Source organism: Mariniflexile ostreae (assembly GCF_042427585.1).
In the GTDB taxonomy this organism is placed as follows: domain Bacteria; phylum Bacteroidota; class Bacteroidia; order Flavobacteriales; family Flavobacteriaceae; genus Pseudalgibacter; species Pseudalgibacter ostreae.
The window spans coordinates 1-57,671 of sequence record NZ_JBHMFC010000001.1 but is presented as its reverse complement, the minus strand read 5'-3'; the positions used below and the strand labels follow the sequence as shown (position 1 = coordinate 57,671).

The 57,671-nt window shown below is 35.7% G+C and carries 52 protein-coding genes and 1 tRNA gene (1 of these 53 running past the window's edge); 32 read left to right on the top strand and 21 right to left on the bottom strand.

Annotated elements, in window-relative coordinates; translation table 11 throughout:
• From acnA to ACFFU9_RS00230, 8 genes are all read left to right on the top strand, one after another.
• Positions 1-741: the 3' end of an aconitate hydratase AcnA gene (gene acnA, locus ACFFU9_RS00265; protein WP_379859350.1), read on the top strand. It extends 2,046 nt beyond the left edge of the window; 741 of the gene's 2,787 nt are visible here — the last part of the coding sequence; the start codon falls outside the window, past its left edge; it ends in the stop codon at positions 739-741.
• A gap of 77 nt (positions 742-818) precedes the next feature.
• Entirely contained in the window at positions 819-1,235 is a 417-nt protein-coding gene (locus tag ACFFU9_RS00260; protein ID WP_379859349.1) for an OsmC family protein, read from the top strand.
• 31 nt (positions 1,236-1,266) lie between these two features.
• Positions 1,267-1,605 (top strand): carboxymuconolactone decarboxylase family protein, encoded by a 339-nt coding sequence (locus ACFFU9_RS00255; protein ID WP_379859348.1) that lies wholly within the window; start codon positions 1,267-1,269, stop codon positions 1,603-1,605.
• Between the two features lie 82 nt (positions 1,606-1,687).
• On the top strand, positions 1,688-2,344 hold the full coding sequence (locus ACFFU9_RS00250) for a glycosyltransferase family 2 protein (protein ID WP_379859347.1): 657 nt from the start codon (positions 1,688-1,690) through the stop codon (positions 2,342-2,344).
• 29 nt (positions 2,345-2,373) lie between these two features.
• Positions 2,374-3,087, top strand: a complete 714-nt coding sequence (locus tag ACFFU9_RS00245; protein ID WP_379859346.1) for an SDR family oxidoreductase — start codon at positions 2,374-2,376, stop codon at positions 3,085-3,087.
• A 50-nt stretch (positions 3,088-3,137) separates the two neighbouring features.
• Positions 3,138-3,494, top strand: a complete 357-nt coding sequence (locus ACFFU9_RS00240) for a DUF488 domain-containing protein (protein WP_379859345.1) — start codon at positions 3,138-3,140, stop codon at positions 3,492-3,494.
• Between the two features lie 17 nt (positions 3,495-3,511).
• Positions 3,512-3,814, top strand: a complete 303-nt coding sequence (locus ACFFU9_RS00235; protein ID WP_379859344.1) for a hypothetical protein — start codon at positions 3,512-3,514, stop codon at positions 3,812-3,814.
• Between the two features lie 29 nt (positions 3,815-3,843).
• The gene (locus ACFFU9_RS00230; RefSeq protein ID WP_379859343.1) at positions 3,844-4,839 is read left to right on the top strand and encodes a type I glyceraldehyde-3-phosphate dehydrogenase; all 996 of its coding nucleotides are present in this window, start codon (positions 3,844-3,846) and stop codon (positions 4,837-4,839) included.
• Positions 4,840-4,971: 132 nt separating this feature from the next.
• On the opposite strand, the gene ACFFU9_RS00225 is transcribed toward ACFFU9_RS00230, so the two are convergent.
• The 6 genes from ACFFU9_RS00225 to ACFFU9_RS00200 form a co-directional block, all read right to left on the bottom strand.
• Entirely contained in the window at positions 4,972-6,132 is a 1,161-nt protein-coding gene (locus ACFFU9_RS00225; RefSeq protein WP_379859342.1) for a metal ABC transporter permease, read from the bottom strand.
• Positions 6,125-7,252, bottom strand: coding sequence for a metal ABC transporter permease (locus ACFFU9_RS00220; protein ID WP_379859451.1), 1,128 nt, complete (start codon positions 7,250-7,252; stop codon positions 6,125-6,127). Before ACFFU9_RS00220 ends, ACFFU9_RS00225 begins: the two co-directional genes overlap by 8 nt.
• A gap of 29 nt (positions 7,253-7,281) precedes the next feature.
• Positions 7,282-8,892: a DUF3843 family protein gene (locus ACFFU9_RS00215; protein WP_379859341.1), complete on the bottom strand. Its 1,611-nt coding sequence runs from the start codon at positions 8,890-8,892 to the stop codon at positions 7,282-7,284.
• A 78-nt stretch (positions 8,893-8,970) separates the two neighbouring features.
• Positions 8,971-9,744, bottom strand: coding sequence for a metal ABC transporter ATP-binding protein (locus tag ACFFU9_RS00210; protein ID WP_379859340.1), 774 nt, complete (start codon positions 9,742-9,744; stop codon positions 8,971-8,973).
• Positions 9,745-9,954: 210 nt separating this feature from the next.
• The gene (locus ACFFU9_RS00205; RefSeq protein WP_379859339.1) at positions 9,955-10,866 is read right to left on the bottom strand and encodes a metal ABC transporter solute-binding protein, Zn/Mn family; all 912 of its coding nucleotides are present in this window, start codon (positions 10,864-10,866) and stop codon (positions 9,955-9,957) included.
• A gap of 9 nt (positions 10,867-10,875) precedes the next feature.
• A complete protein-coding gene (locus ACFFU9_RS00200; RefSeq protein WP_379859338.1) occupies positions 10,876-13,119 on the bottom strand; it encodes a TonB-dependent receptor in 2,244 nt (747 codons plus the stop codon).
• A gap of 120 nt (positions 13,120-13,239) precedes the next feature.
• Here ACFFU9_RS00200 and ACFFU9_RS00195 point away from each other — a divergent pair, with 120 nt between their 5' ends.
• The gene (locus ACFFU9_RS00195; protein ID WP_379859337.1) at positions 13,240-13,896 is read left to right on the top strand and encodes a metal-dependent transcriptional regulator; all 657 of its coding nucleotides are present in this window, start codon (positions 13,240-13,242) and stop codon (positions 13,894-13,896) included.
• A 103-nt stretch (positions 13,897-13,999) separates the two neighbouring features.
• Here ACFFU9_RS00195 and ACFFU9_RS00190 read toward each other — a convergent pair whose 3' ends face one another.
• The 4 genes from ACFFU9_RS00190 to ACFFU9_RS00175 all read right to left on the bottom strand — a co-directional run bounded on the left by ACFFU9_RS00190 (position 14,000) and on the right by ACFFU9_RS00175 (position 17,296).
• Complete coding sequence (locus ACFFU9_RS00190; RefSeq protein WP_379859336.1) at positions 14,000-14,140, bottom strand: FeoB-associated Cys-rich membrane protein; 141 nt, start codon at positions 14,138-14,140, stop codon at positions 14,000-14,002.
• A gap of 43 nt (positions 14,141-14,183) precedes the next feature.
• The gene (feoB, locus tag ACFFU9_RS00185) at positions 14,184-16,283 is read right to left on the bottom strand and encodes a ferrous iron transport protein B (RefSeq protein WP_379859335.1); all 2,100 of its coding nucleotides are present in this window, start codon (positions 16,281-16,283) and stop codon (positions 14,184-14,186) included.
• A complete protein-coding gene (locus tag ACFFU9_RS00180; RefSeq protein WP_379859334.1) occupies positions 16,280-16,507 on the bottom strand; it encodes a FeoA family protein in 228 nt (75 codons plus the stop codon). Before ACFFU9_RS00180 ends, feoB begins: the two co-directional genes overlap by 4 nt.
• 117 nt (positions 16,508-16,624) lie before the next feature.
• Positions 16,625-17,296: an SCO family protein gene (locus tag ACFFU9_RS00175; protein WP_379859333.1), complete on the bottom strand. Its 672-nt coding sequence runs from the start codon at positions 17,294-17,296 to the stop codon at positions 16,625-16,627.
• Positions 17,297-17,554: 258 nt separating this feature from the next.
• On the opposite strand from ACFFU9_RS00175, the gene rseP reads away from it, so the two are divergent.
• Positions 17,555-18,895, top strand: a complete 1,341-nt coding sequence (gene rseP, locus ACFFU9_RS00170; RefSeq protein ID WP_379859332.1) for an RIP metalloprotease RseP — start codon at positions 17,555-17,557, stop codon at positions 18,893-18,895.
• 327 nt (positions 18,896-19,222) lie between these two features.
• A tRNA-Asn gene (locus ACFFU9_RS00165) sits at positions 19,223-19,296 on the top strand.
• A gap of 300 nt (positions 19,297-19,596) precedes the next feature.
• Here ACFFU9_RS00165 and ACFFU9_RS00160 read toward each other — a convergent pair.
• Positions 19,597-20,793, bottom strand: a complete 1,197-nt coding sequence (locus ACFFU9_RS00160; protein WP_379859331.1) for a helix-turn-helix domain-containing protein — start codon at positions 20,791-20,793, stop codon at positions 19,597-19,599.
• A gap of 382 nt (positions 20,794-21,175) precedes the next feature.
• Positions 21,176-22,177 (bottom strand): NAD(P)H-dependent glycerol-3-phosphate dehydrogenase, encoded by a 1,002-nt coding sequence (locus ACFFU9_RS00155; protein ID WP_379859330.1) that lies wholly within the window; start codon positions 22,175-22,177, stop codon positions 21,176-21,178.
• A gap of 218 nt (positions 22,178-22,395) precedes the next feature.
• Here ACFFU9_RS00155 and ACFFU9_RS00150 point away from each other — a divergent pair, with 218 nt between their 5' ends.
• Positions 22,396-23,343 (top strand): nicotinic acid mononucleotide adenyltransferase, encoded by a 948-nt coding sequence (locus ACFFU9_RS00150; RefSeq protein WP_379859329.1) that lies wholly within the window; start codon positions 22,396-22,398, stop codon positions 23,341-23,343.
• Positions 23,344-23,575: 232 nt separating this feature from the next.
• A complete protein-coding gene (gene lysM, locus ACFFU9_RS00145) occupies positions 23,576-24,073 on the top strand; it encodes a peptidoglycan-binding protein LysM (RefSeq protein WP_379859328.1) in 498 nt (165 codons plus the stop codon).
• A 113-nt stretch (positions 24,074-24,186) separates the two neighbouring features.
• Here lysM and ACFFU9_RS00140 read toward each other — a convergent pair whose 3' ends face one another.
• Positions 24,187-29,751 carry an alpha-2-macroglobulin family protein gene (locus tag ACFFU9_RS00140; protein WP_379859327.1) on the bottom strand — a complete coding sequence of 1,855 codons (5,565 nt, stop codon included), beginning with the start codon at positions 29,749-29,751 and terminating at the stop codon, positions 24,187-24,189.
• A 599-nt stretch (positions 29,752-30,350) separates the two neighbouring features.
• On the opposite strand from ACFFU9_RS00140, the gene ACFFU9_RS00135 reads away from it, so the two are divergent.
• The gene (locus ACFFU9_RS00135) at positions 30,351-31,442 is read left to right on the top strand and encodes a transporter substrate-binding domain-containing protein (RefSeq protein ID WP_379859326.1); all 1,092 of its coding nucleotides are present in this window, start codon (positions 30,351-30,353) and stop codon (positions 31,440-31,442) included.
• Positions 31,443-31,685: 243 nt separating this feature from the next.
• Here ACFFU9_RS00135 and ACFFU9_RS00130 read toward each other — a convergent pair whose 3' ends face one another.
• Both ACFFU9_RS00130 and ACFFU9_RS00125 read right to left on the bottom strand, forming a co-directional pair.
• The gene (locus tag ACFFU9_RS00130; protein WP_379859325.1) at positions 31,686-32,819 is read right to left on the bottom strand and encodes an ATP-binding protein; all 1,134 of its coding nucleotides are present in this window, start codon (positions 32,817-32,819) and stop codon (positions 31,686-31,688) included.
• A 42-nt stretch (positions 32,820-32,861) separates the two neighbouring features.
• On the bottom strand, positions 32,862-33,614 hold the full coding sequence (locus ACFFU9_RS00125) for an SDR family NAD(P)-dependent oxidoreductase (protein ID WP_379859324.1): 753 nt from the start codon (positions 33,612-33,614) through the stop codon (positions 32,862-32,864).
• 241 nt (positions 33,615-33,855) lie between these two features.
• Between ACFFU9_RS00125 and ACFFU9_RS00120 the strand changes: the two genes are divergently transcribed.
• The 9 genes from ACFFU9_RS00120 to ACFFU9_RS00080 all read left to right on the top strand — a co-directional run bounded on the left by ACFFU9_RS00120 (position 33,856) and on the right by ACFFU9_RS00080 (position 43,934).
• Entirely contained in the window at positions 33,856-34,857 is a 1,002-nt protein-coding gene (locus ACFFU9_RS00120) for an AAA family ATPase (RefSeq protein ID WP_379859323.1), read from the top strand.
• An 85-nt stretch (positions 34,858-34,942) separates the two neighbouring features.
• On the top strand, positions 34,943-35,809 hold the full coding sequence (locus tag ACFFU9_RS00115) for a DUF58 domain-containing protein (RefSeq protein WP_379859322.1): 867 nt from the start codon (positions 34,943-34,945) through the stop codon (positions 35,807-35,809).
• Positions 35,810-35,821: 12 nt separating this feature from the next.
• Entirely contained in the window at positions 35,822-37,504 is a 1,683-nt protein-coding gene (locus tag ACFFU9_RS00110) for a hypothetical protein (RefSeq protein WP_379859321.1), read from the top strand.
• On the top strand, positions 37,504-38,505 hold the full coding sequence (locus ACFFU9_RS00105; protein ID WP_379859320.1) for a vWA domain-containing protein: 1,002 nt from the start codon (positions 37,504-37,506) through the stop codon (positions 38,503-38,505). The genes ACFFU9_RS00110 and ACFFU9_RS00105 overlap by 1 nt, the downstream gene beginning before the upstream one ends.
• 137 nt (positions 38,506-38,642) lie before the next feature.
• The gene (locus ACFFU9_RS00100) at positions 38,643-39,683 is read left to right on the top strand and encodes a vWA domain-containing protein (protein ID WP_379859319.1); all 1,041 of its coding nucleotides are present in this window, start codon (positions 38,643-38,645) and stop codon (positions 39,681-39,683) included.
• A 116-nt stretch (positions 39,684-39,799) separates the two neighbouring features.
• Positions 39,800-40,657: a tetratricopeptide repeat protein gene (locus tag ACFFU9_RS00095; protein ID WP_379859318.1), complete on the top strand. Its 858-nt coding sequence runs from the start codon at positions 39,800-39,802 to the stop codon at positions 40,655-40,657.
• 83 nt (positions 40,658-40,740) lie between these two features.
• A complete protein-coding gene (locus ACFFU9_RS00090) occupies positions 40,741-42,516 on the top strand; it encodes a BatD family protein (RefSeq protein ID WP_379859317.1) in 1,776 nt (591 codons plus the stop codon).
• 1 nt (position 42,517) lies between these two features.
• The gene (locus ACFFU9_RS00085; RefSeq protein WP_379859316.1) at positions 42,518-43,267 is read left to right on the top strand and encodes a tetratricopeptide repeat protein; all 750 of its coding nucleotides are present in this window, start codon (positions 42,518-42,520) and stop codon (positions 43,265-43,267) included.
• 40 nt (positions 43,268-43,307) lie between these two features.
• Positions 43,308-43,934 (top strand): carbonic anhydrase, encoded by a 627-nt coding sequence (locus tag ACFFU9_RS00080; protein ID WP_379859315.1) that lies wholly within the window; start codon positions 43,308-43,310, stop codon positions 43,932-43,934.
• 17 nt (positions 43,935-43,951) lie between these two features.
• Here ACFFU9_RS00080 and ACFFU9_RS00075 read toward each other — a convergent pair whose 3' ends face one another.
• A complete protein-coding gene (locus tag ACFFU9_RS00075) occupies positions 43,952-44,482 on the bottom strand; it encodes a CvpA family protein (RefSeq protein WP_379859314.1) in 531 nt (176 codons plus the stop codon).
• Positions 44,483-44,651: 169 nt separating this feature from the next.
• On the opposite strand from ACFFU9_RS00075, the gene ACFFU9_RS00070 reads away from it, so the two are divergent.
• Positions 44,652-45,008, top strand: a complete 357-nt coding sequence (locus tag ACFFU9_RS00070) for a hypothetical protein (RefSeq protein WP_379859313.1) — start codon at positions 44,652-44,654, stop codon at positions 45,006-45,008.
• A 228-nt stretch (positions 45,009-45,236) separates the two neighbouring features.
• Positions 45,237-46,256: a phenylalanine--tRNA ligase subunit alpha gene (pheS, locus tag ACFFU9_RS00065; protein WP_379859312.1), complete on the top strand. Its 1,020-nt coding sequence runs from the start codon at positions 45,237-45,239 to the stop codon at positions 46,254-46,256.
• Positions 46,257-46,273: 17 nt separating this feature from the next.
• Here pheS and ACFFU9_RS00060 read toward each other — a convergent pair whose 3' ends face one another.
• From ACFFU9_RS00060 to ACFFU9_RS00045, 4 genes are all read right to left on the bottom strand, one after another.
• A complete protein-coding gene (locus ACFFU9_RS00060) occupies positions 46,274-46,843 on the bottom strand; it encodes a uracil-DNA glycosylase family protein (protein WP_379859311.1) in 570 nt (189 codons plus the stop codon).
• Between the two features lie 85 nt (positions 46,844-46,928).
• Positions 46,929-47,273, bottom strand: a complete 345-nt coding sequence (locus ACFFU9_RS00055; RefSeq protein ID WP_379859310.1) for a HopJ type III effector protein — start codon at positions 47,271-47,273, stop codon at positions 46,929-46,931.
• Between the two features lie 63 nt (positions 47,274-47,336).
• Entirely contained in the window at positions 47,337-48,008 is a 672-nt protein-coding gene (gene rsmI, locus ACFFU9_RS00050; RefSeq protein ID WP_379859309.1) for a 16S rRNA (cytidine(1402)-2'-O)-methyltransferase, read from the bottom strand.
• Positions 48,009-48,011: 3 nt separating this feature from the next.
• Complete coding sequence (locus ACFFU9_RS00045; protein WP_379859308.1) at positions 48,012-48,740, bottom strand: DUF8457 domain-containing protein; 729 nt, start codon at positions 48,738-48,740, stop codon at positions 48,012-48,014.
• A gap of 102 nt (positions 48,741-48,842) precedes the next feature.
• Between ACFFU9_RS00045 and ACFFU9_RS00040 the strand changes: the two genes are divergently transcribed.
• From ACFFU9_RS00040 to ACFFU9_RS00010, 7 genes are all read left to right on the top strand, one after another.
• Entirely contained in the window at positions 48,843-49,493 is a 651-nt protein-coding gene (locus tag ACFFU9_RS00040) for a thymidine kinase (protein WP_379859307.1), read from the top strand.
• Positions 49,486-50,592, top strand: a complete 1,107-nt coding sequence (gene alr, locus ACFFU9_RS00035; RefSeq protein ID WP_379859306.1) for an alanine racemase — start codon at positions 49,486-49,488, stop codon at positions 50,590-50,592. Before ACFFU9_RS00040 ends, alr begins: the two co-directional genes overlap by 8 nt.
• A 62-nt stretch (positions 50,593-50,654) precedes the next feature.
• Positions 50,655-51,056: a large-conductance mechanosensitive channel protein MscL gene (gene mscL / locus ACFFU9_RS00030; RefSeq protein WP_379859305.1), complete on the top strand. Its 402-nt coding sequence runs from the start codon at positions 50,655-50,657 to the stop codon at positions 51,054-51,056.
• Positions 51,057-51,189: 133 nt separating this feature from the next.
• Positions 51,190-52,179 carry an aspartate-semialdehyde dehydrogenase gene (locus tag ACFFU9_RS00025; protein ID WP_379859304.1) on the top strand — a complete coding sequence of 330 codons (990 nt, stop codon included), beginning with the start codon at positions 51,190-51,192 and terminating at the stop codon, positions 52,177-52,179.
• Positions 52,180-52,265: 86 nt separating this feature from the next.
• The gene (locus ACFFU9_RS00020) at positions 52,266-54,416 is read left to right on the top strand and encodes a prolyl oligopeptidase family serine peptidase (RefSeq protein WP_379859303.1); all 2,151 of its coding nucleotides are present in this window, start codon (positions 52,266-52,268) and stop codon (positions 54,414-54,416) included.
• Positions 54,417-54,502: 86 nt separating this feature from the next.
• Positions 54,503-55,420, top strand: coding sequence for an ABC transporter ATP-binding protein (locus ACFFU9_RS00015; protein ID WP_379859302.1), 918 nt, complete (start codon positions 54,503-54,505; stop codon positions 55,418-55,420).
• Between the two features lie 141 nt (positions 55,421-55,561).
• On the top strand, positions 55,562-56,941 hold the full coding sequence (locus ACFFU9_RS00010) for a glycosyl hydrolase family 8 (RefSeq protein ID WP_379859301.1): 1,380 nt from the start codon (positions 55,562-55,564) through the stop codon (positions 56,939-56,941).
• A 160-nt stretch (positions 56,942-57,101) separates the two neighbouring features.
• Here ACFFU9_RS00010 and ppnP read toward each other — a convergent pair whose 3' ends face one another.
• Positions 57,102-57,383 carry a pyrimidine/purine nucleoside phosphorylase gene (ppnP, locus tag ACFFU9_RS00005; RefSeq protein ID WP_379859300.1) on the bottom strand — a complete coding sequence of 94 codons (282 nt, stop codon included), beginning with the start codon at positions 57,381-57,383 and terminating at the stop codon, positions 57,102-57,104.
• Between the last annotated feature and the right edge of the window lie 288 nt (positions 57,384-57,671).

Genomic DNA, 57,671 nt, shown 5'->3' with positions numbered 1-57,671 from the left:
CGAGATATTTCTGCAGCAGCCCCCGCTTTAGAGGATATTAAAGAGGCGCGCGCGCTATTGGTTTTAGGAGATAGTATAACTACCGATCATATTTCGCCTGCCGGATTGTTTAACGAACATTCTGCTGCAGGTAAATACTTGCTCTCCCGTGGGGTTAAAAAAGAGGATTTTAACTCCTATGGAAGCCGACGTGGTAATGATGAGGTTATGGTAAGAGGTACCTTTGCTAATGTGCGGATTAAAAATAAACTTGCTGAAAAAGAGGGCGGTTATACACGCTATTTTCCAACAGGCGAAGAAATGTCGGTTTTTGATGCTTCTGTAAAATATCAACAGAGCAAAACGCCTTTAGTTGTTTTAGTGGGGAAAGAATATGGAAGTGGTTCCTCTAGAGATTGGGCGGCAAAGGGCACGTTTCTTTTAGGGGTTAAATGTGTATTGGCCGAAAGCTACGAACGTATACATCGTAGCAATTTAGTAGGCATGGGTGTATTACCTCTACAGTACAAAGATGGTGATACTGCAAAAAAACTAGGTCTTGATGGTGATGAAATCTTCAGTATTACAGGGATTTCTAAAGATATCAAACCTATGAAGAGCATGACAGTTGTAGCAAAAAACAAACAAGGAGATAGTATTGAATTTGATGTTATTGCGCGCCTGGATTCTCTTATAGAAATTGAATATTACCGCCATGGAGGTATTTTACAATATGTACTCAGGCAATTCTTGGAAGAATAAAAGCAAAGAACAGATATTAAAAAATCATCACAATAAATCAGTATAAAAAGATATAATAACTAAAATATTTACTCATTATGAAACGTACAGCAAATGCCGTTTGGAACGGCTCATTAAAAGAAGGCGAAGGTACCATTACTACGCAAAGCCATGTTTTGGACCAGTCTAAATATTGTTTTAATTCCCGTTTTGGAGACGGTAAAAGTACGAACCCCGATGAATTGCTTGCAGCAGCGCATGCTGGGTGTTTTGCCATGGCCTTAAGTAACATTCTAGGTGAAGCAGGTTTTACTCCAGATACCCTAAATGTAACATCAGCAGTCACGATGAATCCCGATAAACTTGAGCTTACGGGGTCTCATTTAACTCTTAAAGCAAAAATTCCAAATATCGATAACGATACCTTTATGGAATGTGCTAATACTGCTAAAGACAATTGCCCAGTTAGCAAAGCCTTACGTTTTAAAATCACTATGGATGCAACGCTTGAATAAAAACTATTAATTCAAAAAAAACAAGAAAGTTATGGAGAACGCTTCTCTTTTTCCTAAAACAACAAAAGCCCTTTTAGATAAGAAAGCGGCTTTAGCTCCAGACAATATAGACGCATGGCGAAACTTTAGTAAGGCCGTTTTTAAAGCAGGTGCGTTAGATGAGAAAACAAAACAACTCATTGCCGTTGCGGTTGGTCATGTAACGCAATGTCCTTATTGCATCCGGGCGCATACCTCGCAAGCGATGCGTAAAGGGGCGAGCAAAGAAGAAATTATGGAGGCGATATGGGTGGCCACAGAAATGCGTGCGGGGGCGGCTTATGCACATGCAACTATTGCTATGGATGAAATGGAAAAACATCATCATTAAAAAATTCAATTTTTAAAAACAATACCGTTGCAAGTAATTCTCGATTTAGCAAATTATATTATTTGATGTGGATAATTTAAATATGAATACGAATAAAACGAACACACTTATGCCTTTTTTTTCAATAATAGTTACAACTTATAATAGGGCAAAGCTTTTAACGCGTGCGTTAGATTCTTTAATAGCACAAACCACAACAGATTGGGAGGTGATTCTTGTGGATGATGGTAGTACCGATAATACCTATGCGGCAATCTTGCCTTATCTTAAAGCACATCCTAAAATAAAATATGTGCTAAAAGAGCATAGTGGTGAGGTTTATTCTAAAAATGAAGGAATAAGGGCGTCTCAAGGTAAATATATTACTTTTTTAGATTCTGATGATGCGTATGATCCGACGCATCTCGAGAATAGAAAACACATTTTAACACAAAATCCTGAAGTTAAATTTTTATATGGTGGTGTTCACGTTTTAGGAAACCAGTTTGTGCCAGATAGGTTCGATCACTCGAAAAGCATACACCTTAACGACTGCGTGATTGGGGGAAGTTTTTTTGTAGAAAAAGAGGTTTTTCATTTTTTAAATGGTTTAAAACAAATGCCCTTAGGTACGGATGCCGATTTGTTCGACCGTGCTCAAAAGGCTGGTGTTAGGATGATGGAAGCTCATGCGAAAACCTATATCTACCATCATGAAAATCAAGACTCCATAACCAATAAGATGTATTTGAGAGTGTAGTTAATTAAAAAACGTTTTAAAGCAATAAGATGGATATTAACTCAAAAATAGCCGTTGTAACTGGAGCCAGTAAAGGCTTGGGTGCTGCCATTTCAAAGGTGTTAATCGAAAATGGAGCAACCGTTTATGGATTGGCACGAGGTAAGGATGCGTTAAACACTTTACGAAATCGGTTAGGAGAGGCTTTTATTCCTGTAGCTATGGATATAAGCCATCAAGAGATGGTGTATTCGTGGGTTTCAAAAACGTTTTCTAATAACAATACTCCTGATATTCTTATCAATAATGCTGGAACGGGCTATTTTAGGGCGATTGATGCTTTCTCTTTAGAACAGTGGCATAGTATGATTAATACGAATATAAATGGTCTTTTTTATGTCACGTCGCACATTGTACCTTTTATGAAACGCAATACGAATACCTGTCATATTATAAATATAGGTTCAATTTTAGGGAAAACCACTAGGTCTGAAGGCTCAGCCTATTGCCTTACAAAATATGGCGTACAAGGTTTTTCTGAAGCGTTGTTTCGAGAGTTACGGCCTTACAAGATTAAAGTAAGTTGTATAAACCCTGGTTCTATAGCCACAGATTTTTTTAAAGATTCGGCCATAGAGCAGCACGCCCATATGATTGAACCAAAAGATTTAGCAAATGTGATCCTTCATGTTTTAGAAACGCCTGATAATTTACTTATTGATGAGGTTAGCTTACGCCCCCTTATCCCTAAAGTTGTTAATTGATGTTTTTATGAGAATGAATAAAATTGGAAAGCGAAGCCATAACGATGATAATGAAGAAAATAAGGATAAAACGTATTTATGAGGAGGTGTTAGAAGAAGATGGTTGTCGTATTCTGGTGGATCGTATCTGGCCTCGAGGCGTTTCAAAAGAAGATGCTAAACTCGACGATTGGAACAAGGATGTTGCGCCTTCGGAGAAACTAAGAAAATGGTTCAATCATGACCCTGATAAATTTGATGCATTTGCTGAAAAATATCGAAAAGAACTCCATGATAAAGGAGATGTTTTAGAAAGTATCCGTAAGCAAGCGGGGCATAACGCTGTTACATTGCTTTATGCTGCGAAAGACACCAAACACAATCAAGCAATTGTGCTTCGAGAAGTGTTGAAGAGTTTACAAGAATAACATGAATAATTAAGAAAATGGATCTTATTGAAAATTTGGTAAGTTTTTTTAAAAAACCAAAAGAAGAAACAGAAAAGCAATCACCAGAAGGGACTTGTCCTGTGTGTTGGGGCTATCAGGAATATGACGCTAAAATACGCCAGATCTATAAAGACAAACAAATAGACGTTAATAATCATAGAGACAGTTATACCATGATGCAAAAGTTTGTGATAGAGCATATAGACGGCATCCACTTAAAAAAAGGAAAAACAGAGGCATGTCCCACTTGTGGAAGTAACCTAAAATCTGAAAGTGATAAACATTTAAATAAATTTTAAAACAAGTAAAAACCTAAAAGATGAAAAACATGAAAGTAGCTATTAATGGAATGGGACGTATCGGGAGAGCGGCCTTAAAACTAATTATAGAAACAGAAGGCCTAGACGTGGTTGCAGTAAACGACATTCTGTCTATTGAGAACCTGGTTTATCTTATTAAATACGATACCGTCTATGGGGTTTACAATAAGGAGGTCTCTTTTAATGGGCAAACTTTAATAGTGGATGGAAAGCATATTCATTATAGCACTATTAAAAATCCAGCAGAACTGCCTTGGAAAACAAATAATATCGACCTTGTTATTGAAAGTACAGGCTTGTTTACTTTGCGTGAAGATGCAGAAAAACATATTACAGCAGGAGCGAAGACAGTTGTTATTTCTGCGCCAACAAAAAGTACAGATACGCCAACAGTGGTCCATGGCGTTAATTCAGCCGATGGGGGAGTTTCGATGTTTTCATGTGCCAGCTGTACAACCAATAATATAAGTCCTGTAGTAGAGATTTTAGAGCGTCGTATTGGAATTAAAAAAGCAATAATGACTACTATTCACGCGTACACTGCTTCACAAGGTATTGTTGATGGACCTTCCCCGAAAAATTTCCGGATGGGTAGAGCAGGTGCGTCTAATCTTGTTCCAACAAGTACAGGAGCTGCTATAGCGACAACAAAGGTGCTTCCTAGTTTAGTCGATAAGTTTGATGGGGTAGCTATACGAACCCCTGTATCTGTAGGTTCTATATCCGATCTTACTTTTGTTACCAATAAATTAGTAACCGTTGAAGAGGTGAACGCTATTTTTGTTGAAGAGGCAAAAACCCAACGTTATGCTAAAGTTCTTTCTGTAACAAATGAGCCCATAGTATCTTCGGACATAATTAAAAGTCCGTTTGCATCCACCGTGGATCTTAACATGACGCGTGTAGTAGATGGAGACTTGCTTAAAGTTATGACGTGGTACGATAATGAATGGGGATTTACCAATCAAATGATTCGACAAATTCTCGAAATAAAGGGGGTGTAGTACATGTTATTTCAGAACAGCCTGATTCGTTTTGGTTTACACAAAGGCAGGCTACTGAGGTCGCTATAAATAAAATGAAAAGGAAAAAAGACGGTTTGCATTTGTCATAAAAGCCATTAGTTGGAAGTGACATTAGCCTCTAAATAAAAAGAAATCATCTTTCATGTCTTCTATTTGGGCATCTTCATTGGTCATGATGTAATCGATGGCTTTTGTGGTAAAAGTATCGCCCTTTTCGGTAAGAGAAACAATGTTTCTCTCAATGGAAATCATATTGTTCTTTAATGCTAGGTCCAATACAGATTGCGAGCGTACTTTTTGCCAATTGATATGCTCGTTGAGGTGATTTACATGACGCTCCGCTTCTTCCGTGTGATTTTTTAAATGAAGAAGAAAAGTAAGTAATGAGACTTCTGTTCGTTGTTGTTTTTCTCTGTATAGTACTGCAATGATGCCTTTACTTGGTGCAAATAAATAAATGCACAAAAACAATAACCCTAACATCGTGGTGATAGAGCCAGCGATAGAAGCATCTAGCCAATGGGCCATCCAGTAGCCAGAAATAGCACTAAAAACACCAAAAGCAATAGCGTATAGGAGCATGCGCTTTAAATCGTTGGTTAGTAAATAAGCGGCAGCCGCAGGCGCAATCATTAAAGCGACCACTAATATGGCTCCAACGGCATCAAACGCCCCTACAGTAGTTACCGATGCCACCGTCATAAGCCCATAATGTATAATTACGGGAGAAAAGCCTAAGGATGCTGCTAATCCAGCATCAAAAGTGCTGACTTTTAATTCTTTGAAAAACGTAATAAGTAAGCCCATAGTGATTGCTAAAATACTACCAATAACCCATAAGGATTTTGGGCCAACGTCAACCCCAGAAATAAACAACCTGTCAAAAGGGGCAAAGGCCAATTCGCCTAGCAGAACAGCATCCACATCTAAATGGACATCATTGGCATTTTTAGCGATTAGGATTACGCCGATGCTAAATAATATGGGAAATACTAAGCCTATGGCGGTATCTTCTTTAACCAAACCTGTTTTTTGAATGTATTCTACTAAAACGACAGTAATAATACCTGTTAATGCTGCTAATAAAATAAGTAAAGGCGAATTCAGGTCTTGGGTAATAAAAAAACCTACAACAATACCCGGTAAAATGGAATGGCTAATGGCATCACTGATCATGGCCATTTTTCGTAGTACTAAAAAAGTACCAGGAATAGCGCAGGCAATGGCCACAATACTGGCAATAAGCTGTATTTCTATTTGAGCATTACTCATCGGTTTCGTTTTGCTGATTGTATAAGTTAGAAGCTTTTTTAAACCCTTCTTCCGTTAGGCTCCACATGTTGCCTTGTAAAATAACGTAGTTTTTGTTTACCAGTTTCTGTAAAGTTCCCTTAGTAAACCCTTGAAAATTATTTAGAATTTTAACGGTATGGGGGTGTGAAATATCATCATGCGTTTCGGCAATATGAAACATAAAGGCCAAAGTTTTATGCAACTCTAAATCCCGACGGTTTTTAATAAATCGAATTTGTCTAAAAAGCAACCCTCTACTCGGTGAAAATATAAAAGAAAACAAAACAAAAACTCCAGCAACAATTACAATAACAGGCCCTGTGGATAGATTGTTTTGACTGGCGCTTATGGCTGTACCGAAAATACCTGAGAAAGCTCCAAAAACAGCAGCTAAAAACACCATCACGCTCAAGCTGTTGGTCCATTGTCTTGCCGCTGCAGCAGGGGCTAATAACATAGCACTCATGAGTACCACACCAACAGTTTGTAAGCCTAAAACAATAGCTAAAACAATGAAGGTGGTTATGAGAATATCAATAAACTTGGTATTAAAGCCCAAGGTTTTGGTATAATCGACATCGAATAATAAAATTTTAAATTCTTTCCAAAAAAGAAACAAGACGAATAAACAAAACCCTGTAACAATGGCCATGGTCCAAACGTCACGTTCTACTAATGTAGCTGCTTGCCCAAATAAATACTTGTCTAATCCGGCTTGATTGGCATTGGGTTGTTTTTGGATAAATGTAAGCAATAGCATACCAAACCCAAAAAATAAGGATAAAATTAATCCTAGTGCGGTATCGGACTTTAAGTGGGTTTTTGAAATGATATTCCGAATCCAAAAGGTACCAATAAGACCACTAATTAAGGCGCCCAAAAGCAGCACGTTACTGTCTTTTGTGCCCGTTATTAAAAAGGCAATAGCAATACCCGGTAATGCAGCATGTGAGATGGCATCGCCTAAAAGGCTTTGCTTTCTAAGAACAGCAAAGCTCCCCAACATACCGGTTACGGCTCCAAGTATGGCAGTTCCAAGAGTGATGGTTCTAAGTGTATAGTCTGTAAAGACCAGTTTTATGTACTCTGTTATATCGATGACCTGTATTTTTAGCCGTTAGTAATCCTTTAATGTGTTTTGCCTGTTAATATAATATTCGATTTTGTGACATAAGAATTCTTTTTCCAGAACCTGAGCAGAAAATCCATATCCTCTAAATAACTTTTGTTGGGTTCCTTTTTGAAAAACTTTAGCTTATCTTTAAAGGTGTTTATAAAAAATTGTACCAATTCTGTAGAATAGCTTGGAGATATTAATAAACGCATAATATCCGCTTCACTTTCTTTTGTAAAAAACGGATTGTTTTTATCAGGAAACGCATTTATAATATCAAAGTAAATTTCTATACCGTTTTTTGGATTGAAAAAAACAATGGCTTTTTCTTCATTATGTTTAAATTTTTGAAAAACATCTTCTTTTCCAAAAAAACCATCATCTTTTGCGCGTTGTAAGGCTTCCTTTTTTTTCTTGGCTGAAAGATTAAGGGATTGGTTGTAGTAGGTTATAAAATTTTTTGAAAACTCCTCAACCTTATTGGATTTCATGTAGGCTATTAGCGCATTATCATTAAATTCTAAAAACGCGTTTTTTTGTTTATTTAAAACAGATTCCATTTGTTTGGGATCATTTAAAAAATTGACCTTAGCTCTTGCATCTGCAGAATTTTTTTGATCAAGAATGAGATTTGCATCAAAATCTTGTATTGAGGAATTACCAGAAAACCACCATTCATTTTTATATCTAACCAAGCCGATGAAAATAACTTCATCGGTTTTTAAATCTTCAAAATCGTCAAAAGATTTTTTTGTCATTTCAAACGACATACCAGAGGCAATATGTTCTAAAAAAACAGATGTGGTATTTTGTTTTTTGTATAGAAATAGGCCGGAAATTTTTTCTGAAATACTGGAGATATCGCCATAATTCTTGTGAGATGTCCCCATAATTGCTTTACTCCAATCGCTCGCTTTCATTGCCATTAGGGCGCTCGACTTGTTAAACGTGAGCTCTTCTGTTACTTCACGAATATAACTCAGGATAACATTTGGGGCTTCATCTTTGGTGTCTTCAATGATTTTTAAAGTTTCAATATCTAATTGGTATTTTATATCTGTATTGAATAAGTACGATTCAAAGAAAACCGTTTGCATAAACGCTCTAATTTCGTAAAATTCTTCTGGATTGCCATTAAATTGAAATATTTCTTTTAGTGTTTTGTTTTCGGGAGCATATTCGTAAGCCTCATCCAATACTTGCATGGTGAGCGTAGCAATATCTAGGATAAAATCATTAAAAGGACTTATAAATTTACGGCTTTGGATGGTGTTAAGGAAATACCAACTTAAAAAAGCCACATCTTCAAAGTTCACTTCATCATTAATATAGTCCTCTTCGATATCATAAAAAGGAAGTGGCTTATTGTAGAGGCTCTGGTGCATGCTTTTAAAAGCGAACCAAATGTTTGTTTCGGATATTATATCTTCAAAATAACATGCTAAAAAACAACAAAACATAGCCCTTTCGTCTTTGCTCATATACTCAGAAAGCGTTAAGGTTAAAGTGTCGTTAAAGTTATCACTAATTTTATTGGCTATTTTAAGATAATATAAATCGGTTTTGCCACTATAATTTTGGGGTTTTAAGGATAACCAATGTTTTATGTAAATTTTATTTTTCATTTTAAAATGTATATTCTATATTTTACTTTTTACTAGAAGAACAGATGTGATGTGCTGCTAGAGAAATTGAAAATATAGTTATTCTTGGACACTTACTTTATAATTAATACCATAGGTTTTCGTTAAATTATCGTCGTTAAAAATATCTTTAACAGGACCTGTAGCAATTTTTTTAACGTTTAAAAAAGTAACCCAATCGAAATACTCTGGAACAGTTTGTAAATCATGGTGTACTACGATGACTGTTTTTCCAGCTTTTCGTAACTCTTTTAAAATATTGATAATGGCTATTTCGGTAGAGGCATCTACCCCTTGAAACGGTTCGTCCATAAAATAGATAGAGGCGTTTTGTACGAGCGCCCGGGCTAAAAATATACGTTGTTGCTGTCCGCCAGAAAGCTGACTGATTTGTCGGTTTTTAAAAGCCAACATGCCTACTTTTTCAAGAGCCTCTAAAGCCTCTTTTTTTTCTTTTAGTCCAGGGCGTTTTATCCATCCCAGACTGCCGTAAGTGCCCATTAGCACTACGTCTAAGGCTGTTGTTGGAAAATCCCAATCTACGCTTCCTTTTTGTGGTACGTAAGCGACTAAGTGGCGTTGGTTTTTATAGCTTTTTCCAAAAATCTCTACGCTACCCGCTATGGGTTTTAAAATGCCTAAAATAGATTTTATTAAGGTTGATTTTCCTGCGCCATTAGGCCCTACAATGGCCATAAGCACGCCTTCAGGAATTTCTAGGTCAATATCCCATAGTACGGGTTTGTAATTGTAGGCCACTGTTAAATCGTCTACTTTTACCGCTATTGCTCCTCCGGAAGTATGATGTTCTTTTTGTTTTAGGGTCTTATTCACTTGAATAACTTTTACTTGATATAGAGTTTATATTCAAAAATTTGATTTAGAGACGTTACAGGTTTTGGCTGATATTTTAGCCCTGATAGAAGCGGCATCCTTTTTTGTTTTTCTTCAAAAAAGATATAGCGGATAGCAGGAATAAGCTTCAAATTATGGGTGTAACCATATGTTTTAATTTTTGTACCGATGGGTGTTGTAATTAAATATTTATTTAAGCGCATTTACAATCGTATTGACATTATGTTCAAACATGCCTATGTAGGTGCCTTCTGGGGTTCCTGTATTTCCAAGAGCATCCGAATATAAAGAACCACCAATGGCAACTTGATGGTTTTTAGAGTTAACGGCTGCTTTTAAAGCTTCGATAGTACGTTTGGGCACTGAACTTTCAACAAAAATCGCTTTCACGTTTTTTTCTATAATAAAAGCAGCTAAGCGTTGTACATCTTGAACACCAGCTTCGGTGGCTGTTGAAATGCCTTGTAGCCCCACAACTTCGAATCCAAATGATTTTCCAAAATAGTTAAAAGCATCGTGTGCTGTTACTAAAATACGTTTTTCTTTTGGAAGTGTTTCTATAATGTTTTTTAAGTTTTCTTCTAAAGCATCTAGTTGTTTTAAATATATTTCACCATTGGCTTTAAAGGTGTCCTGATGTTCTGGAACAGCTTCTGAAAGGATCGTAACTACATGCTTTGTGGCAAGTTTCCAATTATCGACACTAAACCAAATATGAGGGTCGTAATTGGATGCAAAATATGTTGAACCGATTAAGGTTTTTTTGTTTAAAGCATCGGCAAGTGCGACTGTTTTTATATTTTGATGCTGCATTTTCTCGAAAACTTCTACTAGTTTTCCTTCTAGATGTAAACCGTTGTAAAAAATAATATCGGCCGTTACAAACTTATTAACGTCCCCCTCACTGGCCTTGTATAAATGAGGGTCTACGCCGCTACCCATAAGCCCTTGTAGGTTAATTTGGTCGCCTCCTATGTGGCTAACTAAATCTGTAATCATGGAGGTGGTCGTTACCACGTTTAGCTTGCCATTGGCTTTTTTGTCCGTTTTACAGTTTAAAAAAACCAATGGTATTGCTAATAATAAAAACGTTTTTTTCATATTTCAAAATTAATGTAAAGTATAGCGCAATCCAAAAAACAATCGTCTCCCTTGGTTAGGGCCATATACATACGACGGATCAAAAGTTAAAGCGTAAGGATTATTTGGTGTTGCTACCACATCGCCTTGAGCATCAAAGGTCACGTCTTTATCAAAAGGGTCGTTGGCACGTGCAATAATAAATGGGTTTCCTTTATTAGGGGTCCAATGCAATAGGTTTTTTATGCCTCCATAAATTTCAAAGTTTCTAAGGCCATTATAAGTAAATTGTATGTTTTGTATGCTCCAAGTAGGCGAATAGTTGCTTCGTGGGTCTAAGGGACCTAAAGTAGGTAATCGCATGGGGCCATAGATGTTTCCGGTATAATCTATAGTGATATGGCTTGGGTAATTTTTATAAGATAGAGACCAAACCCCTGTAAAACGCTCGGTTAAAATCTGTCTTGATTTTGTGCCCCCTTCATTTTGGGATACATCTTGAAATGTAGCCCCCATAGAAGCTTTAAAATTACTGTTAAATACGCCGTCTACATTCACGCTTAGCCCTTTTGTGATTGAGTTTCCATTTAAATTGCTGTAAATTATTTGATTGGGATTGCTGTCATAATCTGGTATTATAGCATTTGTAAAGTATGTGTACCACACGGAAGCGTCAAAGGTAAATAAATGGCCATGGTTTGTGTATAGCTTTTTTAAATAATTTAAAGTTACATTGTAAGATTGTTCAGGCTCCAGTTCTTCTTCAATAATAACATCACGTGCGCCTGTAAGCACAGCATGCTCTTCTGTAAATAAATTTACAACTCTAAATCCTGTTCCTGCGTTAAGCCGGATGATATCATCATCGGTAGGCTTGTATCTGTAGGCAATTCGTGGTGTAAAAATAGAACCATGGCGCTTATCGTAATCGTATCGCGCACCTAGTAGAACACGCTGTTTTTTAGAAAGGGTAATTTCATCTTGAACAAAAACAGAAGGAATGGTAATTTCATCTGGATGCAGAGTTGCAGGAGTATTGTCGTCGTAATAATTATAACGTGTGGCAATACCGAGAAGCAAATCGTTATTTTTTAAAGATTTATCCCAAAGGAATTGTCCGAAAGCAATACGTTGTTTTGCCATATAAGGCGTGTCGCCATAAAATGAGTTTTGATCATGATCTGAATAGGAAAACTGAAAATTTATGTTTTCATGAACAGGCAATTGGTAGTTTCCGATCACCTCATATCGAGAGGTGTAAATGCTTTCTCCGTATACCTCGTCTCCACCTCTATGGCTTTTGTTCCAATGCATTTCACCACCCCAACGGTCTTCATAAAAGTAACGGCCTGCAAGAGAAAATAAACGATTGTTTGCGCGTTTAAAGTTCCATTTTTGGAATATAGAAACGCGATCCTGTAGGGTAACATCTGTAAAGTTATCTTTATTGTTGTCTATCGGGTTCGAGTAGTTAAAATAATTCGTGCCCATTAAAACCGTTGCTTTCTTACCAACTTGGGCTTTAAAACCCAAGTCTACATTCACTTCGCCCCAACCACTGGTAAATGCATCTGCAAAAAATAAAGGAGCATTTTCTGGTAATTTAGTTATAATATTAATGAGACCACCAACCGCTTCGCTACCATATAATGAAGATGCTGGTCCTTTAACGATTTCCACCTGTTCGATTAAAGACGTTGGGATTCCCGATAAACCATATACTGTAGATAATCCGCTTACAATGGGCATGCCATCAATTAGAACTAGAGTGTATGGCCCTTCTAAACCATTTATATGGATGTCGCCGGTATTGCATAGATTGCAATTAAGTTGCGGGCGCACCCCATTTACATTCTGTAAAGCTTCAAAAATATTTGGCGTTGGGTTTCTTTTGAAAAACGCAGGAGAATAAACTTCTACTGGAACAGGACTTTCGAGTCGGGAAACCGCTTTTAGTGTACCGGTAATGATAATTTCGTCTAGTGATTCTGATTCCTCTAGATCAAAATGTACAGGAGATGTCGCATCTGTTACATTTATTTTTTTTTCAATTTTTTTATAGCCTGTAAAAGACGCTACAATGGTGTAGGTGCCATGATCTATATTGGTGATTTTGAAGGTTCCGTTTTCATCTGTAACACTCCCTTTAGTTGTGTTTTTTAAATATACATTTACATACGGAAGGCTTGTATTGCTGGAGGTTACTCTACCCGTAATCTGTTGTGCGCTCGATATTAGGGTTATAAAGTAGAGAAGGTTGGATAAGTATTTCATAAATATAATTTTTTGTTATTCTTTTTTTAATTTTATGCAAATGTAAATATTAATTTAGATTAATCTAAATTAAGACAATGATTATTAATTATTTTATATTTGCATTTATAAAAAACAAGGATGATCACACTTACCGAAGAAAATTATATAAAGGCCATTTACCATTTGGGAAATCAAGGTGCGGATAACGTAAATACAAATGCTTTGGCAGAGGCCATGCAAACGAAAGCATCTTCTGCCACAGATATGATTAAAAAACTTTCGGATAAAAATTATGCGCACTATAAAAAATACCAAGGCGTATCGTTAACAGAGCAAGGCAAGCGTATTGCGGTAAATATTATTAGAAAACACCGCTTGTGGGAAGTGTTTTTAGTTGAAAAATTAAATTTTACTTGGGATGAGGTGCATGAGGTTGCAGAACAACTAGAACATATTAAATCTTTAAAATTGGTGAATGAACTGGATGCTTTTCTTGGCTTTCCAACGCATGATCCCCATGGAGACCCTATTCCAGATAGCGATGGGCATTATTCGCATTCAAAAAGTGTTAATATTTTAGAAATGAAGATTGGGCATGAAGGGGTTTTGGCGCTTGTAAAAGATTCTTCGGATGCGTTTTTAAAATATTTGAACAAAAATAACTTGGCTTTGGGTGATGCGATTAAAGTTTTAGATGTTGAGCCTTTCGATGGCTCAGTGACCATTGAAACCCAAAATGGACAAATTATTATATCTAAAACGGTAGCTAACAATCTCTATTTAAACCAAGGTTAATAGATGGTATGGTTTATAGGATATGTTTTGGTACAGAAGGGTTTTAGTTTAATTTGTTTTTGTTTATAATTAACACTAGGGTCCAAAAGGTTTTGGAAAATGCTTAATGGCAATTATCACAGTCATGATGGTCTCCAAATGCTTTTTTAGACTTTGATTTTTTCCAGAAGAATTTTTTAATTAAAAAAGCAAGAGCCAAACCTATAGATATTAGAACCAGTATGTTTTGGATAATGGTGTTCATGTTTAAAATAGTCGTTGATTATATTGGTTCCTTAAAAATAAAATTATTTAAGCAATTGAAATGCAATTAAAGCTACGATGTAAGCAAAAGCACTCATAATGACCAATTGTAATGTTGGCCACTTCCAACTGTTCGTTTCTCTTTTAACTACAGCCAAAGTACTCATGCACTGCATGGCAAAGGCGTAGAACAGCAATAGTGAGATGCCTGAGGCGAAAGTAAATAAAGGGCCGCCCAATACGGGGTTAACCTCGGCTGCCATTCGTTTTTTTATGGTCGCTTCATCGTCACTTCCTACGCTGTAAATAGTGGCTAGCGTTCCTACAAACACTTCACGGGCAGCAAAAGAACTTACAATGGCAATACCTATTTTCCAATCGTATCCTAAGGGCCGGATGGCTGGTTCGATACTTCTGCCTGTAATGCCGATAAAAGAATGTTCTAATTTATAAGATTCTATTTTGTCATGAAGTTCGTCTTCACTTAGGTTTTTAGAAGCATATTCGGTTCTAATAATATTTTCGGCATCATTAAAATTGTCTCCAGGGCCATAGGACGCTAAAAACCAAAGAATAATAGAAATGGCTAAAATAATTTTACCGGCACCAAATACAAAAGCTTTTGTTTTTTCGATAACAGTAAGCACTACATTTTTAAAAAGGGGTAGTTTATAATTGGGCATTTCGACCACAAAAAATGTCTTGCTCTTTATTTTTAAAATTTTATTTAAAAAATATGCCGAAATAACCGCAGCGCCAAACCCAATAAGGTATAAAAGCATTAGTGTTAAAGCTTGATAGCCAAGACCAAAAAACCGTTCGTCTGGAATGACCAATGAAATGATAATCAAATACACAGGTAATCTTGCCGAACAGGTTGTAAAGGGTGTAACTAATATGGTAATGAGGCGTTCCTTCCAACTCTCTATATTACGAGTCGCCATAATGGCTGGAATGGCACAAGCCGTACCAGAAATTAATGGAACCACACTTTTGCCGCTTAAACCAAAACGACGCATAACGCGATCCATTAAAAAGACAACGCGACTCATGTAGCCACTTTCTTCAAGAACGGAGATGAAAAGGAAAAGAAAGGCAATTTGAGGAATAAAAATAACAATACCGCCCAGACCAGGAATAATACCTTCTGCTAAAAGACTTGTAAAAGCTCCTTCTGGTAATTGGTGTTTTGTCCATTCACTTAAGGATGCGAAAGAGCTATCGATAAAATCCATAGGAACGCTGGACCAGTCGTAGATAGCTTGAAATATGGTGAGTAAAATAACAAAGAAAATCACATAGCCCCATATTTTGTGCGTTAAAACCCTGTCTAATTTAGAACGTAAATCCTTTGCTTGAGACACATCGATAGTCTGCCCTTTTTTAAGAGCATTATTAATGTATTGATAACGTTTTATAGTTTCTCGTTGCTGTAAGCGCTTTAAGTCTGCCTTGCTTTTCGTCTTAAAGTCTGCAACGGCTTCCATTTCCTTTCTATTGGTTTTTCCAAAATTTACATCTTGTGTAATAACTAACCAAAGCTTGTATAGTAATTGATTGGGAAATGCTTTTTTCAAATTTTGAAAATAATTCTCATCTATATCAAAAACACTTAAACATGGGGTTTTTGGAATGTCTTTAAAATTTGAAATAAGCTGTTTTAAATGATCGATACCTTGATTTTTTCTGGTGCTAATTAAAGCTATTTTGGTATTGAACTGTTTCTCTAGATAGGCAATGTCTAAAGTGATGCCTTTATATTGCATCCGGTCTGCCATATTAATGGCCAATATGGCCGGGATTTCAAGGTCTTTTATTTGTGTGAACAGGAGTAGGTTACGTTTTAAATTTTCAACGTCACTTACTAATACCGCGATATCAGGAAAGTCTTTGTCGTTTTTGTTTAATAACAATTCTATCACCACATTTTCGTCTAATGATGAGGCGTTTAAACTATAAGTTCCTGGTAAATCAATAATATGTGCTTTAACACCACGTGGCAATTTGCAGACGCCTTCTTTTTTTTCAACCGTAATTCCGGGATAATTACCCACTTTTTGGTTCAATCCTGTTAAGGCATTAAAAACAGATGTTTTTCCCGTGTTTGGATTTCCTATTAAAGCTACATTAATTTGTTTGCTCATATTTTATCTATTAAAACATGAAGGGCGGTTTCTCGTCTAATGGCTAAATGAGTGCCGTTAATATTTAAATACATAGGATCTTTAAATGGCGCTAACTGAACAAGTTCCACATAATTGCCTGGTAAACAGCCCATTTCTAGTAGTTTTAGTGGGATGTAGATAGATGAAACATCGGTGATAATGCCTCTTTCGCCACGTTTAAGATGTGCTAATGTATGTTGCAAGCTTATTTAGATTGATTTTAAAGAAGCAAAAGTAACATAAAAGTTTAGAAGTAAAAAGATTTTCAGTTGTAGTTTTTAGTCTTAAGAAAAGATTAGCAATATCAAAGGCTTATCAGGTTAAGGCTTTTGTTTTTTTAGAATTTCAATGTCGTCTAGCAATCGGTCTATATCATCGGCCTTAGTTCCATCATAAAACCCTCGTATTTGGCGTTTTTTATCTATTAACATAAAGTTTTCGGTATGGATCATATCATACGCATCTCCGGTACCTGTTGTTTTTACGGCTAAATAAGACTTTCTAGCCAACTCGTATATCTGTTTTTTATCTCCTGTAACTAAATTCCATTTAGTGTCATTAACTCCTTTTTCAACAGCGTACTGTTTTAGTCGGTCTGGAGTATCTATTTCAGGGGTAACCGAGTGGGAGAGCAGCATGATGTCTGGGTCATTCAGTATTTCTTTTTGGACTTGTGCCATATGGTCGGTCATAATAGGACAAATGGTTTGGCAGGTTGTAAAAAAGAAATCGGCAACATAAATTTTATCCTTATAATCCTTTTGGGTAATGGTTTTGCCATTTTGATTCGTCAGGGAGAAATCAGCAATTTTATGATATTTCTTTTGATATTGAATGGTGCTGTCCACCAGTTCTGTACTTACCATAGCGGGTTGGTAAATAGGGAGCGGTTGGTATACATTCAGGGTGTTGTATATTATGGTAACAATAATAATTGATATGAAGGCAAAAACCAACGCAAACCATCTGTATGCTTTGAAAAACGATAACATGTGTTTGTGTGTAAAAATTATACGGAACAAAAATACGTTGAAACATCCACGTCTAAAAATTTAAACCAATAATAAGTGCATCTAACTCGTTATATGTCTATTAAAATAATACCCTCATCAAACTAGTCAGAGAACGGATGATATAAAGATGTTATGCCCATAAATTCTTGTTAAAAAGAAGGGTGAAATATAATTATCTTTCTAAAGTTGGTATAAAACGTTACTTTTGCACGATTATAAAAAATTGATTGTAACCATATGGAGTTTGTTATTAAAATATCTCAATTTTTATTGAGTCTTTCTTTGCTTATTGTTTTACACGAGTTGGGCCATTATATTCCTGCTAAGGCTTTTAAAACGAGAGTGGAGAAATTTTACTTGTTTTTCGACGTGAAGTTTTCACTTTTTAAAAAGAAGATTGGAGATACTGTTTACGGTATCGGTTGGTTGCCATTGGGGGGCTATGTGAAAATATCGGGGATGATTGATGAGAGCATGGATACCGAGCAAATGGCTAAACCACCCCAGCCTTGGGAGTTTCGTTCGAAACCAGCATGGCAACGTTTGATTATTATGTTGGGTGGGGTAACGGTTAACTTTGTTTTAGCCTTAATCATTTACATTTTTGCATCTTTTGCTTATGGAGATCAGGATATTTCTGTAGCAAGTATAAAAGGAGGGTATTTGATATCAAATCCATTATTATTGGATTTAGGTTTTAAAACGGGCGATAATATTATTGCTGTTGGAAAAACAGAAGTTGTGAATGAATCTGATATTAGGGCGAATATCTTAACTGCAGAATCCATTACTATTAGTAGAGATGGCCAACAGCAGACCATTAATTTGCCTGAAGATTTTTTAGGACAATTATCAACCAGTAAAGATAGAAGTCTTTTTGATTTAAGAATGCCTTTTATTGTTGGTCATGTAATAGATACATTGGCAAATAAATCGGCCGACCTAAAGAAAGGCGATCTTATAAAGTCTATAAACGGTGCGTCTGTAACATATTTTGACCAGGTAAAAGATATTTTACAACCCTTAAAAGGACAGGTTGTTGCAACAGAAATAGTCAGAGATGGGGAGTCTATGCTTGTTGATCTTCAAGTGGATGCTAACGGAATGCTTGGTATTCAACCGGGCGGTTCTATCAATACGTTTTCAGAGTTGGGGTATTTCGATATCACAAGAAAAGAATATAGCCTTGGAGAAAGTTTTGGTGTAGGTTATGATAAGTTCACTGGTCAAATCACGTCGTATTGGGGGCAATTGGGATTGATTTTTAGTCCAAGTACAGGTGCCTATAAAGGTGTTGGTGGCTTTAAAGCCATATTTGATATATTTCCAGCAACATGGAGCTGGGAGGCCTTCTGGAAAATTACCGCTTTCTTGTCCATCATGTTAGCTGTTTTAAACCTGTTACCAATACCTGCGTTAGATGGTGGGCATGTAATGTTTTTGCTATATGAAATGATATCTGGAAGAAAGCCTGGTGATAAATTTCTAGAGTACGCTCAAATGGTAGGGTTCTTTATATTAATAGCGTTAGTACTGTTTGCTAATGGAAACGATATATTTAAGGCCATATTTAATTAAACGCTTTATAAGTACAACTTGTTATGTGTTTTATGACGATATTGTTTAATCATGTTTATATTTAAAAGAAAGCTGAAACTCAAATATTTTAATTTGGGTTTCAGCTTTTTTGAGTGTGATAAATAGAACAGAAAAGAATAGGTTAAAGCGAAATAATTTATTTTGATTAAATTTTTTAAAATAATGTTTGTATAGTATAAAAATATATATATATTTGCACTCGCAAAAGCGAAAGGTTCTTTAAAATTTATAAGCTAGATGTGTTATCAGGATCTAAAAATAGATTCTAATATTACGAAAAAAGCTTAAACGATATAACCATAACACTCCTCCTTAGCTCAGTTGGTTAGAGCATTTGACTGTTAATCAAAGGGTCCTTGGTTCGAGCCCAAGAGGGGGAGCAAAATGAAACCCGATATGAAAATATCGGGTTTTTTTGTGCCTTGTTTTTACTATAAAACAGATGCATATGTTTTACAGAATAACATCTATGTTCTGTAAAATGGGGAATGTCTAGGGGGTGTATTGCATAAAAAAAGCATCGTGTAATGTCTAAAATGAAATCTACATATATAATAAGCATCAGTGCGATAAAGGGTCAAGCATTAATAGTGACGTAATATTTGATCTTATAACCTTCATGGATAGTCTCTTATTGAAATATAGGCTTGCTTATTTAGTGTCGCGTCGCATAAGCCTTATTAAAAATCGAGACTTAAACTTCTAACGCTGGCCTTATTTTGCTTAAGGAAATAATCTTTGGGACTAATGCCCGTTTGTTTTTTAAATGCGCTGTAGTAGGCTTTATAAGAGTTGAAGCCTACCTTTAAGGATAGCTCCTTTAACGATAAAGAGTTTAAGCCATCATCATCTATAAGGGCTAAACTGTCTTTTATCCTGCAATACTCTCTGTACTCTACAAAAGTGACTACAGCATGATATTTAAAAATATAATTAAGATGGCTTGTAGGAACGCGTATGGCTTTTGAAAAATCGGAAAATGAAAATCGTGAATTTCTAAAAGGATGTTCTTTAGTTACAAAATTTTCAATGTCAGAGATTAAAGGGAGAACTCTTTTTCTTATTTTTCGGCCTAGTTTTTTGTCTTCAATATTAGAAACATGTGCAAAATTAAAAATCCAAACGTGTTCATTAAAGATGTCTTGATTCTGGATCTTTGATTTGCGCTTTTTTAACTTTGGAAATCCACTCAGGATTTGGGGGTTGATTAAAATTTTACCATAAATAAGAAGCCAAGGGACGATAACCATAAATGAAAAGCTTTTGGCTTCAAAAAGATCATTAGACAGCTTTTCAAAAGAGATGGCATATAAAACCCTTAGAAATAAAAGGGATGTTATTATAAAAAGAAATAATGTCCAATTTTTTATAAGCTGATAATGTCTTTTTTCAATAAACTTGCGTGCCCCAGACTTCCAAAGTCCTTTATATAATGTACGAAAGGATAAGGTAGAATAAAACAGAATGAATAGAATTAAGCTTATAAATCGTAATTTTTGAAAAAAAGGATTGTCCAGAATTGGAAAAAAAGCTTGAAAAAAACTTAGAACTAAATGTAGTGCAGGATAAATAAGATGAATCAGGTCTTTTTTGTGTACACGTTTATAGTCTTTTAATAAAGATTTAAAATAAAGGTATAGCGCAGGAAATACAATAAGATAAATAGGAGAAATATATTTCGAATAGGATATGATATTGATGTCTGTTATTTCAAAAAAGCCTATTACCATATTTCTTATGGAGCATATAATAAAGGCTATTGCCAGATAGAAGTTTACAAAGATATTCGATCTATAAGAGCCTAACATCAATGATATTATAAACAGACCTAGGATGCCAATCAAAATTAAAGTTGCATTCACAAAAAAATGAGGCATGTGCTTTTAAATAAAAAAAATTAAGTAACTAAGGTTAATATAGCAAATTTACTAAAATAGATTAAGTGGAGTTGTTATAATGCTTGTTCATTTTGTGTAAAATTCGAGGCTTTTTTAAAATATGTGAAGTTGAAAGGTAGTGTTCATTTCTTTCTGTTAAGCTTGATATCAAAGACGTTATCGTTTATAACGACGGGAGAAGGTTGTGAATTCTCCCGTCGCTTTATAAAACAGGGCTTGTTTAAAGGTTTTTAATGTTTAAAGGCTCTTTTTTCTTGTAAGAACTTATTACAATCGTTTTTTATGTAGGATTGTAGCGTATGAGATGTAGAAAACAAAATTATAAATGTCTAAAAAAAAATAGACGCCATCTTTTCATAACTCAATCCAATTGTTCCGTTAAACGTTTAAAAACTTTTTTGGGGTTTTTGTTTTCATATAGAATTTCATAAACCGCATTGATAATAGGTAGTTGAGTTTTTTTCTTGTTTTTTTGGTTTAGCAAATGGGCGCTTTTTGTGGCGTAATACCCTTCGGCAACCATGCTCATTTCCATTTGAGCCGATTTTACAGTGTAGCCTTTTCCAATCATGTTACCGAACATACGATTTCTAGAAAATAAAGAATAGCCTGTAACCAACAAATCGCCCAAATAGGCCGAATTATTGATGTTGCGTTTCATTTTATGCATTTTCTTAATAAAGCGTTTCATTTCTCTAATGGCGTTGCTCATTAACACACTTTGGAAATTATCACCATAACCCAGGCCATGCGCTATTCCAGCAGCAATGGCATAAATGTTCTTTAGCATGACCGCATATTCCACGCCAATAATATCATCACTAATTTTGGTTTTGATATAATCACTAGATAAACTATCGGCAATGGCTTGTGCCCTTTCAGCATCAGAGCATGAAATGGTTAAATAGGACAAACGTTCTAAGGCCACTTCTTCAGAGTGGCAAGGCCCTGCGATAACCGCTAGATTTTCAAAGGGAATATTATAATGTTGATTAAAATGCTGCCCCAACAATAAACCCGTTTCAGGGATAATCCCTTTTACTGCAGAAACAATAGTTTTATTAGAAATATCGATATTTAATTTTTCCAATTCGCCATAAATAAAAGCGGAAGGAATTACGAAAATTAAAACATCGGCATAATCGGCTATTTCGTTTATATCGTTACTAAGTTTTAATTGCTCTAAATGAAACTCTACAGAGCTCAAGTAATTTGGATTGTGTTGCGCTTTCAATAAATGCTCTTTGGTGTAAACACTACGCATGTACCATCCTATTTCATCTAAGTTTTCACAAAGCATTTTCACTATGGCCGTTGCCCAGCTTCCGGCGCCAAAAACGGCATATTTTAAAGGTTCACTCATAATTTAGTATAAATTCTAATTTCAAAAATACATAAAATATTTCGCCATCATGTAGAATCAGGGAAATAGAGTTTAGAAAATAGACGATATAGAATTGAAATAAAATAAGACTTTACCTCACATGCATTATAGCCTAAATACTATATTTACGCAGGGGTTTAAACTTTTGGCACGTGTTTTGAAAACCCATACTATATAAATCATAATACCCATACGATATGAATACTATAAAATTACTTTCTAGCTTTGCTTTTGTAGCCATGCTTTTTACTTCTTGTTACACCGAAGTGGTTCATGACGATTATGTGGTTGAACCCCCCAGTATCTCCATACATCAGGTTTTAAATACACATGAATTATGGTATGTCGATATTAATGCCACAAAAGGCTATGGCGAAACGCCATTTTTGCAAAAAGCATTTACTGTGTCGTTTATAAACGGTGTGCTGTATGCCAATAATAATATTGTGGGTTTAGGTGATACGGGAAATGGATTTGGAATTCCTGTTGCAGATTACGATGCTTACAATATGGTTCTTGATGTACGACATGATGTTGACGGTTTTTCAAGTTTTGATGTATTCCAAATCAATAATAATACTCTTGAACTTTATGATATTAATAACGATACGTCTTATTTCTTAAAAGGATACCAACGTAGCAATTTTGATTATGATTTCGTGTTTTACGATAATATCCATTATTTTTTACAAGAGTATGATGCTTGGGAAAAAATATACACCAGTAACTTTGGTGCTATAAACGAATTTGATAATGAGAATTATTTACAATTTTTAGCAGGAGGAAACGATTCGGGGTTTAGGAGCTCACAAGATGTTAATGGTGTCCACGTTAATAATCTTTACTGGGATTATACGGGGCTTTATGGCGTTGGAAACGTAACTGGAAACATGTACCTTAAAACTTTAACATTAGATTATGATTTCTTCAACAATGAATATTTTGAATTGAGCGTTATAAATGATGGAAAGATAAAGTTATATCACCCCGCCTCTAAAACGGTTTATGAGTTTGTAGGTAGAGGTTATATTCAGTTTAAGAAATCGATTAATGAAAAAGGATCAAAGCCTGTTATAAAAGACAAAAAACGTAAATTTAAAAAAGATAAAGTAGAAAATCCGAGAGATTCCTCTCGAAAAATATAAACATATTTGGTTGGTTATTTAGTTTGGAAACCGTTTAAGGCTTATTATGCCTTAAACGGTTTATTTTTTAACGAAGTCCTATAATACACCCTCGATTATAGACATATCATGCTTTTATAATCTTATATACTTTTAATTTACTTGAAAAAGTCATGTATAATCGTGTTGTATTTATTATTTTGTGTTTAAATTTATAGAAAATCAAGTTAACCTTAAAAACAACAAAAACAATATGGGACTATTTTCATTTATTAAAAACGCAGGCGCAAAAGTTTTCGGAATAGGGAAAACAGATGCAGAAGAAGCTGCAGAGGTGTCGGCAGAAGCTGCTGCAGCAAAGTTGAAAGGAGAAGAAGCAGCTTCAAAAAAACTCGAGGAAACCATAGCAGATTTACAGCTAGTGGTTGAGCACTTGAATATTAAAATTAGTAACGACACTGCTACTGTTACGGGTGCTGCCCATGACCAATCTACTAAAGAAAAAGTTGTTTTGGTTGTTGGGAACTCTAATGGAATTGCAGCCGTTGATGACCAGATGACCGTTGAGAATCCAGAGCCAGAAGCTCAATTCTATACAGTGAAAAGTGGTGATACGCTTGGCAAAATAGCTAAAAAGTATTATGGTAATGCTATGAAATACCCTGTTATTTTTGAAGCAAATAAACCCATGCTTAAAAATCCGGATTTAATTTATCCTGGTCAAGTTTTAAGAATTCCACATTTAAATTAACGATGTGTATGTCACATTTAAAAGAGCCTTTACTGAAACAGTAAAGGCTCTTTTTATTTTTAAGCTAGCGTATGCAAAAAACAGGGTCTGATATCGGTTTAGATGCTGATAGGCTATTTTTCAACGCTTATCCAAGCGCCTTTTGTTCTCACTAAAAACTCATGATCATACATCGCTTCTGCCTGAACGCCAGGCAAGTAATAAGTGCCTAAATAAGAGGCATTCAACATGACATTGAATGTTTTCGTGCTATGTGTGCCTTTCTCTGCTAAATCAAAATAGAAGTTTACACGGTCGTCCCTAATATCTACATGTCGGGCTTGGCTTGTAGTGCTATCTCCAAAATCTGTAAAACGTGTGTTTACAATTTCCCAACCAGACGGAAAAATTTGGGTGAGGGCTACGTCGTTTACAGATTCATTTTTAAGATTGCTCACTTTTACCGTGGCAACAAAATCCTGACCTTGTAGTAATTTTGAAACATCGATTTTATTACCTTTTAAGTCCTTGTATTGCACAGAAACACTTAAACCACGCTGTTCTATCAATTCTTGGCCTAAGGGTAACTTGCCAGAATTTAAAACGCGAACGTAAACCATATTATCTTGGTTATTAGAAAACGATAGGGTATTTAAACCTTCAGAAACATTAAGTTTACGTTGAGATATTGCGCTTTTAGTGTCTATGTTTTCTTGCTTTCCGTTAAAAGTGTAATTGATCTTCAGGGCTTTACCGCCGTTGGTGTTCACCATTTTAGCCATGGAAAGTAAACTATAGGCCGTGGTTTGTGTGCTCATCCAACGATCGCTGGATAAATCTTTGGCTATAGATTCTGCAAGTTCTCGCATTTTTGGATTTTTGGTAAGTATCATGGTTTCTAAGGCCATTGCGCGATTTCTATCTACAGAACCGTAGGTGTAATAATGATACTCTTGAGGTTTAAAATGGATGTTTGCAGATTGTGAAATCTTATCGCTTGCTTCTTTTTGCCCTGCTAAAGCATAGGCTGCCGCCAATCGCCATTTTGCTTCGTTGGAAAGTTCTGGAAACTCCCGTAATCGATTCATGCTCGATAAATCTGGACTGCCGGCCAAAGCTAAGGTGTATAGCCTGTAAGCTTGAGCTAAATCGGAATTATAGATACGATAACTTGGTCTCCAATCTCTAGCCGCTTGTTTTTGGTATGACAACCAATTGCTTTTAAACGTTAGTGGTAATACAAAACCTTTCTTTTCAGCTTCAATCAAGAAATGACCCGCATAGCTGGTGCTCCAGTCATTAATACTGGTTTCTCCCATCCAATAGCTCATGCCGCCGTTGGGTCTTTGGTAATGCCCTAGGCGCTTAATGCCGCTTTCAATATTTTTTTGGATGTCTTGCTTTCTATCCTGAGTAAGGTCGAAAATATCATTTAAGAACAACTGTGGGAACACCGCTGAGGTAACCTGCTCTAAACACCCATGCGGGTATTGGATAAGGAATTGTAGCCTACGTGAAAAATCCATAGGAGGTAGGGTTGAAAACTCTACGGTTGCGGCATTGGTTCCCGCTACTCCAAAAGTGGAGAAATCCAAAGATTTTTGACCTTTTCCTTCTAAAACATTGTTAATGGATTTTGAGGAAACAGGATTCGGATTAAAAATATCTAGTTCTACATTATAAGTAGATTTTTCGCCATGGCCAGTGGCTATCACTTCAACACTACTAAAGCCTTTAGCTTTACTAACATCCAGTTCAAAATAGGCCATTTGTTCGTCTGGTCTTGTGAAATTCAAGGTTTTCTTAGAGTCACCTATTACAGAAATGCCATGGCTTAACTTTAAGCTAATAGCTACGTTTTTTACTTTAGGATCCATAGCAAAAACAGTTACGGGAAGGGTTACTTTTTCTCCCGGACTTAATTTTCGAGGTAGTGTGGCCAACACCATTAACGGTTTTTTTACTTGTACCGATTTCTCAGTGCTTCCGTAGGCCTCCGTGTCATTGTTTCCAGCAACCACCATGGTACGTACGGCACCAATATAATTGGGTAATTTAATGGTGTGGGTTTTATTTTTTCCTGCTTTTAGCGTAAAGGGCCCTAAGTAGGTTACTACAGGCTTGAAGCGGTTAGGCTTTTTGTTTTTCCCTGCTGCAGCATTACTATCGCCACCAATAGCAAATACTTGGTCTATACTACCAGAATAGGCTCCGATAACATCATCGAAAACATCCCAAGTTTTTACACCTAAAGCTTCTCGTTTATAAAATTCATCCCAAGCATTTGGGGTTTTAAAACGGGTAAGGTCCAATAAACCTTCTTCTACTACTGCAAGAGTATAAGTCATTGCCTTATTGTTTTTTTCAGAAACGGTAACTTTAAAATCCTGTTCTGGACGCAGTTCATCGGGCATTTTTAATTGCGGATACAGTTTTGTGTCTGGATTTTCCACCATGATAGGGATAACCCCATAAAGCCTAATAGGTAAATCGTTTGCTGTAATAGCATGTGGTTGTAATAATGAGATATTTACAAACACATTAGGAGCCATGTTTTTAGTAATCGGGATATTAACTACCGTTTCACCTTGTTGTGTTTTTATCCATTTGTAATCCAATATTTCAGAACCGTTTTCAATGCTTACTAACGCACGACCTTCGTTACCAGAGGCAAAAGTAAGTTTAGCGGTTTCGCCTACATTATAATGTTCCTTATCTGCCGCAAACACCAACATTTTAGCGGCGTCTTTATCGCTAGATGGTGCTTTTTGCCACCAGTTTTTATAAAAATAGGCAGTTCTTCCCGTGGCATGTCCGCTTACAGGGTCTTCAATTCTTATAAGATAGCGCCCGCGCTCATCATCAGGAATATTTAATTTGAAGGTTGCTTTTCCCTTTTCATCGGTGTTTATTTTGAAACTTGAATAAGGTCTGTGATAATTACTGGATACATAACTTGCCAAATCATCGTACGAGGAGTTCCACCACCAACGCCATTCTACCTTATAGATTTTTACTTCTAGGGTATTGCGTTTTACTGGTTTACCGTTAGCGTTTACTGTTACGACATTAAAATTTTGGTTTTCATCTGTAAAAAAAGACCCATAGGCATTGCCTTCGGGCGACTGTAAACCCACAAACGACTCGTATGGGGCATATTGTTTTGTAAAAGCATCCATGGAGAAATCGCCACCATTTTCAAAAGCACGAACTAAAAATTGAACATTAAGCATGCCTGGTGCATTTTTACCAACCGAAAGTTTGTTTGTAATCTTGGCTACGCCTTCTTCATTGACTTGACCTTCAAATACATTGATTTCTTCTGTTTCAAATTGCCGGGTAGGATCATTAAAAATATAATGTTTATAATTCTCGAAACCTGAATAAGAAGAGCTAAATTTCGCTTTAATTTCAGCTTTAAGATTTTTTCCAGGAGCCCCATGAAGCCATGTAACATCTAGAGCCCCTTTTAAGGGTTCTGTGCTTGTAAGTATTTCGTTTTCAAAATCGATTTTAATTTTTAAACGATTAGGTTTAACGGTTTCAATTTTTAAACCTTTATAAAAGATAGCGCCGCCAACAGATACTTTGGCATTATAATTTCCTGTTTTATCTTCTGTGGCTGTAGGAACGGTGAAGTTATAGAAGTTGTTGACATGGTCTTGGGTTACATTTTTATAAATCAACTTGCCGTTCGGGCCTGTAATTTCCATTTTAACAGGATGATCTTTAGGCAATTTATTATCGTTATCATTTAACATAAAGGCTAGGTGCAAGGTGTCGCCAGGGCGCCAAACACCACGTTCGCCATAAATATAGCCTTTTAGTCCACGCTGTAAACGATTTCCGGAAACATCAAATTTGCTAAGGGATAAAGAGTTACCGTCTTCTAGTTTCACATAAGTGGTGTTTTTTCCTTTTGTAACGACTGCAAACGCCGCTTTTTTATCAGAATCAATCACTATCATGCCTTCGGCATCAGTAGTTTTTCTAGTTATTTCTTGTTGCTGGAAATTATAGATGGCCACTGTGGCATTCGCTTCAGGTTGGGTGTTTAAAATATTGGTAACGGCAAAGAAATACGAGTTGTTTGCACCTTGTTTTGCAATAACACCTAAATTGGATGCCAGTAGGTTTTGAGATACTATTTTGTCTTCTCCATAATAGGCATCGTGGCATGGGTTATTTTCTTCGCGCCAGTTGTAATTGTAATCTTTATAGCGGTACGTGATGTTGTCCCAATAGGCTTCTTCACGTAATTCATCATCTTCCGAATAGCTAGCTTCACCTCCATCATAATACGCTTCATCCTCGTAGTCGTTATCATTATTTTCGGTATTTGTTGCATGGGAGGTGTTTTCACAATCGAAAAGCGAATAATTTTTATTAAAACTCAATTCTACTCGGTAAATAGCACCTGGGTCTGCTTTAAAGAATTTGGATAAATCGATACTGTAAGCTTTCCATTTCCCTGTGTTTTCTGCTGACGTTTGTAATGTTATCGTTTGTTTTGCAATACGTCTTCCTACCTTTTTTACATCGTAACCATATCCGCTGCCTAAGCTGTTATCTTGAAGAAATTGAAGCACATTATCTTCAAAAATCTTAATGATCCGTACATCGACATCACTTAAATTAACGGCTTCGAAGTTGAATTTTAATTGCTCGGAGTTGGGTAGAATAGAACCATTACTGATGAGTCTAACTTGAGGTTTTAGGTTTTCAAAGGTGATGGTTTCAGAAAAGGTTTTCTTAAGCTTATAGCCATCTGTATTGGAAATTCCTTGGAAAACATCCACTTGTATATCGCCTACCAGTTTGCTGCCGGGATAAACCTTTAACACATGGCCATCTACAATATATTTAGGGTTTTTAATATTTTGAATGCTAACTAAGCCATCAAAATTCTGTTGTTTTTTTAATGGGTCAGAAAAATTTATGGAAAGGTGTTGTTCTGGTGCTTGCGTAACGTCTAGAGCTACGACGGTAAAATGGTTAATGCCAGGAATAGTAATTTTGTTTTCTCCTTTATTGCTAGCCTTAATCGGTTTGCCGTTCCACTTGATAAGGATCTCACTATCTTCAATTAATCGGTTGATGCTATCGATCTTAAAGTCGAAAAACTTAGAGCTTTTGTTAAGTTCATTAAAAACAAGAGCAAGTTTTTTGCCATTTTGTGTAACTTCAACAAGAGATTTTGCATCTTTTAATGAAATAACATCGGCAGATTTTATAGTGCTTTCTAAATACTGCCATTTTTTGCTATAAGACTGAAGGTGGTTGGTTACCACGTTAAAATTAGGAGCAATGGTTTTAAACTGAAAGGTGTAATCCTCAAAACCCTTGGGTATATTTTTATAGATGTCGTTTAGTTTTACTGTAACCGTATACTCGGTATCGGGTTCTAAAGGCTCGTCGGGGGTGAAAAGGAGCGTGTGGGCATTACCTGCGGTTAATTGACCTTGTACATGAGGTTTTATGTTTAGAAGCTTGTCCGTTATTTTTTGTTCTATTTCCCAAGTTTCAACATCTTTTGCTAAACTGATTTGTATGGGGCTTGCTACAGAAATGACGCCTGACGTGGTATAGCTGATGTAATCTCTAAATTTATAAAGATTATCATTTTCTTCTGTATTCTCTTTACAAGAAAAAGTAAAGATGAGAAGGGCTATAAGGACGATTTGTTTTTTTATGGACATACTATGTTGGGTTTAGGTAAAAGAAAACTTGGGGTATTTTCGTTAGTATAAGACTATTTTGTTTATGGCAAAATTAAATATTTTTAAACCTAAAAAGCTTTTAGGCCCCTGTTTATTTATTTTGAGCCTTTAATTTTAGAATTAACTTATTGGAAACTGCCGACGTGGGATGTGTGTTTTATCCTTGTGTTTTTAGAAAAGCTTTAATTAAAACAGTATGTTATCAGCAATTTCACTGTATGTGGTTTTATAAAAGAACGAAATACAGGAGGTTTGGCCATACAATTTGGAATAGGGGAAGCCTTTATAAATAGTAGCTCTAGCTGCTGCGCGTCGAGAAGAGGTGGGGTTCGCCTGTAGGGGATAAATGCCATAAAAAAAAGACTTTATAAAAAGTAGTGCCCTATAAAATGAACGAAAATTATGAATAAAACTTGGGGAGCTTCAAGAAATGATGGATATCCGTTGGCTTAAGACAAGTTTGATTTATAGAAAAGGAACTTAAAAAACGAGGAAATATAAAAAACTAAAATTTAAAATAATAACTTTGGATTTCTGAGAGTAAATGCTTGAATGCCATAATTTAATACGGTTACACTATGCGAATAAATTCAGTAAAAAAAATAGTTTTATATACGCTCCTCGTTTTTTCTACATTAAGCGCTTATGCACAAGTAAAAGTTTCGGATACTTTAGCCAAAACATTACTGGTGGGTGTAGCTGGAAATGAGCCTTTCGTTTTTAATGAAAATCAAGCAGGTATTGCTGTTGAAATTTGGGATAATATCGCAGAAAAAAAAGATTGGGACTTTGAATATGTTCCTTTTGAAAATGTAGATGAAGCTTTACGAGCATTAAGTAAAGGAGAACTAGACTTGGTTGTTGGGCCGATAAGCATAACAGCAAAGCGGCTTGAAACGATGCGTTTTTCTCAACCGTTTTACAACTCTAGTATTTCTATAATTTCACGGATTGAAAACCAGAGCATTTGGCAGAAGGTAAAACCGCTTTTTAGTTTTAAACTAATAATGGCTGTGGCCATCTTTTTAATAATTCTTGCTATTGTGGGAACACTCCTTTGGTTAGCCGAGCGGAAACAATCACCAGAACAATTTTCTGAAGATCCTTTAAATGGGATTGGAACTGGAATGTGGCTAGCTATTGTAACCATGAGTACCACGGGGTATGGGGATAAAGCTCCAGTAACCGTCCTTGGCAGGATTATAGCGGGGTCTTGGATGATAATATCTATTATTTTTGCTACATCTATGGTGGCAGGAATAGCAAGCACCTTAACACTTTCTTCATTAGATTCTACAACAATCTCAAATATAGAGCAGCTTTCTGGACGTAAAGTAGCCACCATTTCGGGCTCGCCATCGGAGGCGTTTTTAAATAAATCTAAAATTAAAGAAGTTGGTTTAAGCGATTTAGACGAGGCTATCGCAGATTTAGAAAGTAAAAATGTAGAAGCAGTGGTGTACGATCGTCCTCAGTTATTGTATTTTATAAAAAACAATAAAAGCAAAAACTTATATATCAGCAAAGCAGAGTATTATAAGCAAGGGTATGGTTTTGCATTTTCAATACATTCAGGACTTATTTCAGAGGTGAACAGAACTTTGTTGGAACTTGCCGAAAATCAAGAGCTTGAAGAGATTATTCATTCCTATATTCAAAAAGATGAATAAGGTTTTGTATAATTTAATTATCATATTTAAGCCTTATTTGAGATTTGTGTTAACGGTAATAAAGGGAAGCGCGGTTTAAAACACTATGCGTTGTAAGTTAAAAAAGAACCTTGTCCCAAAACCAAATAAATGGAAGGAACAAGGTTTAATAAAAAAAAGATTAATAGCATGGCAAAGATGGGTAAAATTAATTTTGTAAGCAATTTCTAAGGCATACTTATGATTAGTTTTATTAACAAAATGTTAATTGTATTTTAGTTTTCTTAAAATCCGCATAGATTCTTTGTAAAGGATGTAAGATTCTACATTATATGCTTTTAAATGTGGTTTCGCTTCATTTAGCTTATCTACAGCCTCATGGAAGCTGTTTAGGTAGCAGATTAAATAAGTTATAGGTAGGTTTTTTAATTTTTGTTCTTCTTGTTTTGTAAGCGATAATCCTTTTTTGAGTTTTTCTAAAATAGCATTGTTAGTATTATAAATGCGGTGCAATATTTTTTTATCATATTGAGGTGCTTTGAACATTAACCTTGTTTCAATGGTATAACGCGCATTGTTATCAAAATTGATAATGGTTTCTTCTAAAGGGTAATATTGGGTTGAATTGTGGAGTCCTAAGTTTACATATTCTATAATTTTAAACGTATCATTATCTATCATAATCGTTACTTCGTCTAGAGTAGAGAAAAACAAACGCACTTGTTCATTGATCAACTCAATATCCACTCTCGAAAAATAGGCTTTACCATCAATGCTCTTTTTTTGTCCAGCCCAACAGATTACAAAATACTCTTTAAAAACCTTGTATTGCGGATTGTAATCTTTACGTTTTTGCATGAAATCAAACACCGCATTTAAGGTGTGCTCAATGTTGTTTTGGGCATTATTCTCAATAGCCTCTACTATTTTCGAGTTAACATCTTTTATTTCCACATCAAATACTTTGGGCATACTAATGCTGCCCTCTCTAAAAAAGACCGCACCGCTATAGTATTTCCATATGTTTTTCCGAAGGGAGGTTATTTTTCCAGTAGCCCTAATCGTGACTAATCCCACGACTTTATGATCGGGTAAGTGTGGGAAAGGGATGTTTTCATATTGCACAATAGGTGGGTTTGTTAAATACGCATTGATGAGGTTTTGGATTTTACTATCATCGAAAAAGTCGACCCCAATAATGGTATTGTCTTCATCCTTGATACCTATAACGATATAAGAATTATTTTCTGGGTTACTGTTGGAAAGGGCACAAATGTGTTTTAGAAACTTTCCTTTTCCTTCTGTTTGCCCAATATCTATTTTTAGCTTCTTATCATAGAAACTGTTCTCATCATTGTGTGCTAAAAGGTGTTTTATGAGTAGGCGTTTGTTAATCATTTTTTGTGATTCTTCTAAGTTAAGAATCCTATCGTTGTTGGTTTAAAACTCTTTTTTTATTGTAACGCTATTGGCTTGTGCAGTGGGAAAGACCAAAAGGTCTGCAATATTTACATGTGCTGGTCTCGAAACAGCAAAGTAAATTATTTCGGCAATATCTTCAGCTTGCAAAGCTTTAAAGCCCTTGTAAACCTTATCAGCTTCTTTGTTGCCTTTAAAACGAACTTTTGAAAACTCGGTTTCTACCAGCCCAGGGTTAATGGCCGTAACTTTTATTCCAAACGGATTCAAATCTATGCGCATGCCCTCGGTAAGAGCTAAAACAGCATGTTTGCTTGCGCAATATACATTCCCTTTTGGATAAACTTCTTTTCCTGCCGAAGAACCAATATTTATAATATGTCCTGATTGTCTTTCCGTCATCTGCGGAATAATAGCCTTGCTCACATATAGCAACCCCTTTATATTAATATCTATCATGGCATCCCAATCTTCAATTTTACCTAGATGTATAGGGTCTAATCCGTGCGCGTTTCCTGCGTTATTTATAAGAATGTCGATAGAACTAAAAGGATTTGGTAAGGATTCAATGGCTTTGAGGGTTTCGGTCTTATTGCTCACATCAAAATTAAGGATGTAAACCTCACAAAACATTTCTAGGGCTTTTTTTATGGAAAGCAAACGTTCCAAACGCCTCCCGCAGAGCACAAGATTAATGCCGTGCTTGGCAAATTTATATGCGGTTGCTTCTCCAATGCCGCTAGTGGCTCCTGTAATTAAAGCAGTTTTCTTCATTTTAGGTATGCATGTGTTAGTGGCATGAATATAAAATTTTTTTGTTCAAAAAACACTCGAAACACTTTAAATATTTATAATAGGCATAGAGTTAGAGGGTTATGCTTATTTGCTTTAACCAATTATTAACGGCAGGCTTAAATTATTTTAACCAATCTTTAACAGGCTTCGAAGAAAAATTTTAACAATTTGCAATGCTCAAGAAAAGAACAGTATATTCGAGCCATAAAATTTTAAAATAATGGAAGAAACAGGGACAGTTGATATTAAGACCATTAACGAAAAAATTGAAAGAGAAAGTGCTTTTGTCGATTTACTCATGCTAGAAATGAATAAAGTCATTGTGGGTCAAAAGTATATGGTAGAACGGTTGCTTATAGGCCTGTTGGGACAAGGCCATATCTTATTGGAGGGTGTTCCTGGTTTAGCAAAAACCTTGGCGATAAACACCTTGGCGCAAGCAGTAGATGGTAGTTTTAGTAGAATACAGTTTACACCAGACTTATTGCCTGCAGATGTTACAGGTACTTTGATTTATAATATGAAAGTCAATGATTTTTCAATAAAAAAGGGTCCTATTTTCGCAAACTTCGTTCTTGCCGATGAAATTAATAGAGCACCAGCAAAAGTACAATCTGCACTATTAGAAGCAATGCAAGAAAAGCAAGTGACTATTGGAGACGAAACGTTTGTCTTAGATAAGCCTTTTTTAGTAATGGCTACACAGAACCCTGTTGAGCAGGAAGGTACGTATCCTTTACCAGAAGCTCAGGTAGACCGTTTTATGTTAAAAACGGTTATTGATTATCCCAAAATTGCTGAAGAACAACTTATTATGAGGGCTAATATGAAAGGGTCTTGGGAAAAAGTAAACCCAGTAATATCCGTTGCTCAAATACTTAGGGCACAAGAGGTGGTACGTGAGGTTTATATGGATGAGAAAATTGAAAAATATATTCTGGATATTATTTTTGCAACACGTTATCCAGAAAAATATAGACTTGCCGATTTAAAGCCATTAATTTCTTTTGGAGCATCCCCTCGTGGGAGTATCAATTTAGCAGTGGCCGCAAAGTGTTACGCGTTTATCAAGCGCCGTGGATATGTTATTCCAGAAGATGTTCGTGCTGTGGTTTATGATGTATTACGACATAGAATAGGTATTACATATGAAGCAGAAGCTGAAAACATAACATCTGTTGATATTATCAATAAAATCGTTAACGAAATTGAGGTCCCCTAGAATTTCAGATTTTAGAATGACACATAACGAATTGCGATGCCTTTTTAGTAAAGCTGTCGTAAATCAAAAATCGTAAATTCAAAAGATGGATACTAAAGACTTACTAAAAAAAGTACGAAAAATAGAGATTAAGACACGTCGCTTGTCTGATCATATTTTTGGAGGGGAATATCATTCTACATTCAAGGGGCGTGGTATGACTTTTAGTGAGGTGCGGCAGTATCAATTTGGGGATGATGTTAGAAATATCGATTGGAACGTAACGGCTCGTTACCATGAACCTTATATTAAGGTTTTTGAAGAAGAGCGCGAACTAACCATGTTGTTAATGGTAGATGTTTCGGGTTCGGAGCTTTTTGGAACTGATACCCAATTTAAAAATGAAGTAGTTACCGAAATTGCTGCAACTTTGGCCTTTTCGGCTACACAAAATAATGATAAAATCGGGCTTATCTTATTTTCTGATAAGGTAGAGCTTTATATTCCGCCCAAAAAAGGGCGCTCGCATGTATTGCGGATCATAAGAGAATTGATAGAATTTAAACCAGAAAGTAAAAGAACGAATTTGGCTGAAGCTTTAAAGTTCATGCAAAGCGTAATGAAGAAAAAAGCCATTGTATTTGTGCTTTCCGATTTTATAACAGAAGATTACCATCAAACTATGAAAATAGTTTCTAAAAAGCATGATGTTACAGGTATCCGGGTTTATGATAAACATGAAGAAACGATACCAAACTTAGGCATGGTTCAAATGCAGGATGAGGAAACAGGCGAATTGATGTTGGTAAACACTGCTTCTAAAAAAGTAAGGCTTAATTACGGTAAGTTTTATCAAGAAAAAGTAAATTACTTTAAAGACAGTTTCACCAAGTCTGGAGCGGGCGTTATAGATTGTCGTGTAGATGAAAGTTATGTAAAAAAGTTGTTGGGATATTTTAAACGAAGAAATTAAGAATTACAATTTATGAATTACGATCTTAGGTTTATAAAAAAAACAGCTTCCGTTTTCGGTCTTCGGTTTCCGGTTTTCGGTAACCCAAAAACTGTCGGGATCTCTTTGTTCTTTTTTCTGTATACTTTCTTTTTATTTGCCCAAGTTACCGTTACTACAGATTCTACATCCATAAAAATTGGAGAACAAATCACTTATGCCATACAAGTTGAAGCCGATTCTGCAAGTGTTGTGGTATTTCCTGAAGGACAATCATTTTCTCCTTTAGAAATGATAGAATCTTACGTTGTCGATACCATAAAAAATAAGGACAGATACAATCTTATTAAAAGATATGGCTTAACGCAGTTCGATTCTGGGGCTTATACAATTCCTCAGCAAAAAGTTGTCATCGGCAATAAAACAATTCTCACCGATTCTATGCAGGTGGAGGTTCGTAACATCATTATAGACACTACCAAACAAGGGCTTTACGATGTTAAGCCGATAATGGAGGTTAACAAATCCTCTAATAATTGGTGGCAGTATGTTTTGCTGGCTTTATTGGTAATAGGGAGTATTGGTTTTACATTATATTGGTTTATTTGGCGAAAAAAACCATTGTCTGAAGAAGAAAAGATAGCCTTATTACCCCCATACGATAGAGCTAAAATGGCCTTGAAGAAACTGGATGAAAGTCTTTATTTAGAACATGAAAACCTTAAGGATTACTATTCAGAATTAACATTTATCATTAGAAAATATTTGGATGAAAAAGTATATGATCGTGCATTGGAAAGTACAACCGATGAGCTTATTCATAGACTTAATTTACTAAAAGACGGTAATCAAATAGATCTTAGTAAAGAGGATATTAAAAACTTAGAAAGTATTTTAAAACGAGCCGACTTGGTTAAATTTGCCAAATCTGCACCAGATGTTGAACTTGCCAAACTAGATAGGAAAACCATTGATCTAGAAATCGATAATGTAAAAGAAGCTTTGCCAGAACCCACAGAGGAAGAAAAACTTTTAGATGAGAAATATAGAGAAGACCAAGAGCGTAAAACAAAACGTCGAAAAATAATCCTTACTGTAGCTGTTGCCATTCTTTTGCTTATTGGGGTAGGAGTTGGTTTTTCAATAAAATATGGTTTTAATTATGTGAAAGACACTGTTTTGGGGCATGAAAGCAAAGCGCTTTTAGAAGGTACTTGGGTGTCTAGTGACTATGGTGTGCCACCAGTAAGTATACGTACGCCAAAAGTGTTGAAAAGAATGCAGCCACCTATACCAGAAGAGGCTAAGCAGGAAGTAGATATGACTATGTTTGGATATGGTAGTCTGGTGGAGGGGTTTAATGTTGCCGTAATAACAACAGTGCTTAAAAATTTAGGTGAAAATAAGATAGACCTCGAACAAATTGCAGAACAGAGTATTAAAATGATGGAGAACCAAGGCGTGGAAAATATGTTAGTAAAAGCCGATACGTTTGTCACCCCTAATGGAGCAGAAGGCTTAAAAACTTATGGAACAGGCGATTTTCCTTCATTGGTTCCAGATAGGAAAGAAACAGGCAATTATATTGTATTGGTGTTTAATGCCGAAAACGTGATACAGCAAATTGTGCTAACATGGAAAAAAGAAGATCGCTATGCTGATCAGATTGTGGATCGCATTTTAAATTCCATAGAACTTAAAAAAGTAGAAGACTGATGTTTGGAGGCATAGAATTTTTAAATAAAGAATTTTTTTGGTTGTTTTTATTACTGCCATTAATAATACTGTGGTATGTTTTAAAAATAAACAAACAAACGGCAGAGCTTAAAATATCTAGTTTAAAAGGATTCCAGGTTACCCAGTCTTGGCTGCCAAAACTAAGACATGGCTTAATTGTTTTACGCGTAGTGGCTTTGGCCTTATTGATTACGGCTTTAGCAAGACCCCAAACGGTAGATGTGTCTTCTCGAACAAAAACTACGCGCGGCATCGATATTGTTATGGCCATGGATATATCTGGAAGTATGCGTGCAGAAGACTTAAAGCCTAACCGATTGGAAGCTTTAAAACGAGTGGCCGCAGCGTTTGTGAAAGATCGGCCGAACGACCGTATAGGCCTAGTGGAATATGCTGGCGAAGGCTATACAAGAACCCCGATTACTAGTGATAAGGGCATTGTATTGAGGTCTTTAAATGAAATCGATTTTAGCACGGTTTTAGAAGATGGTACGGCCATAGGTACTGGTTTAGGAATAGCCGTTAATAGATTGAAAGATAGCGAAGCCAAAGGAAAGGTGATTATTTTATTAACCGACGGTGTTAATAATTCTGGTTTTATAGACCCTAAAACGGCGAGCGAACTGGCAGCAGAATACGATATAAAAGTCTATACTATTGGTTTGGGAACCAATGGCATGGCAATGTTTCCAGCCATGACCAGAAATGGAGATATACAGCGTATTAGGGTACAGGTTGAAATTGATGAGGCTTTACTTAAAGAAATAGCTTTAGTAACAGGAGGCAAGTATTTTAGAGCTACCGATAATAATAAGTTGGCGGAAATCTATGATGAAATAAATAAACTTGAAAAAACAGATGTTGAAGAGTTTAAATATTACAACTATGAAGAAATGTACCGCCCATTAGTACTTCTAGCAGGTTTTTTATTAATACTGGAGCTTTTGGGACGTTTTACCTTGTTTAGGAGTTTTGTATAGACGCTGCTTCGTCATTTGTAAAGATTTTGATCGCTATAAAACGTAAATCCTTGAAAATTAATAAAGATTAACATTAACAAAACAACCGAATTAACAATTTTTGGAATTTGGTTTTTTAATATTGGAATTTTAAAAAAATGTATCTATTAGAAGAGAAAATATGGTTTTGGGCACTGGTAATAATTCCAGTAGTACTCCTACTTTTTTTAGTGCTTCAATTTTGGAGAAAAAGAACACAAAAAAAGTTTGCAGACAAACAGCTTCTAAAGAGATTGAGTCCAAACCAGTCCTTTTTTAAGTCGGTTTTGAAAATTATTGTATTATGTTTGGCGTTTGCATGTTTGGCAATAGCTTTAGTGAACCCTAAAATAGGCTCTAAATTGGAAACTGTAAAACGAGAAGGTGTCGATATTGTATTTGCTGTAGATGTTTCTAAAAGTATGCTTGCTGAAGACATTGCCCCCAATAGATTGGAGAAAACAAAACAATTGGTCACTCAAATCATTAATAATTTGGCAAGTGATCGCGTGGGGATTATCGCTTATGCTGGAAAAGCTTTTCCGCAATTGCCTATTACTACAGACTATGGCGCAGCAAAGATGTTTCTTCAAAACATGAATACCGATATGCTGTCTTCTCAGGGAACCGCTATTAATGAAGCCATCAAATTGGCGAAGACTTATTTTAATGACGAAGAGCAAACCAATAGGGTGCTTATTATTATTTCAGATGGTGAAGATCACGGTGGGGGATCGGACAATGTAGCAGAAGAGGCTTTTGAAGAACATGGTATAAGGATATTTACCATTGGCGTAGGCGATGTAAAAGGAGGGCCTATTCCGATAAAGAAAAACGGGATTCTATTACATTATAAAAAAGATACTAAAGGTGAAACCGTGATAACCCGATTGGATGAGAGGTTTCTTAAAAAAATAGCAGAAGAGGCCGGAGGAATTTATGTAAACGGCCAAAACACGAGTGTTGTGGTAGAGCGTATTCGGGATATTTTAAATGGTATGGAAAAAACAGAATTTGAATCCAAACAGTTTTCCGATTATAAAGATCAATTTCAATGGTTTTTAGGATTTGGTATTTTATTCCTATTACTAGATATATTTCTTTTAGAGCGTAAAACAGCATGGTTGAAAAAACTCAATTTATTTAATGAGAACTTTTAATTAGATAAACAAACTTTATTATAAGCGTGTATAGCAAACATTTATAAAACCTTTAACTATAACAACTACAAGCGTTTTATATCTTTATATGCCATTAAAAAAACGAGCAGATAAAAATGAAAATAGGACTCTATATATTATTATTGCTTAGCACATTTTCTTTTTCTCAGGAGCAAGATAAAGCCCAATTGTTGGCTTCAAAAAAAGCAAATGATTATGTGTTTCAGGGCAATACTTTAATTGGTGACGATGATTATGTTTCGGCAGAGATGGCGTATCGTAAAGCAATTTCAGAAAGGCCTGAAACTACGGAAGGGATTTATAATTTGGGAACGGCCTACTATAAAAGTGGGGCATATAACGAAGCGCTTTACCGTCTTGAACAGGCTGTACAAACGGCATCAACAAAAGCGGAAAAACATAAAGTGTTTCATAATATTGGAAATATTTTAATGAAGAATAAGCAATGTAAAGAAGCGGTAGAGGCCTATAAAAGCGCTTTGAGAAACGATCCTACAGATAATGAGACACGTTATAATCTTGGAATAGCAAAGGTGTGTGCAGCGGAGCAGAAGGATCAAGAGGATCAAAATAAAGACGATCAAGAAAATAAAGACGACAATAAAGATCAGGAAAACGAAGACAACAAAGAAGAGAATAAAGATAGTAAGGACGGGGACGATAAAGAAGAGGAAAAAAACAAAGACAATAAAGAAGGCGACGATAAAGAAGATAAAAAAGATTCTGAAGATAAAAAAGAAGACGGTAAGCCTAAAGATGATAAAGAAGACCAAGGAAAAGAAGGTCAGGATAAAAAAGAAGAGCAAAAGCCCCAACCCCAACCCGGGCAGTTGTCTCCACAGCAAATAGAGAGCCTATTGGAAGCGATGGGTAATCAAGAGCAAAAGGTGCAGGAAAAGATGAATGCAGAAAAGCAAAAAGGGGTTATCATAAAAACAGACAAAGATTGGTAATTTGAATTACGGATTATAATTTATGGGTTTGGCTTTCAAATAGAACTTAATTCATACATCGTAAACGGAACATCGTAAATCACATGAAACGAATAAAATACATATTTATATTTCTAATTCTACTTGCCACAAGCATGGTTTCTGCTCAAGTGAAATTTCAGGCTAAAGTAAGTAAGACCAAGTTGGGCGTTAACGAACGTTTAAGGGTGGATTTTGAAATGAATCAAGACGGTGATAATTTTAACCCTCCAGATTTCTCTGGTTTTACAGTTGTAGGAGGCCCAAATCAATCTGTTAGTAACTCCTGGATTAACGGCACTAGAACTTACTCTAAAACATATAGTTACTTTCTAGCTCCTAAAAAACAGGGGACCTTTATTCTTAATCAGGCCACTATTGCCATTGATGGCGAAACTTATAAAACGGTGCCTATTACCATTGAGGTTACTAGTGCTATAGATAAACCAGCAGACCCGAATGACCCTAATTATATTGCCTCAGAAAACATTCATTTGGTAGCAGAAATATCGAATACAAACCCTTATTTAAATGAAGCGGTTACGGTGGTTTATAAATTCTATTTTTCTTCAAGCGTAAACGTTACCAATCTAAATGATGTAGATGTTCCAAAATATAATGATTTTTGGAGCCAAGACATTCCAGTAAAAGAACTAAAACTGGAAAAGGGAACATTTAAAGGTGAAGATTATAATTATGTTGTTTATAGAAAAGCGGTGCTCTATCCACAAAAAACAGGTAAGTTGGATTTAGAACCTTTAACTTTGGATATTACTGTGCAAGTTCCAACCAATCGACGTGATATTTTTGGTAGCCGATTAATGACACGAGCCAATAAAAGAGTTTCTGCGGGCAGTAGGAGCATTACGGTAAAACCATTGCCAGAAGCGGGTAAGCCAGTCGATTTTACTGGTGCGGTTGGGGAGTTTGATTTCAATGTTACCACTACCAAAACGAGTTTAGATGCTTCAGAGTCTTTACAGGCAAAAATAGCTGTAAAAGGAAAAGGGAATTTGAAACTGTTTACGCTTCCTAAATTAATTTTACCAAGTTCTTTAGAGGTTTATGAACCTGAGCATACCGAGAATGTGAAAACCCTTTTAAGGGGAATGGAGGGAAGTGTTTCCGATAGTTATACCTTAGTGCCTCAATTTAAAGGTAAATACCCTATACCCAGTATTTCATTCTCTTACTTCGATTTAAAAACAGAAACGTATAAACGGCTTAATTCCGATGAAATTGTTATTGATGTTTTAGAAGGGCCTGTAAATAGCCAAATGGCTAGTAGCCCTTCTCACGATGCTTCCACTACGAAACATAGTGTGGTGTTGAATAGTGAGCCGTTTGCTTTTATAAAAACAAAAACGGATTTTACGCCTATTGATACCACCTCTTTTTTTAAGACCCGAACATTTTGGTCTCTATTGCTGTTGCCTTTTTTAGCTATTCCATTGGCGATTGTGATACGAAAAAAGAAAGCGATTAGAGATGCAGATGCCTTTGGTAACAAAATAAGAAAAGCAGATAAACTGGCGCGAAAATATTTGAGTCATGCTAAAAAAGCAATGGGTCAAAAAGAAGCGTTTTATATTGCTATGGAAAAAGCTTTGCATAATTATTTAAAAGCGAAATTACAGATAGAAACTAGCGACTTGAGTAAAGATAAAATTAAAACACTACTCATAGAACGACAGGTGGATGCTGAGGTGATTGTAGATTTTAAGAATTTATTAGAGCGATGCGAATTGGCACGTTACACGCCTATAGACATTGTAACCATGCAGGAAGATTATGATAAAGCCGCAAAAACCATTTCGATAATTGATAAACAAGCACGATAAAATGAAGTCTCTATTTTATATATTAATGATCTTGTTTTGTTCGGTTCTAAACGCGCAAAATAATGCTGATTTTGATAAAGGTAATTCACTTTATAACGATGGTAAGTTTGCTGAAGCTATAGATCATTATAGTGCTATTTTGAAAACCGGAAACCATTCGGCGGCACTTTATTTTAATCTGGGGAATGCACACTATAAATTAAATAATATTGCGTCTAGCATTTATTATTATGAAAAAGCATTGCAATTATCACCAAACGATCCAGACATACAAAATAATCTGGCGTTTTCAAGAAACATGACTATCGATGCTATAGAGACTGTTCCGGAAGGTGGGTTGAAAAAAATACTCAACAAGGTTACCAATACATTCGCGTTTGATACTTGGGCCATTATGGCAGTGGTAAGTGTGTTTTGTTTTGTAATCTTATTTTTAATGTATTATTTCGCTTATTCAACCTTAAAAAAACGCTTGTCTTTTATAGGTTCTTTTGTGTTTATAGGCTTTATGGTGTCTGCACTTTTGTTTGCTTTTCATAAATTTAATTTAGATCAAAGAGACCGCCCCGCCATTGTATTTGCAAAAGAAAGCAGAGTAAAAAGTGAGCCCAATAATCGTAGTGAAGAATCGTTTAGGTTGCATGAAGGGACTAAAGTTCAAATTATGGAAGCTGTAGAGGATTGGAAGAAAATAAAATTATCTGACGGTAAAATAGGTTGGATTAAAAACGAAGACATTAAAGCACTTTAATTTTTTTGAATTATATTTATAGCCAAAAGAAAATGATTCTATGGATATAAAAACCGTATTTCAAAATAACGAAAAGTGGATAAAAGATAAATTAGCTACTTCACCAGGATACTTCGAAAATTTGAGCAAGGGACAAACTCCAGAACTCTTGTTTATTGGTTGCTCCGACAGTAGGGTAACTGCTGAAGAATTAATGGGTTTAGGCCCTGGAGATGTTTTTGTACATCGCAATATCGCCAATATGGTGATTAGTATCGATTTAAACGTGATGTCTGTGGTAAACTATGCTGTAGGACATTTAAAGGTAAAACATGTTGTGGTATGTGGGCATTATGCTTGTGGTGGAGTAAAGGCCGCCATGCAATCTGAAGATTTAGGGATTTTAAACCCTTGGTTGCGTAACATCCGCGATGTGTACCGTATCCATCGAGATGAGTTGAATACGATCGAAGACGAAGAAAAAAAATACGATAGACTTGTGGAACTAAACGTTCAGGAGCAATGCGTTAATCTTATAAAAACAGCAGTGGTGCAAAAAGCCAATAGAGATAGAGGGCTTGTGGTGCATGGCTGGGTATTCGATGTACGCTCAGGAAAACTTATCGATTTAAAAATAGATTTCGATAAATATCTAACAGATATTATGGAGATTTATAAATTAGATTAAACCCTTATAGAAAGGGGTTAAGATGGATGGATTAACGGCTCATTTCTTTGAAATGTGTCGTTTTTATCAATCTCTAATATAGTAGGTAATATCATGGGTATTACAGATTTAATTGGCTTGTAAAGCATAGCGTCTTCTAGGTCTTTTTCATTGGTAAACACTATAGTAGCGTTCATTTTTTCAAACACAATAAGTAAAACACTTAAAATAAGCACAGTCTTTAAGCCTCCAAGAAGTGCTCCAAGTAACTTGTTTACGAGCCCTAAAGCTGCAAAACTAGCCAATGTGGTTAGGGCTTTTCCTGCTAAAGCAATGATTAAGACAATAACAATAAAGGTAGTTGCAAAAGCTGTAATATTAATGGTTTTTTCATCCCATTCCACATAAGAGGACATAAAATTGGCTGCAAAATGGCTAAAATGAATTGCTCCATAAACACCAGCTACCAAAGCAATTAAAGAGGCTACTTCTACAAAAAAGCCTTTTATAAAACCACGAACCAATCCAAATAGTATCAAGATGCTTAAAACAATATCTAAAACTCCCATGCTGTCAATCTTTTTTGTAAATATATAATAAAAAGATTTTAGGCCGTTAAGGGCTTTTGCTATTAATTGATGGTTTTAAGCCCTAGATGTATTTTAAAAATTTGAGATGTAGAAATAAGGTAGAGGTTCATTAACTTTGTATTTTAATTTAAACACTTCAATTTTACAAATGGCAAGAGATGAACAATTAAAAGAACGTTGGGAGTTGGTAATTAAAAAATTATCCAATCAATTTGCAGATGGTGACATCTTGGATTTAGATGCTGTAATTTACCTTATTGGAGTACAAGAATTGGGGCAATTGGAGCGAACCTTTAAAAAAGATCAAAAACTAGACCTCATGCATATTGCAATTTGTAAGCTTCTTAAGCCTTATGGGTATTACGAGTTGGAATATGTAGATGATGAAGGTTGGCCGCATTATAAAGCTTTGGAAACCTTGCCGCACTTAAAGGCTGGAGAACAAAGTATTTTAATGAAAGAGGCTATTGTTAATTATTTTTTAGAGTCCGAATATATATCCTGATTTTTTATTTCACCTCCTGCTAAACCGGCAAAGCGCTATGGTTCTATGAGTTGCTCTATGGGGTGTTTTTATATAAAAATTTTAAATCTTTGTACATATTAGATAACTTGGCTTTTTTGTTAAAAGCATAAGCTATGGTTATGGGTGTTTAAAAAATTAAAACTCCTTATATTGAAGAGGCTTTATCTTTATAAAAATCATTAAATTTGTCCTCATTTTAATGATGTCATGATAGATAAGATAAAAGAATTAATTGCCGAAGCCGAAGCTTTTAAAGCAGAATCTAAAGAAGAAGTAGAAGCTTTTCGTATACAATATTTAGGTAAAAAAGGATTGCTAAACCATTATTTTGCTGAGTTTAAGAATGTATCGAACGAACAAAAGAAAGCGTTTGGAAAAATAGTCAATACACTTAAGAGTACAGCTGAAGACAAAGTGGCGGCCTTAAAAGCAGAATTGGAAAGCAAAGAAGAGGTGAAAGGGGTTTACGGTGATTTGTCTCGTCCTGGCGAACCTATTCAAATTGGTGCACGCCATCCAATTTCTATCGTGAAAAACCAAATTATCGATATTTTTTCACACATCGGGTTTAATGTTAGTGAAGGGCCTGAAATAGAAGACGATTGGCATAACTTTACGGCCTTAAATCTTCCGGAGTACCATCCAGCCCGCGATATGCAGGATACGTTTTTCATCCAAACCAATCCTGATATTTTGTTGCGTACTCATACCAGTTCTGTACAAGTGCGTTATATGGAGAATAACAAGCCACCCATAAGAACGATTTCTCCTGGGCGAGTGTATAGAAATGAAGCGATTTCATCCCGTTCACATTGTTTTTTCCATCAACTTGAAGGTCTGTACATTGATAAGGATGTGAGTTTTGCCGATTTAAAACAAACGCTCCAATATTTTACTACGGAAATGTTCGGGAAGTCTAAAATCCGTTTGCGTCCATCTTATTTTCCATTTACAGAACCCAGTGCAGAAATTGATGTGTATTGGGGTTTAGAAACAGAAACCGATTATAAAATAACCAAAGGTACAGGTTGGTTGGAAATTGGTGGCTGTGGTATGGTCGATCCAAATGTATTGAAAAACTGCAATATTGATCCGACAGCGTATTCTGGATTTGCTTTTGGAGTTGGCATAGACCGTATTGCCATGCTACTGTATCAAATTGGAGATATCCGTTTGTTGAGTGAAAATGATGTTCGCTTTTTAGAGCAATTTAAGAGCGCTTTGTAATACTAAAGCAGTATTTGTTATATCAAGATTTTAACCTGCTCCTGCAGTTCTGGTAAAACTTCAAATTCAAACCAAGGGTTTTTGGCTAACCAAAACCGATTTCGGGGTGAAGGGTGTGGTAAAGGGAAGTATTTAGGTAAATAATCATGATAGTGTCGCACAGTTTCTGTTAAGTTCTTTTTGGCTTGTTTTTTTAAATAATACTTCTGAGCGTACATGCCTATTAAAAGCACCAATTTAACATGAGGCATATTATCGAATAATGGTTTTTGCCATTGTGGTGCACATTCGGGCCGAGGTGGTAAATCGCCAGATTTTCCTCTGCCTGGGTAGCAAAACCCCATGGGAAGAATGGCGAATTTGGTGGCATCATAAAAATCTTCAGAAGACACATTTAGCCAGGTTCGTAATGTGTTGCCGCTTTGGTCGTCCCAAGGAATGCCCGAAGCATGCACTTTGGTTCCGGGCGCTTGGCCAACGATTACAATTTTAGAGTTTTTATCTGCCGATAGTACCGGTCGTGGGCCAAGCGGTAAATGCTTTTCACAAATAGTACATTGCCGTATGTCTTTAAGTAAATCTTGCATCAAGTGTAACTATTGCCTATTCTAAAACTGTTTTAAATTCCATCTTGTTAATATTGAGAATAAAGCGATAAAATCCTTTTAAGGATTATTTTTCCTTTAAAGGATTTCCTTCAAAAACCAAACCATCAAAACCGGTTTTTATAAAATTTCTAATGTTTTGATGGCCGCTACCATTGGGGTCTTTTAATACATCGTCTGTGTAGAATTTACCAAAACAAGCTAAAGTTTCTGCTTTTGAAAGCTTCTGTTTTTTCGCAAATGAAAAAAGCTTACAAGACCCTGAGTTTTCGCCAGCACTGTTATTTAAGGTTCCATTTTTAAAAGCGGTAGGAGTAAAATCGTAGTACTGATCAATAACAGCCATAGTTTCTGAGAATGCAACAGCTTTTGGTGTGTTTTTCAAGGTTTGGATAAATGTGTCTAAAGTCATTTTATGTGATTTAATGTGTCAGCTCTTATTTGATAAGAGCAAAATAGGATTTTTTGTATTATTTTATTTTTTACCAGCAACTACAATAACAATTTCACCTTTAGGGGGTTTGTTCGTGTAATGTTCTAAAACGTCCTTTGCCGTGCCCCTTATGGTTTCTTCATAAAGTTTGGTCAATTCTCTGGATACGGAGAGCTGACGGTCTTTGCCAAAATATTCGCAAAAATGGTCTAAGGTTTTGAGTAACTTATGTGGACTCTCATAAAAAATCATCGTTCTGGTTTCTTCAGCTAAAAACAATAAACGGGTTTGTCTCCCTTTTTTTACGGGTAAAAAGCCTTCGAATATAAATTTATCATTTGGCAACCCCGAGTTTACCAAGGCGGGAACAAAAGCGGTTGCACCGGGTAAACAATCTACTTCAATATCATGTTCGATACACGCTCTAGTTAATAAAAAACCAGGATCGGAAATAGCTGGTGTGCCAGCATCACTAATTAAAGCAACCGTAGTGCCGTTTTTTATTTTTTGAATTAAATTTTCAACCGTTCTATGCTCATTGTGCATATGGTGCGATTGCATATGTGTCGTGATTTCAAAATGTTTTAAGAGTTTTCCCGAGGTACGGGTGTCTTCTGCGAGAATTAAATCTACTTCTTTTAAAGTCTCTATTGCCCTAATGGTGATATCTTTTAAATTTCCAATGGGTGTGGGTACTATATAAAGTTTACTCATTAATTAAAACTTACTTTCTATGATTTGCAAAAAGCGTTCTTCTAACTCTTCTTTTCCAATCCAGTTATTATAGTCTGGTTTTACCATGTTTTGAATAAAATGTTTCGCATATTTAAAGCTCTCTGCTGTATTTATTTGTGATAATACACGGTCGTAATCTTCACTTTTTCCATCAAAAAGATGTTTTATAAAAGCTATTTTATCATTTAAACCTATTCTAATGCCGCCAGAGTTTAATTTGTCATTTAAAGACTTCTTCTTTTCAGGGCGGCCCTGTGTTGTGTTTGAAATGGGTTCGAAAATGGGCATACTTTCAAATCCAGAAGTTAAATTTTCTAAATCGTTTTTATGGTATTGTTGTTTTGGCAAGGCCGCCTCTAAAAGCGCGTCTACTTCGTGGGTTTCATGTGGCATTTGTGCTACAATATCTTTTATTTTTTCAATAGCAGGCTCCATGATAGGGTCTTGCTGTTGTGCTTCCCAATTCTCCTCCACCTCATTCGCATCGCTTACTTGGTTGTTAAAGGCATCATCTAGCATCTCGAAAAAAGATGAGTCGCTACCTATTGTTGGAATTTGGGTCTCAAAATTCTCATATGTAAACTTCAATACCGAAAGTTTTTCAAAAAGTACAGAAACTTCGGTATGCATTTTAATAACATCTTCTTTGCCTTTAAGCTTTAAAATTCTATGGGCAATACTAACCAGTTCAGACTCTAATTTCTTCTTCATTATTTTTTAATTTAATTCCGCATTAGGCTTAATATTTTTAATAAATTTACATCGCCTTTATATAAACGAAGATTAACTTTGTTTTAGTGTTAAAATTACAAAATGTTTCTTGAAAATACAGTAAATCATAAAGAACAATTTGGTTGGGTGGAAGTCATTTGTGGTTCTATGTTTTCAGGTAAAACTGAAGAATTGATCCGTAGATTAAAGCGTGCTCAATTTGCCAAACAAAAAGTTGAAATCTTTAAACCCTCGATAGACCTTCGGTATGACGAGGATAGAGTGGTGTCTCATGATGCCAATGAAATTCGTTCTACACCAGTTCCTGCGGCGGCAAATATCCCGATTTTGGCAGATGGTTGCGATGTTGTGGGTATTGATGAAGCACAGTTTTTTGATGATGAAATTGTACGTGTTTGCAATGATTTGGCCAATAAAGGGATTCGTGTTATTGTAGCAGGATTGGATATGGACTTTAAAGGTAAGCCTTTTGGGCCCATGCCGAATTTGATGGCAACGGCAGAATACGTTACCAAGGTACATGCTATTTGTACGCGAACCGGTAATTTGGCACAGTATAGTTATCGCAAATCAAAAAGTGATAATTTGGTGCTTCTTGGAGAGGTAGAGGCGTACGAGCCCTTAAGCAGGGCCGCGTTCTATCGGGCTAGAATGCAGGATAAAGATAGAAGTGCTGAAACATCTAAAAAAGAAGACTTAATTCCCTCTAAATCAAAAAACGATAATGTCTAAAGCGCAAGAAACTTGTCTTGAAATAGATTTAAAAGCTTTAAAGCATAACTTTGAATATCTTAAGTCGAGATTAAAACCAGAAACTAAATTTTTAGCCGTAGTAAAAGCCTTTGCTTATGGAAGCGATGCTAGCGAAATAGCTCATTATATGCAAGATTTAGGTGCCGATTATTTTGCGGTAGCCTATGTAAAAGAAGGTGTAGCCCTACGCGAAAGTGGCATTACCAAACCTATCATGGTCTTACATCCTCAGGCCGTAAGTTTTGAAACTTTAATTGTAAATAACCTGGAACCTTGTTTGTATAATGCAAAAGTGTTACATGAGTTTATTGAGGTTGCAATTGCTAAAAAACACACAGCGTATCCCGTTCATATTAAATTTAATACGGGATTGAATCGCCTTGGGTTTTATGAAAAGGAATTAGATGCTGTTCTTTCAAAATTAAAGAGTACTACAGCTATAAAAGTGATTTCAATACTTTCGCATCTTGCTGCCAGTGAAGATTTAACTGAAAAAGAATTCACTTTAAATCAGATAGCGACCTTTAAAAGCATTGCTGTAAATTTCGCTAAAAACATGGGCTATACACCAATGCTCCATATTTGTAATACGTCTGGTATTTTAAACTATCCCGAAGCCCATTTTGATATGGTGCGAAGTGGAATAGGGCTATATGGTTTTGGTAATTCTGAAAAGGAAAATAAAAACGTTAAGCCTATTGCGACGTTAAAGACGGTTATTTCTCAAATACATACTATTAACAAAGGGGATTCGGTAGGATATAATCGTGCTTTTAAAACTGAAAAGGAAATTAAAACTGCCACACTTCCCATTGGTCATGCCGATGGTATTGGAAGACAGTATGGGCAAGGTAAAGGGTTTGTAGTTATAAACGGAAAACAAGCCCCTATTGTTGGTAATGTGTGTATGGATATGATTATGGTAAATATTACAGATATTGATTGTAATGAAGGCGATGAGGTTATTGTTTTTGGGCCTCATGCGTCTGCTGAAAATCTAGCAGCACAAGCCCATACGATTTCTTATGAGATTATAACCGCCATTTCGCAACGGGTAAAACGGTTGATTTTAAAATAATATTTACATTTAGGCTAGTTTTTAGTATTTTAGCCCCATCATAACCCTTATACACTAAAAATATGCTTAAAGAATTTAAAGAATTTGCAATGAAAGGCAATTTGGTAGATATTGCCGTTGCTTTTGTTATGGGTGCTGCTTTTAACCGAGTAGTGACTTCTTTTACAGGAGGTATTGTATCGCCTTTAGTTGGATTGATATTTAATTCAGACTTTAAAGATCTAAAATACGTGATTACCGAAGGAACCTTAAACGAAGCTGGTGAAATAGTGGGTGAAGTTGCTGTGCTTTATGGAGATTTTATTACTAATGTTATTGATTTTATCATTGTCGCTTTTGTCATGTTTATGGTTATTAAAGGCATTAATAGAATGAAGCGTAAAGAAGAGCCAGCCCCAGCGGCACCAAAAGGACCTTCTCAAGAAGAATTGCTTATTCAAATTAGAGATTTGCTAAAAAAATAACAATTTGTTAAATATATAACACTGTGTTATATGTTGTTAAAAAGCCCTCCGTTTTAAAAAATTGAGGGCTTTTTGTTTGCTTAAAAGGGCTATAAATGTCTAATTTTGTGTAAAATATTAATTTGTATTAGATATGAAAATAGCTGTAGTTGGTGCCACTGGAATGGTTGGCGAAGTGATGCTAAAAGTTCTCGAAGAACGAAATTTTCCTTTAACTGAATTGTTGCTAGTCGCTTCAGAACGTTCTGTAGGAAAAAAAATGACCTATAAAAATAAAGAGTATACTATAATTGGTTTGGCCGAGGCTGTTGCTGCTAAACCTCAAATTGCTATTTTATCGGCTGGAGGTGAGACTTCTTTAGAGTGGGCGCCAAAATTTGCAGAAGTAGGTACTACGGTAATTGATAATTCTTCAGCTTGGAGAATGGATCCGACTAAAAAATTGGTGGTTCCAGAGATCAATGCTAATGAATTAACAAAAGAAGATAAGATTATTGCCAATCCAAATTGCTCAACCATACAAATGGTTATGGCTTTAGCGCCGCTTCATAAAAAATATAAAATGAAACGTGTGGTGGTTTCCACATACCAGTCGGTTTCTGGTACCGGTGTAAAAGCAGTTAAGCAATTGGAAAATGAAATTGCCGGTATAAAAGGGGAAATGGCCTATCCTTATCCTATTGGAAGAAATGCTTTGCCGCATTGTGATGTGTTTTTAGAAAATGGATACACTAAAGAAGAAATGAAATTGGCACAAGAACCGCAAAAAATATTTAATGATAAAACATTTTCAATTACGGCCACAGCGGTAAGAATTCCAACATCAGGTGGGCATTCCGAAGCTGTAAATGTTCAGTTTGAAAAGGATTTCGATTTGGCCGATGTGCGTAAATTGCTAAACGAAACCTCTGGAGTAGTGGTTCAAGATAATACCGATACCAATACCTATCCAATGCCTATATATGCACATGATAAAGATGATGTGTTTGTGGGGCGTATTAGAAGAGACGAATCGCAGCCCAATACTTTAAACATGTGGATAGTTGCGGATAACCTTCGTAAAGGTGCTGCAACCAATACCATTCAGATTGCAGAATATTTAATAGAGAACCACTTAGTATAAAGTTCTGTTAAGAAACCTATTAATTAAGCTTCTGTATTTATTACAGAGGCTTTTTTGTTTATTTTTGGGTATTAATACCTTCAATTATGAAAAACCCACTTATTTATTTTCTATCCGTAGCCGTTTTAGTTGCCTGTAAAAACGAAACGCCTAAAAAAACTGATTTGCTTGTGAATTATCCTGAAACAAAAACCGTTGATACTATAGATACTTATTTTGGCACAGACGTTAAAGATCCCTACAGATGGTTGGAAGATGATAGGAGCCCAGAAACCGAAGCTTGGGTGGAAGCTCAAAATAATACGACCAATACCTATTTGGAAAAGATTCCTTTTAAAGACGATTTAAAAAAGCGCCTAACAGATTTATGGAATTATGAGAAAATTAGTGCGCCTTTTATAGAAGGCGATTTCACCTATTATTTTAAAAATGATGGGTTGCAAAATCAAGACGTCATTTATAGAAAAAAGGAGGGTGGGGATACTGAGGTTTTCTTAGATCCTAATACGTTTTCAAAAGATGGGACCGTTTCTTTAGGAGATTTGAGTTTTTCAAAAGATGGGAGTTTATTGGCGTATTCTATTTCTGAAGGCGGAAGCGATTGGCGAAAAATTATCGTCATGAAAACTGAAAACAAAGCTATTATTGGCGACACGCTTAAGGATGTGAAATTTAGTGCCATCGCTTGGTATAAAAATGAAGGGTTTTATTATTCGAGCTACGATAAACCAAAGGGAAGTGAGCTTTCGGCTAAAACCGATCAACATAAAGTGTATTACCATGAATTGGGAACATCTCAAAAAGAAGATGTTTTAATTTTTGGCGGAATACCTGAAGAAAAGCACCGCTACATCTCTGCTGGTGTTACCGAAGATGATGCATATTTAATCATCTCTGCACAAGAATCGACATCTGGAAACAAACTGTTTATAAGAGACCTTTCGCTTAAAAACAAATCTTTTGTTACTATTTTAAACCATACAGATAGTGATACCTATGTATTGGAAAACGATGGTAGCACCTTATTTTTGGTTACTAATTTAGACGCTCCCAATAAAAAGATTGTTACGGTAGAAGCTTCAAATCCAACACCAGAGAATTGGAAAGATTTTATTCCAGAAACCGAACATGTACTGAGACCCTCTAAAGGAAGTGGTTTTTTCTTTGCCCATTATATGGTGGATGCTATTTCTCAAGTAAAACAATACGATTATAATGGCCAATTAATAAAGGATATTGTCCTTCCGGGACTAGGTACGGTAAATGGGTTTAGTGGCAAAGCAAAAGATTCTGTTTTGTATTATGCCTTTACCAATTATAATACACCGTCCAGTATTTATAAAATGGATCCTGTATCTGGAAAAACGGCACTGTATTGGAAACCTGAAATAGGGTTTGATCCAGATAATTATGAAAGCCATCAAGTGTTCTATACGTCAAAGGATGGAACAAAGGTTCCTATGATGATTACGCATAAAAAGGGGTTGAAACGCGATGGTAAAAACCCAACCATGCTGTATGGTTATGGCGGTTTTAATATTAGTTTAACTCCAGCGTTTAGTATTACCAATGCCGTATGGATGGAACAGGGCGGTATTCTGGCAGTTCCAAATCTCCGAGGGGGTGGCGAGTACGGTAAAGTATGGCATGATGCAGGAATACAATTAAAAAAACAAAATGTGTTTGATGATTTTATTGCTGCTGCAGAATATTTAATTGAAAAAGATTATACAACGCCCAGTTACTTGGCTATAAGAGGGGGCTCCAATGGAGGCTTGTTGGTGGGGGCAACAATGACACAGCGCCCAGATCTAGCAAAAGTAGCTCTTCCTGCAGTTGGTGTTTTAGATATGTTGCGTTATCACACCTTTACAGCAGGTGCTGGTTGGGCCTATGATTATGGTACAGCGGAACAAAGCCAAGACATGTTTGAGTATCTAAAAGGCTATTCTCCTTTACATAATGTGAAAGAAGGCGTGGCATATCCTGCTACCTTAATAACGACTGGCGATCACGATGACCGTGTGGTGCCCACACATAGCTTTAAGTTTGCTGCCGAGTTACAGAAGAAACAAACGGGTACAAACCCTACACTTATTCGTATTGAAACCGATGCGGGGCACGGTGCGGGCACCCCTGTAAGTAAAATTATAGAGCAATATGCTGATATTTTTGGATTTACGTTGTTTAACATGGGTTTTGATGCCTTGCCTTATCGTGTAAACGGAAAAGAGTAAAGACTGGACACGGAGATATGTTAACTGTTTATAACTTTTATACGTTATTCAATATCTAAATTAGAAGTCTCATTTTAAATTATATTATGCTTCAGGTTAAGAATCTATCTTTTAAATATAAAAAACAAGCCGTTCTAGAAACTATAAGTTTTAATGTTAAGAGGGGTGAGCATCTGTCTATTATTGGCGAGAGTGGTTCTGGCAAGAGTACGCTCTTAAAGCTGCTTTATGGTACTTATGATTTGAATGAAGGTGATATTTTTTGGGGAAACACCCCCATTTTGGGACCTAAGCACAATCTCATTGTAGGGCCTGAGTTTATGAAGTATGTCGCCCAAGAATTTGATTTGATGCCGTTTATTTCTGTATCCGAGAACATTGGTGCGTTTTTATCTAATTTTTATCCCGAGGAAAAAGAACAACGTATTCAAGAACTTTTGAAGGTTGTAGAATTGGAGTCTGTGGCAGATGTTAAAGTCAAAGAATTAAGTGGTGGTCAGAAACAACGTGTGGCTCTAGCTAGAGCCATTGCAAAACAACCAGAAATTATTTTATTGGACGAGCCTTTTAGTCATATCGATAATTTTCAGAAGCAATCGTTGCGCCGAAGTTTGTTTAAATATCTTAAAGAAAAAAACATCACTTGTATAGTGGCTACTCACGATAAAGATGATGTATTGTCTTTCTCCGATACGATGCTTGTTTTAGATGATGCTAAAATTATGGCTCATAATACACCTAAATACCTGTACCATAATCCTGAGCATAAATTAATAGCCTCTTTTTTTGGAGAATTTAATGAGATTGATGGAGAGATGGTTTATGCTAACCAGTTAAAGCAAGTTGATATTTCAGATTTGGAGGTTAAGGTAAAGCAATCCTATTTTAAGGGGCATTATTTCTTGGTGGAAACAGAATTTAAAAATAAATCTCTATTTTTTGAAAACCCTTCAGCTTTAGAAAAAGGGACATCTGTTTTTTTAACCATTATTAAAGAATCATAAATCGTCCCTTTTTTAAGGTTAAATATTTTAAGCTATAAAAAACCTACATTAAATTAGTGTGTTTTCTTATATTTAATGTTTTTAATCTATCAAACCTCAATTTTAGTCGATTGAGATGGCGATTTAAATCTTAACCTATATATGAGAACTATTAATCTGTCTATTATTTTTATAATAGCATCTGTAAACTTTAATTATGCCCAAACATTATTAAATCCTGGCTATGAGTATGGAACACTTCCTACAAACATAAACCAGTCTGATATTATTGAAGCTTACACATCTTGGAAGAGTAAATACACCACCCATTGCAATGCGAATAGTATACGTGTGAAATTTGATAATCCTAACGAAACCGTGTCTGAAGGTATCGGTTATGGTATGTTGATTGCGGCTTATGCGGGAGACCAAACCTTGTTGGATGGGCTATGGCATTATTATCAATCTTTTTTAAATGAGAACGATGTGATGCATTGGAAAATTCAAGAATGTTCATCCGTAATTGGACAAAATGGCGCTACAGACGCAGAACTAGATGTTGCGATGGCATTATTAATTGCCAATACTAGATGGGGCAGCACCGGCTCTATTAACTATAGCAATGCAGCGAGCACATTGATTAATATTATTAAAACTCATGAAATAGAATCTGGAACCCACGTTTTAAAACCTGGAGATGCTTGGGGTGGAAGTGCTACCACTAATATTTCATATTATTCACCTGCATATTATCGCGCATATGCGTCGCATACCAACGATGGGAGTTGGAATAATGTCGCTTCTAAAAGCTATCAGATAATCCAATTAAATCAATCTCAGAATAATGCGAAATTTAATTTAGTCTCAGATTGGTGCCAGGCAGATGGAAGTTTTTCTACCCAAGTTGGTTGGGCTAAGTATGCGGGGCAAGCTTATAGTTATGATGCTGCCAGAACACCTTGGCGATTAACCTTGGATTATTTATGGTATGGAAATTCTGATGCTTTAAGTTACGCAAATAAAGCTATTGCTTTTATTAATGATAAGGGTGGTTTAGATAACATTTACCCAGGATATAATTTAGATGGAACAGCTTACGAAATGGGATATAAAGATGTTACGTTTACTGGAGCCTATGCGGTAGCTGCCATGGCTTCTAATAATCAAGATTTTGTAAACTTAGCGTATAGTAAAGTTGTAAACATGAAGAGCGATGCTTATTTTGCTTCTACTTTACGTGTACTTTATTTATTAACGCTTAGTGGTAATTTTTATAGTCCCGAAAAAATGTTAACCCTTGGCGCTCCTCAATCAAACAGAGTTATATACGCTTCCTTTTATCCCCACCCAGTTATAAATACCCTTTATTTAAATTTTGGTTCGCACTATAACAATGTGGTAAAACTATACAACCTTTCTGGAACATTGTTAATGGATAAGGCATGCCCAGAAAACGTTACTCAAATAGAGTTACAGCATTTAAATTCTGGGCTTTATATTATTGTTATTAATGGCGTGCCTTACAAACTGTTAAAAGAGTAGTCTGTAATTTTGGATTAAGTTGCGTTTTAGAATCAAGAGTTCGATAACTGCCATAACTGATGTTGAAAGATGATTTGATAAAAAAGACCTTTAACATTTCCGAAAAGGAGGATGTTAAAGGTCAAATTTTTATTTTCAATGGTTTTTAAAAGAATGGCTCTTATTTGTATTGGCACAAATAAGAGGTTTGCCCGCTAACCTTTACTTGAAATTTTTCATTAGCTTCAATTTGATAAGCTTCTCCTGCTTTATAAGTCACCCAGTCCGAACTTCCAGGTAATTTAACACTCATTTCACCTTCAATAACATTCATGGTTTCATGTTTGGATGTACTAAATTCGTAAGTGCCTGCATTCATAACACCCAAAGTAGAATTTCCTGTTGAACTTACGTAACCTAAAGATTTAACGTTTCCGTCAAAATATTCGTTTGCTGAAATCATATTTTTGATTTTTTAATTTCAACAAAAGTAATACAATCAGGGGTGTTTATTGTGCTTTTGACTATTTTCAATATGCTTTTTGAATATTTGGTGTTAATTTGATAAAAATTATAATATGAAAGATTTTATTGAAACTTATAATAAGATATCTGCAATTGATGCTATTAAAATAGCTCCTTTTGATGTTGAGGTCATTTAAACTTTTTGCTTTTCATTTTCTTTAGGAATATTGCCATAAATGATAGATAGTTGAAACCCAACCAACTTGCAATGGTTGTGTCAAATCTA

Bases quoted from the DNA above. Each gene is read 5' to 3' on its own strand.
- alr (WP_379859306.1), top strand. From the start codon at position 49,486: ATGTCTAAAGCGCAAGAAACTTGTCTTGAAATAGATTTAAAAGCTTTA.
- ACFFU9_RS00235 (WP_379859344.1), top strand. From the start codon at position 3,512: ATGGATCTTATTGAAAATTTGGTAAGTTTTTTTAAAAAACCAAAAGAA.
- ACFFU9_RS00120 (WP_379859323.1), top strand. From the start codon at position 33,856: ATGGAAGAAACAGGGACAGTTGATATTAAGACCATTAACGAAAAAATT.
- pheS (WP_379859312.1), top strand. From the start codon at position 45,237: ATGATAGATAAGATAAAAGAATTAATTGCCGAAGCCGAAGCTTTTAAA.
- ACFFU9_RS00100 (WP_379859319.1), top strand. From the start codon at position 38,643: ATGTATCTATTAGAAGAGAAAATATGGTTTTGGGCACTGGTAATAATT.
- ACFFU9_RS00020 (WP_379859303.1), top strand. From the start codon at position 52,266: ATGAAAAACCCACTTATTTATTTTCTATCCGTAGCCGTTTTAGTTGCC.
- mscL (WP_379859305.1), top strand. From the start codon at position 50,655: ATGCTTAAAGAATTTAAAGAATTTGCAATGAAAGGCAATTTGGTAGAT.
- ACFFU9_RS00225 (WP_379859342.1), bottom strand. From the start codon at position 6,132: ATGAGTAATGCTCAAATAGAAATACAGCTTATTGCCAGTATTGTGGCC.
- ACFFU9_RS00025 (WP_379859304.1), top strand. From the start codon at position 51,190: ATGAAAATAGCTGTAGTTGGTGCCACTGGAATGGTTGGCGAAGTGATG.
- ACFFU9_RS00015 (WP_379859302.1), top strand. From the start codon at position 54,503: ATGCTTCAGGTTAAGAATCTATCTTTTAAATATAAAAAACAAGCCGTT.
- ACFFU9_RS00060 (WP_379859311.1), bottom strand. From the start codon at position 46,843: ATGCAAGATTTACTTAAAGACATACGGCAATGTACTATTTGTGAAAAG.
- ACFFU9_RS00140 (WP_379859327.1), bottom strand. From the start codon at position 29,751: ATGTCCATAAAAAAACAAATCGTCCTTATAGCCCTTCTCATCTTTACT.
- ACFFU9_RS00125 (WP_379859324.1), bottom strand. From the start codon at position 33,614: ATGAAGAAAACTGCTTTAATTACAGGAGCCACTAGCGGCATTGGAGAA.
- ACFFU9_RS00055 (WP_379859310.1), bottom strand. From the start codon at position 47,273: ATGACTTTAGACACATTTATCCAAACCTTGAAAAACACACCAAAAGCT.
- ACFFU9_RS00010 (WP_379859301.1), top strand. From the start codon at position 55,562: ATGAGAACTATTAATCTGTCTATTATTTTTATAATAGCATCTGTAAAC.
- ACFFU9_RS00090 (WP_379859317.1), top strand. From the start codon at position 40,741: ATGAAACGAATAAAATACATATTTATATTTCTAATTCTACTTGCCACA.
- ACFFU9_RS00075 (WP_379859314.1), bottom strand. From the start codon at position 44,482: ATGGGAGTTTTAGATATTGTTTTAAGCATCTTGATACTATTTGGATTG.
- ACFFU9_RS00260 (WP_379859349.1), top strand. From the start codon at position 819: ATGAAACGTACAGCAAATGCCGTTTGGAACGGCTCATTAAAAGAAGGC.
- ACFFU9_RS00215 (WP_379859341.1), bottom strand. From the start codon at position 8,892: ATGAAAAATAAAATTTACATAAAACATTGGTTATCCTTAAAACCCCAA.
- ACFFU9_RS00110 (WP_379859321.1), top strand. From the start codon at position 35,822: ATGAATTACGATCTTAGGTTTATAAAAAAAACAGCTTCCGTTTTCGGT.
- ACFFU9_RS00250 (WP_379859347.1), top strand. From the start codon at position 1,688: ATGAATACGAATAAAACGAACACACTTATGCCTTTTTTTTCAATAATA.
- lysM (WP_379859328.1), top strand. From the start codon at position 23,576: ATGGGACTATTTTCATTTATTAAAAACGCAGGCGCAAAAGTTTTCGGA.
- ACFFU9_RS00195 (WP_379859337.1), top strand. From the start codon at position 13,240: ATGATCACACTTACCGAAGAAAATTATATAAAGGCCATTTACCATTTG.
- rseP (WP_379859332.1), top strand. From the start codon at position 17,555: ATGGAGTTTGTTATTAAAATATCTCAATTTTTATTGAGTCTTTCTTTG.
- ACFFU9_RS00205 (WP_379859339.1), bottom strand. From the start codon at position 10,866: ATGAAAAAAACGTTTTTATTATTAGCAATACCATTGGTTTTTTTAAAC.
- ACFFU9_RS00160 (WP_379859331.1), bottom strand. From the start codon at position 20,793: ATGCCTCATTTTTTTGTGAATGCAACTTTAATTTTGATTGGCATCCTA.
- ppnP (WP_379859300.1), bottom strand. From the start codon at position 57,383: ATGATTTCAGCAAACGAATATTTTGACGGAAACGTTAAATCTTTAGGT.
- ACFFU9_RS00085 (WP_379859316.1), top strand. From the start codon at position 42,518: ATGAAGTCTCTATTTTATATATTAATGATCTTGTTTTGTTCGGTTCTA.
- ACFFU9_RS00150 (WP_379859329.1), top strand. From the start codon at position 22,396: ATGAATACTATAAAATTACTTTCTAGCTTTGCTTTTGTAGCCATGCTT.
- ACFFU9_RS00255 (WP_379859348.1), top strand. From the start codon at position 1,267: ATGGAGAACGCTTCTCTTTTTCCTAAAACAACAAAAGCCCTTTTAGAT.
- ACFFU9_RS00175 (WP_379859333.1), bottom strand. From the start codon at position 17,296: ATGTTATCGTTTTTCAAAGCATACAGATGGTTTGCGTTGGTTTTTGCC.
- ACFFU9_RS00045 (WP_379859308.1), bottom strand. From the start codon at position 48,740: ATGAAGAAGAAATTAGAGTCTGAACTGGTTAGTATTGCCCATAGAATT.
- ACFFU9_RS00135 (WP_379859326.1), top strand. From the start codon at position 30,351: ATGCGAATAAATTCAGTAAAAAAAATAGTTTTATATACGCTCCTCGTT.
- ACFFU9_RS00070 (WP_379859313.1), top strand. From the start codon at position 44,652: ATGGCAAGAGATGAACAATTAAAAGAACGTTGGGAGTTGGTAATTAAA.
- ACFFU9_RS00240 (WP_379859345.1), top strand. From the start codon at position 3,138: ATGAAGAAAATAAGGATAAAACGTATTTATGAGGAGGTGTTAGAAGAA.
- ACFFU9_RS00230 (WP_379859343.1), top strand. From the start codon at position 3,844: ATGAAAGTAGCTATTAATGGAATGGGACGTATCGGGAGAGCGGCCTTA.
- ACFFU9_RS00130 (WP_379859325.1), bottom strand. From the start codon at position 32,819: ATGATTAACAAACGCCTACTCATAAAACACCTTTTAGCACACAATGAT.
- ACFFU9_RS00155 (WP_379859330.1), bottom strand. From the start codon at position 22,177: ATGAGTGAACCTTTAAAATATGCCGTTTTTGGCGCCGGAAGCTGGGCA.
- ACFFU9_RS00095 (WP_379859318.1), top strand. From the start codon at position 39,800: ATGAAAATAGGACTCTATATATTATTATTGCTTAGCACATTTTCTTTT.
- ACFFU9_RS00115 (WP_379859322.1), top strand. From the start codon at position 34,943: ATGGATACTAAAGACTTACTAAAAAAAGTACGAAAAATAGAGATTAAG.
- ACFFU9_RS00040 (WP_379859307.1), top strand. From the start codon at position 48,843: ATGTTTCTTGAAAATACAGTAAATCATAAAGAACAATTTGGTTGGGTG.
- ACFFU9_RS00200 (WP_379859338.1), bottom strand. From the start codon at position 13,119: ATGAAATACTTATCCAACCTTCTCTACTTTATAACCCTAATATCGAGC.
- feoB (WP_379859335.1), bottom strand. From the start codon at position 16,283: ATGAGCAAACAAATTAATGTAGCTTTAATAGGAAATCCAAACACGGGA.
- ACFFU9_RS00080 (WP_379859315.1), top strand. From the start codon at position 43,308: ATGGATATAAAAACCGTATTTCAAAATAACGAAAAGTGGATAAAAGAT.
- rsmI (WP_379859309.1), bottom strand. From the start codon at position 48,008: ATGAGTAAACTTTATATAGTACCCACACCCATTGGAAATTTAAAAGAT.
- ACFFU9_RS00190 (WP_379859336.1), bottom strand. From the start codon at position 14,140: ATGAACACCATTATCCAAAACATACTGGTTCTAATATCTATAGGTTTG.
- ACFFU9_RS00245 (WP_379859346.1), top strand. From the start codon at position 2,374: ATGGATATTAACTCAAAAATAGCCGTTGTAACTGGAGCCAGTAAAGGC.
- ACFFU9_RS00105 (WP_379859320.1), top strand. From the start codon at position 37,504: ATGTTTGGAGGCATAGAATTTTTAAATAAAGAATTTTTTTGGTTGTTT.